Genomic DNA, 57,671 nt, shown 5'->3' with positions numbered 1-57,671 from the left:
ACCGAACACGGCCGAGACCTTGTTCTGGCTGATCAATTCGCGCGCCTTTTCGGCGAAGAGCGGCCAGTTGGAGGCCGGATCAACCACCACCGCCTCGAGCTTCTTGCCGAGCAGACCACCCTTCTTGTTCTGCTCCTCGATGAGCATCAGCATGACGTCCTTCAGGGTCGTCTCGCTGATCGCCATCGTGCCGGACAGAGAATGCAGAACACCGACCTTGATGGTCTCCTGCGCCTGCGCCGTTCCTATCACGGCGCCGGAAACCAGCGCGGCAGAGGCCAGCGCCATGAGGTGTCTGCGGGTCACATTCAACATCGACATAGGTCCTCTCCCTTGGCTGCCCTGTTTCAGGTGCAGCAGCGGGACCTAACGCAAGAACCATGCCAGCAGCGATCTTCTCTAATCGCGCAGAGTGCCGGAGCCGCGGGACGAACGGGGCTGGAAACGCGAACGCGCGTGCTTTGCCCGAAAAAGCGTCAAAGGCTTAAGAATAAGGCTGCAACATCATGACAACGATGATCGTCGGATGGTCGTGTTGCACGAAAAATGGGCCGACGCGCGTTCAGCCCATTCTCTCAACGATCAATGTGCAGCAAGGGTCACGCGAGCGCCGCCTGACGTGCCCGTTCGTAGACTTCCTGATACCGCGATGCGGAGCGATCCCACCCGTGCGGCCGCTTCATCGCGGCACGGCGCATGGCGGTCAGGCGCGGGCGCGAGCGGAACGCCTCGAGCCCGCGCTTGATGGCGTCCTTGAAACGGTTCAGCGAGGGCTCGCCGAAGAGGAAGCCGTTGACGCCGTCCTCGATGGTGTCGGCGAGCCCGCCGGTTTTGTGGGCGATAGGCAGAGAGCCGAAGCGCTGCGCATACATCTGGCTGAGGCCGCAGGGCTCGAACCGCGACGGCATGAGCAGGAAGTCGCTGCCCGCATACATGCGCCGTGCATCTCCCTCGTCATAGCCGATCTTCACGCCCACGGAGCCCGGATGACGGGTTGCAAGGGCCTGAAGCTCGGCCTCGAAGCGCGGCTCGCCCTGGCCGATGACGGCGATCTGGCCGCCCTGCGACACGATGGTCTCGGCCGCCGAGATGGCAAGATCAACCCCCTTCTGGTGGACCAGACGGGAGACGACCGCAAAGAGAGGCCCACTCGACAGTGCGAGGCCGAAATTCTCGCGCACGTTGTTGGCATTGGCCCGCTTGCCCCGGCAATTCTCCGCCGAGAAGGGGCTGACGAGATACGGATCCGTGCTCGGATCCCAGCTCGCGTCGATGCCGTTGATGATGCCGTCCAGCCTTCCCTGCTCCGCACAGGTCCGCAAAAGCCCGTCGAGGCCGCAGCCGAATTCCGGCCGGGTGATCTCATGAGCATAGGTGGAGCTGACCGTCGTGATGTGAGATGAATAATAGATGCCCGCCTTCAGGAAGGAGAGCTTGCCGTAGAACTCGACGCCGTTGATCTGGAACGCGGCATCGGGAATGCCGAGATGCGACAATCGATTGCGGTCGAAGATGCCCTGATAGGCAAGGTTGTGAATAGTCAGGATCGTCGGGATGTGCTGCCCGCGCCAGGCGAGATATGCCGATGCGAGACCGGACGGCCAATCGTTGAGGTGGAGAAGGTCGGCGCGCCACAGATGGTCGCCGTTGCCGCAGGCGATGTCGGCGGCCGCGAGGCCGAGCCTCGCGAAGCGGATGTCGTTGTCGCTCCAGTCCGCGCCGAAGCTGTCGACGTAAGGCGATCCGTCACGATCGTAGAGCTCCGGGCAGAGCAGAACGTATACGGTCAAGCCGTCCTGCGTCGTGCCGCGCCCCAGGCCGCAGGCGGGAATTCCGAAAGAGGCCGGCAACCGCGCGATTTCCTCGACGTGGCCGATCTGCGACAGAACCTGACGATAGCCTGGGATCAGGATGCGCACGTCGTAATGGTGACGGAGCGCGCGCGGCAAGGCGGCCGACACTTCGCCGAGGCCGCCGGCTTTGATGTAATCGGCAATCTCGGACGTCACAAAGAGAATAGACTGACGGCGTGTGACCGAAATCGACGGCTGGACGCCGCCCTGCAACTCGGCATGCGCCACTGTCGGGTAAGCCCCACGGGCTTCCAGTTGAAATGATTCCAGCATGTTCGCTCAGGCGGCGCGATCCCCAGCGACCCCCGCGCCACAGGCAGTCGCGCTGTCTAACTCTCGCACCTGCGAAAAGGTTCCGAAAAAATTTCGCGAAATTTCTGACTAGCTCGATCGGACGGATTTCCCATTCGCATACTGCATAGCTTGCGTGGCCCGGAGGCGAGCTTGGCCGTTTTTTTATCGGCCCTTGGAACATTGCCTTTTCATGCTCGTTCGCAAGTGCTTTCCTCGATGTTTTCCGGAGATCAGATGCGGCGTGTTCACTCCATGCCCTTTGGGGCTGAGATAACCCCCGATGGCGTTCGCTTTGCCCTGTGGGCGCCAACGGCCGGCGATGTGCGTCTTGTTCTCGCCGGGTCCGAGTTGCCGCTGAGTGCGGATCAGGACGGCTGGTACCGTGTCGTGTCGGCGAACGCTCACCCCGGGAGCCGCTACGGCTACAGGATCGAGGGCAACCTCACCGTTCCGGACCCCGCTTCCCGTTTCCAGCCCGACGACGTCCATGGGCTCAGCCTCGTCGTCGATCCTCAATCCTACGAATGGTCGGACACGGCATGGACGGGACGACCCTGGGAGGAAACCGTTCTCTATGAAGTCCATGTGGGCACGGCCACGCCCGAGGGCACCTATACGGGCCTGATGACCAAGCTCGAGGTTCTGCGCGACCTCGGCGTCACGGCGGTCGAGCTCATGCCGATCGGCGAGTTCCCGGGCCGGCGCAATTGGGGCTATGACGGCGTCCTGCCTTACGCACCGGATGCGGCCTATGGCAGCCCGGAGGATCTCAAGCGTCTCGTGGAGCGGGCGCACGAGCTCGGCCTGATGGTGTTCCTCGACGTGGTCTACAACCACTTCGGCCCCTCGGGAAACTATCTCCACGCCTATGCGAAGACCTTCTTCACCGAACGGCATCCGACTCCCTGGGGCGCCGGCATCAACGTGGACGGAGAAGGCAGCTCCGTGGTGCGCGACTTCTTCTTCCACAACGCGCTCTACTGGCTGGAGGAATTCCACATCGACGGCCTGCGTTTTGATGCGGTCCACGCCATCACCGACGATGGGAATCCCCACTTCATCGAAGAGCTGGCAAACCGCATCCGCGAGGCGATCCCCGGCCGCCATGTCCATCTCGTTCTCGAGAACGAAGCCAACCAGGCACGCTGGCTCAACCGCGACGACAACCACAAGCCGAGGCTTCACACGGCGCAGTGGGCGGACGACATCCACAATTCCTGGCACGCCCTCCTGACCGGCGAGAACGAGGGCTATTACGAGGATTATGCGAACAGGCCGCTCCAGCATCTCGGCCGTGCGCTAGCGGAAGGCTTCGCCTATCAGGGCGATCCCTCGCCGCACAAGGACGGCATTGTTCGTGGCGAGAAATCGGGCCATCTGCCGCCGAGCGCCTTCGTGGCGTTCCTGCAGAACCACGACCAGGTCGGCAACCGCGCCTTCGGCGAGCGCTTGGCACACCTCATCCCGCCGGAGCGGCTCGCCCTCGCTCAAGGCATTTTCCTGCTCTCGCCGCAGATCCCGTTGCTGTTCATGGGCGAGGAATGGGGTGCCTCGACGCCTTTCCAGTTCTTCGTCGACTTTGAAAGCGAGCCCGACCTGGCCAGGGCCGTCCGGGACGGGCGGCGGGGCGAGTTCAAGCGCTTCAAGGCCTTCACGGATCCGGAAATGTCGCAGAGGATCCCCGATCCGACGGACCGGGCAACCTTCGAGCAGTCGCGGATCGACTGGTCGGAGGCAGACCGGTCCCCGCACCGGGAGGTTCTCGCGCAGACCCGTCATCTGCTCGATCTGAGGCGGACCGAGATCGTTCCGCTGCTCAAGGGCGGTTACGGCGGCTCGGACTACACGCTGTCGCCTGACAGGACCCTCGACGTGACCTGGACCTTCGCCGGTGGATCTCTTCGCCTTCTCGCGAATTTCGGCGACGCTCCCGCGAACGGGGCCATCGAGAACGGGACCCGCGTGCTCTGGTCCAGTCCGGGTCTCGACCCGGGCGGCACGAACCTGCAACTTCCCCCCTGGTCCGGCATCATCATGAAAGGACAATCGGCATGAGCAAGCTGGACGCTCTCGTGGAGCGCATGGCCGCCCTTGTCGGTATCTCCCCAGACTACACCGACGCGTTCGGCCAGAGCGTCGAGACCAGCCCGTCGACCCGGCGGACGCTGCTGGCGGCTCTTGGCCTCGACATTGCATCCGAGGCGGGCGCACAGGAGAGCCTGGCCCGGCTGGAGCGTTTGAGGCATGGGCCGGTCCCGGCCGTCATCACGGTCGATGCGGACAGGGCCTCGACCCTCGCCTTCCGCGCCGCGCCCGGTCCCATGTCCTGGATCCTGATCGAGGAGGATGGAGCGGTCCATGAAGGACGCCTTGCGAGGAACGACACCGCCCTCGACCTTCCCACCCTGCAGATGGGCTATCATCGGTTCCGGCTCGGCGACCAGGAGACGACGATCATCGCGGCCCCGTCCCGATGCTTCGAGCCCGAGGCCCTCCAAGGAGAGACCCGGCTCTGGGGCGCGGCCGCCCAGATCTATTCTCTGCGCTCTGAGCGGGACTTCGGCATCGGCGACTATGCCGACGTGGCGCTTCTGGCCCAGAATGTCGGCCGCCTCGGCGGCGCTTTCCTCGGCTTGAGCCCCGTTCACGCGCTCTTCGCCTCGGATCGCTCCAAGATATCGCCCTATTCACCGTCCTCGCGCCTCTTCCTCGAATCTCTCTATCTCGACCCGACCGCCGTGGAGGGCTTCGTCGAGAGCGGCGCCCAGGAGCTCCTCGAAAGTCCAGACCTGCAGGAGCGGCTCGCCCAGCTTAGACGCGCTCAGCTGATCGATTATGCCGAGGTCTGGGCGGTCAAGCGTCCGCTGCTCGAGGCCCTGTGGGCGCATCATCGGACGTCAGGCGACCATTCCGCCTTTGAGGCCTTCCGGCGTACGGGCGGCGAGGCACTGGAGGCGCACGCCACCTTTGAGGCGCTGTCCGAACATTTCCAGAGTCAAGGGCGGTTCTGGATCGGCGACTGGCCGGAGGAGTACCGCTCGGTTCATTCCGTGGCAGTCCGGCGCTTCCGCCTGGACCACCCGGATCGGGTGGCGTTCCATGCCTGGCTGCAATGGCTTGCCGACCTCCAGCTCGCGCAGGCGGCCGAGCGGGCCCGGGGGGCGGGCCTGCCCATCGGCCTTTACCGGGATCTCGCCGTGGGAGCCGATGGTAGCGGATCCGAGATCTGGGCGGCGCCGGAGCGTTACGCCCCGAAACTCTCCATAGGGGCGCCGCCGGATCCGCTCGGCCCGCAGGGCCAGGACTGGGGTCTGCCGCCCTTCAACCCGCTTACCCTGGAGGAGCAGGGGCTGGCCGCCTTCCGCGATCTCGTCGCGGCCAATATGCGCCATGCGGGCGCGATCCGGATCGACCACGCGTTCCAGCTGCAGCGGCTGTTCCTCATCCCGTCGGGAGCCCCCGCGTCCCAGGGCGCCTATGTGGATTACCCGTTCGAGGCGATGCTCGCGGTTCTGCGCGTGGAGAGCCACCGCGCCCAATGCCTGGTGATCGCCGAGGATCTGGGTACGGCCCCGGAAGGCTTCTCCGACGCCATCATGGAATCGGGCGTCCTCAGCTACCGGGTGCTGCCCTTCGAACGGGAGGGAGCGGCCTTCAATACACCGGGTGACTATCCCCGCTCGGCGCTGGCCGTCCTGACCACCCACGACCTGCCGACTTTCGCCGGCTGGTGGCGGGGCCTCGATATCGACCTGCGCCAGACGCTGGGCATCTTCGAGCCCGCGCGGGCGGCCGACGAGCGCCTCGGACGGGCAGCCGACAAGCGCCACCTGACCGAGGCTCTTGCAGGGGAAGGCCTTCTCCCCTGCCGGCAGATTCCGGAGATGCCGCCCCTCGAGGAAACGGTCCGCTATCTCGGCCGCACGTCGTCCGTCCTCACGGCTCTGCAGATCGAGGACGCTTCGGGCGAGCTGAATCAGCCCAACATGCCGGGCATGGATATGGGCCACCCAAACTGGCGCCGGCGCCTGTCGAACACGATCGAGGCCATCGGTGCGCCCGGCAGCCTGATGCCTAGGCTCGCCGTCGCATTGGCCGAGGAAGGACGGGACGTCCGCGCCCGCCGGAACGCTCTCGCTTCGCCCCCGCCGAGAGCGACCTACCGGCTGCAGTTCCACAAGGACTTCACCTTCGACGATGCGGTGAAGATCGTGCCCTATCTGGCGAAGCTCGGCATCAGCCACGTCTATTCGTCGCCGATCCAGACGGCGGCCCCAGGATCAACCCACGGATATGACATCGTCGACCATTCGACGATCAATCCGGAACTCGGCGGCGAGGCCGGCTTCCGCCGCCTCTCGAACGCCCTGAAGGAGCACGGTCTCAAGCTCCTCCTCGACATCGTGCCCAACCACATGGGCGTGGGCGGGAAGGACAACGGCTGGTGGCTCTCGGTGCTGGAATGGGGCCAACTCTCCCCGGTCGCTCAAGCCTTCGACATCGACTGGGAGCGGCCCGGCGCCGACGGCAAGCTCGTTGTCCCGTCCCTGGGCGGGCTCTACGGCGAAGTCCTGGAGGAGGGCGAGCTCCAGCTGAAATTCGACGCGGCGGAGGGCTCCTTGAGCGTCTGGCACTGGGAGCACAGGTTTCCGATCCGCCCGACCACATACCCGGTCGTGCTCGACCGTGCGCTTGCCATCCTCGATGATCCAGCAGAAGCCATAGAGTTGCGTCGCATCACCGAGCGCCTGAGGGCGCTGGAGAATCCCACATCACGCGGTGGCCAAGACGACCTACCGGACGAGGGGGAACAGCTGAAGCGCGACCTTGCGCAGGCAGTCGGCGCCTCCCCTCGACTGAAGAAGGCCATCGAGAGCGCCGTCGCAGCCGTCAACGGCGTCCCTGGACAGCCTGAGAGCTTCAACACCCTGCATCGACTCCTCGAAGCACAGGCCTATCGCCTCTCCTACTGGCGGGTGGCATCGAGCGACATCAACTACCGCCGCTTCTTCGACATTAACACCCTGGCGGGCATTCGGGTCGAGATCCCGGAGATCTTCGACAAGACGCACGAGCTCATCGTCCGTCTCGTGAATGAGGGCCTCGTCCACGGTCTGCGAATCGACCATATCGACGGTCTCGCCGATCCGGAGGGCTATACCCGCGCCCTCCAGCAGAAGGTGGGACCGGGCTTCTACGTCGCGGTCGAGAAGATCTTGGAGCCCGGCGAGGAGCTGCGTCGCTGGCCGGTCGCCGGAACGTCCGGCTACGACGTGCTCAACGTGATCGACGGCGTCCTGGTGAATGCGGAGGCCGGCGAACGGTTCGAGCACATCTATCGTCAAGCCTCGGGACTTCAGGGCTCCTATGACGAACTGCTGAAAGTCGCGAAGGTCGAGATCACCGAGAAGAACTTCGCTAGCGAGTTGGAGGCTCTGGTCTCAGACATCAAGGCGATCGCCGATGCCGACCGGCGCACGCGGGACTATACGGCCTTCTCCCTCCGCCGCGCTCTGATCGAGATTATTGCCGCTTTCCCAGTCTACCGCAGCTATCTCGGCGACGCGGAGCCTGAGGTCGCGGATATGGAGTTGATCGGCGAGACCGTCCGGGCCGCTCAGCGATCAAGCACCCTGGCCGATCGAAGCGTCCACGCCTTCGTCGCCTCCGCGCTGCTCGGCGAGGCGGCAGCGGACCCGGCCGACATCCACCGGTTCCGGCAGCGGTTCCAGCAGCTGACTGGTCCCGTCATGGCCAAGAGCTTGGAAGACACCTTGTTCTACCGCTATGGACGCTTGATCGCCCTCAACGAAGTCGGCGGGGACCCGGGCCATTTCGGCCTGTCCCCCGACGCCTTCCATCAGGCGAATGCGGACCGCGCCCGAAATTGGCCACATGCGATGATCGCCACTGCGACACATGACACCAAAAGGGGCGAGGATGCGCGGGCGCGCCTTCTCGCCCTGTCGGAAATGCCAGAGGAATGGGAGCAGGCGCTCGAACTCTGGCGCGAGGTTGCCGCCCCTCATCTGTCGCAGATGGATGGTGTAGCCGCGCCCGACGCCAACGACCAGGTGATCCTGCTCCAGGCCCTGCTCGGCGCTTGGCCCCAGGAGCTTGTGGAAAGGCTCGACGGCCAGCAGCTTGCCGCGTTTCACGAGCGTGTGAATGAATACCTCACCAAAGCTCTCCGGGAGGCCAAGCGGCATACGAGTTGGGTGGCCCCGAACGAAGCCTATGAAGACGCGGCCCGCAAGCTTCTGCAGGTCGCCCTCGATCCCGCTACTCCCATCCTGGGTCGCTTTCAGCCTCTCGCCCGACGCCTTGCCCTACTCGGCATGCTGAACGGTCTGTCGCGGACCGTCCTGAAGATGACGCTGCCGGGCGTACCCGACATCTATCAGGGCACCGAGTTCTGGGACCTCTCCCTCGTCGATCCGGACAACCGCCGCCCGGTGGACTACGAAGCCCGCATGGCGGCGCTCGCCTCGAACGAGCCCTTGGCAACGCTCCTGAAAACCTGGCCGGACGGGCGGATCAAGCAGCATGTCCTGATGAGACTGCTTCACGATCGTGCCGAATCTCCCACACTCTATGCCGAGGGCAGCTACCAGCCACTGTCGGTCGAGGGCGAACAGACGTCTCGCCTGATCGCCTTCGGAAGGCAGCACGGCGAGACGGCTCTGGCCGCTGTCGTGCCTCGCCTTTGGGGTCGGCTGATGCCCCGAGACAGCCAGGTCGTCGATCCCTCCGCCTGGGGCGGCACCACCGTTACCTTGCCCCACGGACGCTGGCGCAACATCCTCACAGGAGACGATATTGTGATCGACGGTGATCGGCAGCAGATCGCGTCGCTCATGTCTCCCCTTCCCTTGGTCGTCCTAAAGCGTGAGTGAGGCGGACGGCGCACCGCATTAACAAAGTTTGCCGCAACATCCATGAGAGGACCCAGATGGTTCTGGTCCGAGCCTGGGCCTGCTCCATAATGAGATCTCTCAACGGATTGCATGGGCCTATGCCGCTCGTCGGCGCCCACGGGACAGCATATGAAGGGGAACAGCCGAATGGATCAGCACCGCCGTGGATCGCAGAGCGCTCCGACGCGCCCGGTCGAGCCGCCATCGGTTGCCGAGATCGTCAATTCGGGCGATCCATTCTCGGTTCTCGGTCCGCACGAGGTTTCTCCGGGCCGGTGGGAGATCCGTGCCATCGTGCCGGATGTCGAGGTCGTGTCGGTTGTGGACCGGGACGGACAGACGGTTCTCGGCACCATGGAGCGGATGCCGCCGGATGGTCTCCTCGTTGCCTCCTTCAGCGCCACCGACCGGCCCGACTACCGGCTGCGGATCGAGAGGCAGGGCAACACCGAGATCCGACACGATCCCTACAGCTTCGGAACCTTCCTGTCGCATGACGACCTCGTACGGATCGGCGATCCGACAAGCGATGCCGTCTACACGAAGCTCGGCGCTCATTTTCTCGACCTCGGTGGCATCCACGGCTTCCTCTTCACCGTCTGGGCGCCCAATGCCCGCCGGGTCAGCGTCGTAGGTGATTTCAACGCTTGGGATGGGCGCTGCCACCTCATGCGCCGCCGCCATGAGGGTGGAATCTGGGAATTGTTCATTCCGGACGTGCGGCCGGATCAGCGCTACAAGTTCGAGATCATCGGACTGCACGGCAACCTTCTCGCCCTCAAGGCCGATCCCATCGCGTTTGCCGCGGAGCACCCGCCTGCGACGGCCTCCATTCTCAGACGAACACCAGCATTCGACTGGCAGGACAGCGCGTGGATGACCTCGCGGTCCGCGCAGAATCATCGCAAGGCCGCGATGTCGATCTACGAGTGTCATCTCGGCTCCTGGGCCCGCGTTCCCGAGGAAGGCAATCGCTATCTCACCTATCGCGAATTGGCCGTGCGGCTGATCCCATACGTGAAGAACCTCGGCTTCACGCATATCGAGCTTCTGCCGATCACCGAGTATCCGTTCGACGGCTCATGGGGCTATCAGACCATTTCACTGTATGCTCCCACGAGCCGCTTCGGCACGCCGGAGGACTTCGCGGCGTTCGTCGAGGCGGCGCACGCAGCCGGAATTGGGGTCATCCTCGACTGGGTGCCGGCGCATTTCCCGAATGATCCGCATGGATTGTCCTATTTCGACGGGACGCATCTCTACGAGCATGCCGATCCCCGACTGGGATTTCACCAGGATTGGGGCACCTACATCTACAATTTCGAACGCCGCGAGGTGATGAGCTTCCTCGTGGCCAACGCCCGCTTCTGGCTGGAGCGCTACCACCTCGACGGGTTGCGGGTCGATGCGGTCGCGTCGATGCTCTACCTCGACTATTCGCGCAAGCCCGGGGAGTGGATCCCGAACCGCTATGGCGGCAACGAGAATCTCGGCGCCATCGACTTCATCCGCAAGATGAACGAGGTTGCCTACGCCACCTCGCCGGGCGCGATCACCATCGCGGAGGAGTCCACCGCCTGGCCGGGCGTTTCGCAGCCGACCTACACGGGAGGCCTCGGCTTTGGATTCAAATGGAACATGGGCTGGATGCACGACACCCTTCGCTACATCAGCAAGGATCCTGTCTTCCGGCAATACCATCATCATGACCTCACCTTCGGCCTGCTCTACGCCTTCTCGGAGAACTTCATCCTGCCGCTGAGCCACGATGAAGTCGTCCATGGCAAGGGCTCGCTCATCAGCAAGATGCCGGGCGATCGCTGGCAGAAATTTGCCAATCTTCGAGCCTATTTCGGCTTCATGTGGGGGCATCCCGGCAAGAAGCTTCTGTTCATGGGAGGCGAGTTCGCCCAGGAGCGGGAGTGGAACCACGACGAGAGCCTCGACTGGCATCTCCTGGGTGACTCCTACCACAAGGGCATGCAGACGCTCATTGGGGACCTGAACCGCGCCTATCGTGCCATTCCCGCCTTGCATGAACGCGATTGCGACGCGAAGGGATTCGAGTGGCTCGTGGCCGATGACCGCGACAACAGCGTCATCGCGTGGGCGCGCCGGGGCGACGACGAGAGGTCGCTTGCCATCGTCGTGTCCAACTTCACGCCCGTTCCCCGGGAAGGTTATCGCATCGGTGTTCCGCTGCCGGGCTCCTATCGGGAAGCGGTCAACACGGATGCCGCCCAGTATGGCGGCGGCAACGTGGGCAATCTCGGCGGGGTCGTGGCCGCGGGCACGCCGAGCCATGGCCAGCCCTGCTCTCTGACCCTCACGATTCCGCCCCTCGCGACGGTCATTCTCGTCCTCGACCAGGATGGATCGGGCGCGAACATATAGTCCCGCTTGCGTGGGACTTCCCCAAGCTTCGTGCGTTGACGAAGTGAACGTTTTGCTCCGCTTGGTTCCCGAGATTCCAGATGAACGACAAAGTCGATACCCGTGAGCTCCCGGCTGCTCAGATCGTCGCTCCGAACGTGAGGCGTACTTCCCGCGTGCGGGAGGGACTGCCCTACCCGCTCGGGGCGACTTGGGACGGATTGGGCGTCAACTTCGCCATCTTCTCCGCCAATGCCACGAAGGTGGAACTCTGCCTGTTCGACCTGGAGGGGCGCAACGAGCTCGAGCGGATCGAGCTGCCGGAATATACGGACGAGGTCTGGCATGGATACCTGCCGGATGCGCGGCCGGGGACGACCTATGGCTACCGGGTTTACGGTCCCTACGATCCGAAGGAGGGTCACCGCTTCAACCCGAACAAACTCCTGCTCGATCCCTACGCCCGGCAGCTCGTCGGCGATCTGGTCTGGAACCCGGCCCTGTTCGGCTACACCATCGGCTCGCCGGATGCCGATCTGTCGTTCGACAAACGGGACAGCGCGCGCTTCATGCCGAAATGTCGGGTCGTGGAATCGGCCTTCACATGGGGACGCATGCGCCGGCCTCAGACTCCGTGGGAACGCACGATCATCTACGAGACTCATCTGCGCGGCTTCACCATGCAGCACCCGGCCGTGCCCCGAGAGCTGCGCGGCACCTTCTCGGGCCTCATGCAGCACGAGGTGATCGAATACATCAGGAATCTCGGGGTCACGGCCGTCGAGCTCCTTCCCATCCACGCTTTCGTTGATGACAGCTATCTCATCGAGAAGGGATTGCGGAACTACTGGGGCTACAATTCCATCGGCTTCTTCGCCCCGCAGCCACGCTACCTCGCCACTCCTTTCGTGAACGAGGTGAAGGAGATGGTGAGCCATCTCCACGATGCCGGCATCGAGGTCATCCTGGATGTGGTCTACAACCATACGGCCGAGGGCAACGAGCTGGGGCCGACCCTGTCCTTCAAGGGGATCGACAACGCATCCTATTACCGGCTGGCCCCGGACAAGCGCTATTACATCAATGACACCGGCACCGGGAACACTGTCAATCTCAGCCATTCGCGCGTGCTCCAGATGGTTACGGACAGCCTTCGCTACTGGGCCCAGGAGGTGCAGATCGATGGCTTCCGCTTCGATCTTGCGACCATTCTCGGCCGCGAGCCGCACGGATTCGACGAGGATGGACGCTTCCTGGACGCCTGCCGCCAGGATCCGGCGCTCAGCCAGGTCAAACTGATCGCGGAACCCTGGGATTGTGGGCCGGGCGGCTATCAGGTCGGCCGCTTCTCGCCCGGATGGGCCGAATGGAACGATCGCTATCGCGATACGGTGCGGGCCTACTGGAAGGGGGAGGAAGGCAAGCTGCCGGAACTGGCCTCCCGCCTCACCGCATCGGCCGACATCTTCAACAAGCGCGGGCGCCGGCCGTGGGCCTCCGTCAATTTCATCACCGCCCATGACGGTTTCACGCTGAACGATCTCGTCTCCTATAACGACAAGCACAACGAGGCGAACGGCGAGGACAACAAGGACGGTCACGATCACAACCTGTCCTTCAACTACGGCGCGGAGGGTCCCACGGACGACCCGAAGATCCGCACGCTTCGGCTACGCCAGATGCGCAACATGCTCGCCACCCTGCTCTTCTCGCAGGGAACGCCCCTGCTGCTCGCCGGCGACGAGTTCGCCCGGACTCAGCATGGCAACAACAACGCCTATGCCCAAGACAACGAGATTTCCTGGATCGACTGGGAGGGAATCGACGATGACGGCATCGAGCTTCTCGAGTTCACCCGCAAACTCATCCAGCTTCGCCAGGATCTGCCGATCCTGCGTAGGGGACGGTTCCTGTCCGGCGTCTACAACGAGGAGCTCGACGTCAAGGACGTGACCTGGCTCACGCCTGCCGGAGACGAGATGACGCCTGACCATTGGCAGGATCCGAACGCCCGCTGCATCAGCATCCTGCTCGATGGCCGCGCCCAGCCGACCGGCATCCGTCGGCGCGGCACGGACGTGACCCTGCTGCTGATCCTCAACGCGCACCATGACGTGGTGAAGTGCACCCTGCCCGAGGTGGTCGGCGGGGAAGCCTGGATGTGCCACATCGATACCAATCAGCCCGACCTGGAGGTGCCGACCGAGTTCAGGTTCGGGAAGGAATATACCGTGACGGCTCATTCCCTGCTTCTCTTCCAACTCAAGCCGGAAAGGCAGCGCAGGGCGGAGAAGAAGAAAAGCGCCTGAACGGAGCATCGAGGGCGCGGCGGGCCGCCTCCGAGTTCACTGACGCGGGAGAGCGCGGGCGGACCTTTCGCGCCCACGCGGTGTGCCGGATCGCTTAGGTGACTTGACCAGGATGGGCAGCGCTGTCCATCGTAAGCCGCTTCCTTGGATCTGGAGGAGACGCAGCATGGACCGTTTCACCGGCGGTTGCCTGTGCGGCAACGTCCGCATCGTGGCCTCAGGGCGACCCTATCGTGTCGGCCTCTGCCATTGTCTCGACTGCCGCAAGCATCATGGGGCCCTCTTCCACGCTTCGGCGATATTCCCTCAGGAAGCGGTGACGATCTGCGGCGAGACGGGGGACTATGCCGGCCGGCATTTCTGTCCCCGTTGCGGCTCGTCCGTGTTCGCGCGCAGCGCAGACGAGATCGAAGTGAACCTGGGATCCCTGGATGCTCCCGACCAACTGATGCCAACCTACGAACTCTGGACCATCCGCCGCGAGTCCTGGCTGCCGCTGTTCCCGCTCAGGAAACGATACGACCGCAACCGCGACGGCACGAGCCGATTTGAGGAATAGGTCGCACTCACGTCGGCTCCGTCGTGGCCCCACTCACCTGTACGGAGTGGCGGCCTTCTCGCCTCCTGGCGCTCTGGCGCAAGAGCGATAGAGATCGGCGTATTGCCTCGCCGGACGATGCCAGCTCACATCGGCCTCCATGCCGTTCACCTGCAGACGCTGCCAAGCATCCTTGTCGCGCCACAGGTGCTTTGCACGGTCGAAGGCATCGAGCGCCGCGCCGAGTGTGACGGGCCCGAACTGGAATCCCGTTGCCGCCCCGGTGGCGATGGCCATCTCGTTCGCGTCGATGATGGTATCGGCCAGCCCTCCCACCCGCGAGACGATCGGGATGCTGCCGTAGCGCATGGCGCAGAGCTGCGTCAGGCCGCAGGGCTCGAACCGCGATGGGACGAGAAGTGCGTCGCTCCCTCCCTGGATCTGGTGAGCCAGCGCCTCGTCATAGCCGAGGAAGCAACCCACTTGGCCGGGATAGACGATACGCGCCGTATCAAAGCTGTCTTCGAGAGCTTTGTCTCCCGCGCCCAGCAGAGCCAATTGCGCGCCGTCCGCGAGCAGACGCGAAAGACCGGCGAGCACGAGATCGAGCCCCTTCTGCTCCGACAGCCGGCTGACCACGCCGAACAAGAGGGCATCCGGGTCGGGTGTCAGCCCCAGGCGCTCCTGCAACGCTCTCTTGTTGGCCGCTCGCGCTTCGAGGCTGTCACGGTCGTAGGATTGCGCTAGGTGCGCGTCTGCTGATGGATCCCATACCTTGTCGTCGATGCCGTTGAGAATGCCCGAAACGACATTCGAGCGGGCGCGCAGTAATCCGTCCAGCGCCATTCCGCCTTCGGGCGTCTGGATCTCCTTGGCATAGGTCGGCGACACGGTCGTGATGCGGTCCGCAAGCTGCAGGCCCGCCTTCAGGAACCCGATCTGTCCGTAGTACTCGACCCCGTCCACCGTGAACACGCTGGCGGGCAGGCCGAGCTCGAAGAGGAGATCGGCCGGAAAAATGCCCTGGAAAGCGATGTTGTGAATGGTGATGATCGTGCCCGGGCGCGGGCTGTCACCGAGGCTCAGATAGACCGGCACGAGACCCGCCTGCCAGTCGTGGGCGTGAATCACTTCGGGAACGAAGCCCGGGGTCAGCCCCTGGCCGATATCGGCCGCAGCCCGCCCGAGTGCTGCGAAGCGCCGAGCATTGTCCGGCCAGTCGCGGCCGTTCGGCGCGAGATAGGGAGAGCCCGGACGTTCGAAAAGATGAGGAGCATCGATGACGAAGAGATCGAGGCCTCCCGCCCGTCCGGAGAGGAGACGGGCCGTTCCGCCGAAGAAGCTGGGATATTGGTGCAGGACTTCTTGACGTTCGAGAGCCGTCAGAACCGCAGGATAGCCCGGTACGAGCGTGACGACCGTCACGCCCTCTTGTGCGAGAGCGGACGGAAGGGCTCCGGCCACATCAGCTAGGCCGCCTGTCTTGATGATGGGAAAGACCTCCGACGTGACCGACAGAACGCTCAGAGGCTTCATCCGGCCAGTCTCTCGATCATCGGCTTGGTGATGAGGCAGACGCCCTTTTCGGTGCGGCGGAACCGCTGCGTATCCTGTTCGGGATCTTCACCGACCACCAGTCCATCGGGGATGCGCACGCCGCGGTCGACGACCACGTTCCTCAACCGCGCTCCGCGGCCGATTTCGACATAGGGCAGCAGAACTGCGCCCTCGACATCGGCGTGGGAATGCAGATGCACGGCCGTGAAGACGAGCGACCGGCGCAGGGACGCACCGGACACGATGCAGCCGCTCGACACCAGGGAGTTGATCGCGTGCCCGCGCCTGCCTTCCTCGTCATGAACGAATTTGGCTGGCGGCCATGTCTCGGAGAAGGTCGAGATCGGCCAATCTCGATCATAGAGATCGAGCGATGGAACGATGGCAGTCAGGTCGATATTGGCCTCCCAATAGGCGTCGACCGTACCCACGTCGCGCCAATAGGCCTCAGCGTTGCTGCCGCCGGCCTCCGCACCCGAGCGAACGCACGAGGTCGTGAAGCGGTGCGCCACGGCCTTTCCGTGCTCGACCAGATAGGGGATGATGTCCTTGCCGAAATCGCGGTTCGAGCCTGGCACTGCCGCATCGCGCCGCAACTGCTCGAAGAGGAACCGAGTGTTGAAAACGTAGATGCCCATGCTGGCCAGCGCCATGTCGGGCTTGTCCGGCATGCCCGGAGGATCGGCGGGCTTCTCGAGGAACGAGATGATGCGGTCGGTCTCGTCGATGGCCATCACGCCGAAGCCGACTGCTTCCATGCGTGGCACCTCGAGACATCCGACGGTCACATCGGCTCCCGAATCCACATGCTGCCGAAGCATGATCTCGTAATCCATCTTGTAGACGTGGTCGCCTGCCAGAATGATGATGTATTCGGGGTCGATGCTCGAGATGATGTCGATGTTCTGATACACCGCATCGGCCGTGCCCTCGTACCACATTGTCTCGGATACACGCTGGCTGGCGGGCAGAATGTCGAAGCTCTCGTTCCGCTCCGCACGAAAATAGTTCCAGCCCCGCTGGAGATGGCGGATGAGGCTGTGCGCCTTGTATTGCGTCGCCACCCCGATACGCCTGATTCCGGAGTTCAAAGCATTCGATAGGGCGAAGTCGATGATCCGTGTGTTGCCGCCGAAATAGACAGCGGGCTTCGCGCGGATGTCGGTCAGTTCCATCAACCGACTGCCGCGCCCGCCGGCGAGAACATACGCCATTGCATGGCGGGAGAGAGGTGCGTGGGATACGCTGGAATTCGGCAAGACCGGGTCCTCACATCAAAGGCAGCCACCTGCCCCGCTCTGTAGACGCTGAACCCGGCCGCAAGTTCTCGCTGATGTATTCCGGATTCAGTTTTGCTCTTGCCCCTTGAGCCTCCGTCCGCACGGGTCGGAGGCTCGTATCACGAATTGCTTCAGGATACCCGGGTCGTGCGCCGACGCTTCGGCGCTGCCACGGGCATCTCATTGGCCTCTGCCGCCTCTTCCGTGACCGGAACGGCGGCCGGGCTGCGTCTCTTGCGGGTTTTCGGGGCGACTGGGCTCGAAAGCTCCTCGTCCGCCGTCATGCTCGTCATGCCCAGGGGTGCCGGATCGATGATCGGCGCCTGCAGGGCGTCCCCCTCTTCGCCCTCGCCAAGAACCTCCCGTTCCGCCTGATACCAATATTCGTCCGCGCGGCCATGAATGCTCCCATGCCGCATCCAGAGCTCATATGCCCGCTCACGGATTCTTTCTTCGGTTCGCTTGTCCATGATTGCCCTTTAACCTGATACCGTGCCTCGCCCCAAGGACGCGCCGAACCGACCGGACCCGCCGGTCAGTCACAAGGTTACGCGTCCATCGGATATGAACTGTGTAAATTATTAGGCGGTTCCCGCGAATAGCAACGGCTGCATACCGAATCTGCGGCAAATGTCTGCCTACACTCGAACCATCGTCGAGGAAGTTTTCAGCGGCTCGATCAGGAAGCCTCCTGGGCCTTGAAGCGCAAGACCCTGTATCCGTACCAGATCGCCAATCCGGCGACGACGACATTCGAGACCGGATTGAGCCATTCCGAGACTCGCTCGTACTGGCTCTCCAGAAGATAGCCCGCACCGGCCAGCAGGAAAGTCCAGAGCGCCGTGCCCATGGAGCTCCACAAAAGGAAGGCCGAGACCGGAACGCAGTTCACGCCGGCCGGAACGGAGATGAGCGACCGGATGGTGGGAATCAGGCGGCCGAGGAAGAGCGCCACGGCCTGATGACGGGCGAAAAAGGCCCGGGCCTGTTCCACCTCGTCGGGATGCATCGTAAGCCAGCGTCCGTGCCGCGCCGCGAACCGCTTCAGTCGCTTCGGACCGATCCATCGCCCGATCAGAAACCAGAAATAGGCGCCCGCAAGAGACCCGGCCGTCCCCGAGGCGACGACCCCGGTGAAGCTGAGCGTTCCCTTGGCTGCGGAAAAGCCCGCAAGGGGCATGATCACCTCCGATGGGATCGGCGGAAACACGTTCTCCAACAGCATGAGAACCGCGATGCCGATATAACCGGCCTTATCGACGAGGCTGACAATCCAATCGAACACGGGGGTTCACCATCCCTTAAGGCAGAGTTGCGGGCCCTATATGGGCCCATGTGCACGCCCGATCCACAGCGGCAGTGCTCGAATCCTGGCCCGGCTCCGCCCGGAACCTTGGCTTCAGTCCTGAGTTGGCAGAATATTCCGTTCGAGAACGTGGCTGACGTGCAACTTTTGGACGAATCAACGGGAGCGCAGGCGCTCGACCTAGGCCATGGGGCTGCACGCGGGGCGGTGGGACCGATCCTGCGCCCGGGCGACAATTGCTGGCGCGTGGCTCAGGCCGACCGGGCCAGCGTGCTGATCGACGGAGCGCCCTATTTCGCGCATCTTGAAGCCGCCTTGCGCCGGGCCCGGCGTTCGATCCTCATTATCGGCTGGGATTTCGACGGCAGCATCCGGCTGCGTCCGGACGCGAGTATCGAGGAATCGCCTCCGCTCGGCCCCCTGCTACGCTCGCTTGTCGAGGAGAAGCCCGACCTCGAGGTCAGGATCCTCGTGTGGAGCGTTGCCGTTGTGCATGCGCCTGGCGCTCCCGGGCCGCTGATCTTCGGCGCCGACTGGCAGAACCATCCGCGCCTGCATCTCAAGCTCGATACGCACCATCCGCTCTATGCGGCCCATCACCAGAAGATTGTCTGCATCGATGACGCTCTGGCCTTCGTCGGCGGCATGGATCTAACCGTCGAGCGGTGGGACACCCATCGCCATGCCTGCAACGATCCGATCCGGCTGAAGGATGACGGGACCATCTACGAGCCCGTCCATGACCTCCAAATGGCCCTCGACGGCGATGCGGCTCGGGCTATCGCCGAGGTTGGTTACGGACGCTGGAAATTCGCCACTGGCGAAGGACTGGCGCCCACGGCCGCGGGCTCCGATCCCTGGCCGCCCAGCCTCGATCCCGATTTCCGCCACGTGCCGATTGCCGTCGCCCGGACCTATCCGGCCTGGGGAGAGCAGCCCGCGGCCAACGAGGCCGCCGCCCTGACCCTGGATGCCCTCGCGGCGGCACGCAAGACGATCTACATCGAAGCTCAGTACATGACGGCGCCTGCCATAGGCGACGTTCTGGAGCGGCACCTCGCCGATCCTGACGGCCCCGAGATCGTCGTCATCCAGACCCACGAATCTCATGGGTGGGCCGAGGAACTGGTCATGGGCACCAACCGGGACCGGTTGATCCGCCGCCTGCGCAAGTGCGACCATCATGACCGCCTGCGGGTCTATTTCCCTGTCATTCCCAACGACCAGGGTGGAGAATGCCAGGTCCTGATCCATTCCAAACTCATCATCGTCGACGACCTGTTTCTGCGCATCGGGTCTTCGAACCTCAACAACCGTTCGATCGGCCTCGACAGCGAATGCGACGTGGCGATCGAAGCCATAACCGAGGAGATGCGCCGGACGATCGTCCAATTGCGGGACCGTCTGCTGGCGGAGCACCTGGACACCAGCCCGGAGATGTTCATGAAAGCCGTGGACCGCGCGAACGGGTCCGCCCTCGCGGCCATCGAGCAGCTTAACACCGGCACCCGTGGTCTTCGGGCGTTCGGAGCGATGTCGGACGACGGGCCCGACGTGCCGGCCGCCGGGACGGGGCTCCTAGATCCTCTCGAGCCCCTGTCCCTGTTCCGCCGCCGCAAGGAGTAGCCGTCAGGCCTTCGCTTCGATGTCTGCACCGGGCGAGTAGGCTGCAGCGCGGCGGCGGTAGACCAGCTCCGTCACGGCAAACAGGATGATCCCCAGAACCAACGGCACAAGAAAGTAGACGAACCGGAACACCAGGAGCGGCCCGATCAGATCGTTCTGCGGCAGCAGATACATGACCACGCTTTCGATCACCCCCAGGCCGCCGGGAACATGGCTGACGAGGGCCGTGGCGTTGGCGATCACATAGACGGACGCCACGCCGAGGTAAGCCACGTCGGCAACGGCCGCGAGCGCCTGGTGGAGGCAGGCCGCCACGAAGGCGAAGTTGATGGAGCCGACCAGGACCTGCCCTATGGCAAGCTTGAGCGGCGGCATCTCGAGGGTCCACCGCCTGATCCTCAAGGGCGTGCGGACGACGGCGGACAGACCCAGGTAGAGGGCCGGCAGCGCAAGGCAGCCGGCGCCCAGCGCCAAGACGACAGGCCGCGAGAGGCCGGTGATCTCCATCGCCAGCCCGGAGCGCAACAGGAGCGCGCCGCCCCCAAGGACCAGGAGACCGAGCCCGACCGTGACGCCGCAGAACACGATCACCTTGGCGACATCGGCAGTCTTCAAGCCCCAGTGGGTATAGAACCGATAGCGGACTGCCCCGCTGCTCAACGCGGCCAGGCCGATGTTATGGCCGAGGGACAGGGCCGTGAACGAGGCCAAGGCGGCCTTTGGATAAGGCAGCGGCCGCTTCACGTAATACAGGGCCAGATAGTCGAAGAATGTCAGGGACAGGTAGCTCGCGGCAGCGAAGCCGAAAGCACCCAGGAGCCTGGGACCGGGAACGGCTGCCACAGCGGCGATCAGCTGGTCCAGGCTGTAGCGGCTGAGCGTGCGGTAGAGCAGAATGGCTGCCAGGCTGATGGCCGCCGCAGCAATCACGTATTTCCAGTACCGCATCCAGGCTCCTTGCTTCCATCCATCCGGCCCACGGAGAACCGCCGAGCTCCATCGAACCCAACGCGGTGGCGAGCCGGGCGATCCGCCGCAGCCGCCCTGCCTCGAACTATTCCTGTGCATGGGCAAGGCTGGATTTGTTGACCTGTCCATGTGCCACCTGGAACTCGACCAGGAGGGGCAGGTGATCCGAAGCAATGCGGGCAAGCGGGGTCCGCACCGTTTCGACCCGCATGACGCGGATTGACCGGCTGACGAAAACATGGTCGATGCGCAGGAACGGCAGGCGGGACGGGAAAGTCGCCCTAGGCTTCGGAAGCCGGGCCTGGGCATCCCAGAGCTGCGAGGCGAGCCGCCGGTAGGCCCGCGAGCGAGGCGTCGCGTTGAGGTCGCCCAACAGGATCACCGGCTCCCGACAGGCTTGATGCCCGAGCCAACGGGGACTCAGGAGGGCTTCGATCTGGGCAAGGCGCTCGTGCCGGCGCAGGCCGAGATGGGTGTTGATCACCTGGACCCCGGTGCCGCCGATCTGGACCTCCGCCCAAAGGGCTCCCCGCGGCTCGAGCCCCGGCTTGCGCGCCCAGCCAGGCAGCGCCTCCGCCTTCACCAGATGCGAGGGTCTGTGGGTCAGGATCGCATTGCCGTATTCCTCCTCGAGGGCCTTCAGGCTGGCGTGGAAATGCACCTGCATTCCAAGGGCCTGGGCGATCGCATGAGCCTGATCGATCCCGCCGGTCCGGACACGCCCCACATCCAGCTCCTGAAGCGCGACCACGTCGGGCTCGTAGGCCGCGATCACACCGGCAATCCGTGCCGGCGAGAGACGACCGTCCGTCCCGAGGCAGCGGTGCACGTTGTAGGTCATGATACGCGGCACTTGGCCCCCTCTCGTCATGCCACCCCGTGAAAGCGGCCGCTTCGGGAGGTCGATCAAAACGGTTTGAAGCCAAACACACACCCTGGCGGCTTGGATCCCGGCCAAGCCTGACAATTTACTTGGGGCCTTGTTACTTGGGGCCTTGCGCGTTCCTCCGGGATGTCGAGCGAAGGGTCAGGAGTGCGGCCGCCAGAGTCACGGCGGAAACCCACCAGCCCTGCCATGCGCCGTGGCTGACCAGCGCGATCGCGCTCGCCGACATGAGGGTCATCAGTCCGACACGGCGGATATCGGCCGGCGCGGTGGCAAGACACCGCATCACCCACAGGGTGAGAAAGCTCAATAAGAGAGCGCCAACCGCCCCCAGCTCGACCCACACCTGGAGGAAAGCATTATGGGGATGGCCGACTTTCAGCATCTCACGATAAGCAGGATTGATTTCAGCGGCGATTGGATGATTGCCCAAATGCGGCGATGATGCGAAGCCTGTTCCGAAGACGGGATACCGGCGAGCGACGTCGCTGAAGGCCTGCCAGAGTTCGATGCGCTCCCGCGTGTGGGCCCCCTTGGTCGCCTCGACCATGCTGTCGGGCACGGATCTGGCAACGGTACCGCCGAAAAACGGCTGCACCCAGATGAGGCAGAGAAGCGCGACCGTCAGGAATCGCCTCACCCAGGCGAAGGGGGCGTAGCTGAGCGCGAGAGTCCCGACTGCAGCCAGCAGGCCAAGCTTCGCGGCCTCGCTGTCGGAGATGACGATCGTAGGAACTGTTGCCAGCAACAGCACAAGGCAAAGCGTCCGCCGCTTTCGGAACCCGAGCAGGGCGATCACAGGCCCAAGCAGCAGAAACAGAGTCACGGTTGGTCTGTTGTGAATGAAGGTCCCTACGCGGTCGCGGAGGATATGCCGCAAGGGGAAGTTGAGCAGGAGCTCCGCGGCGATCAGTGCTGCCGCGATCATCAGTGCCAGCGCCAAGCCTTTGGCCATCCACCGGGGCGGGGGCGCCGCGCGCCAGCTGAGGATCAGGATCGCACTCGATACGGCCGGAAGGACAGCCTCGCCCCAGGAAAACAGCCCCACGGCCGGTTTAATGGCCCAGCCGAGCGTGACCAGTGGGTAGGCGACCCCGCAGAGGACGAGGATGAGGACACCTGTTCGAGGCCTCCGTACGGCCAAACGGTGCGGAGCCGCAGTTCCGGAGATCAATCGCGCGGCGAGAATAAAAAGAGCCGCGCAGGTGAGAAGCAAGGGAGACGACCGGTTGGCGACCACCATGGCCACCGGCAGGCTGACGATCAGACCATGCCCAATGTTGTCGAGATGCACGCTGAGGCGACGGCTTTTTTCTGTAAGTTGCCTCGTCTCGGGCTCTTCGATGCCCGCAAGACTTAGCATGTCTTCCGCATGTTCTTGCTTATAGGCAGGTCTATATTCAGCAAACATGCGTGATCTCTTAATTTCGATACTTCGATTTGACAATTCGATCTTTGGGGATTCTGCAACGTGTGCCCGGGCGTTCCCAATAGCAGCCACATCAGCAATCAATCCGCAACAGCATTACTAGTTCAAACAGGGCCCGACGTTCCCGGTTCGGCTGGATCGCCCAATGGTGACCTGCCCCTTGCCGGGGAGCGGAACCCTGACGGCGCTGACCCAGGATAGCCGATGGGTCAGCTTCGCGGCAATGGATCGGTGCTGAGCAGGATGGGACCCAGGCATGCACCGAGAGGACGACGTCTCATCGGCGCACCGCAGGATTTTCGAGGGAATTTCGGCGCGGACGCCTAGGTTCGGGGACGACCGGGATTAGAATGACAAGACCCGTGCCACAATGGAACGGGAGCCGTGCGTACATCCGGCAACGGCTCCCGTCTCCTTGACCGGCCGCCTCCGCAGCCGGATTGAGTCATGATACTCCAGGCCCACTCTGGGAGGACGGCGCATAGGAGGTATGAGGCTCCTCCGGTCGAGGCGCCTCTCCGCCAGGCATGGGCTCAATGCACGGAAGGGGATTTCCGCGACCGCTGAGGCGGGGTATGGCATGCCGGCGCAAGGCCAATTGGAGCTGACATGTCCGAGATGTTCTCTCTTCAGAAAGACAAGATCCGCGTTCTCTTGCTCGAGGGGGTGAACGACAGCGCTGTCGAGCTGATCAGAGGCGCCGGCTACACGAACCTGACCTATCTCAAGACGGCTCTCGACGAAGATCACCTGATTGAAGCGTTGCAGGGTGTCCATCTCCTCGGGATCCGCTCAAGAACACAGCTGACGCGAAAGGTCCTTGAAGCCGCGAACCGGCTGATCGCTATCGGCTGCTTCAGCGTCGGCACGAACCAGGTCGACCTGGAAGCCGCACGCCATGCGGGCATTCCCGTCTTCAACGCCCCCTTCTCCAATACCCGAAGCGTCGCCGAACTGGTGATCGGCGAAATCGTCATGCTGCTGCGGCGCACATTTCCCAAATCCACCGCCGCTCATGCCGGGCAATGGGACAAGTCGGCGGTCGACAGCCACGAGGTCCGCGGCAAGACGCTCGGCATCGTGGGCTACGGCAACATCGGCTCCCAGTTGTCCTACTTGGCCGAGGCGATGGGAATGCGGGTCATCTTCTTCGATCAGACGGACAAGCTGCGCCACGGGAACACCGAACCTGCCGATAGCCTGAACGCCCTATTGAACCAGAGCGATGTGGTGAGCCTTCACGTTCCGGAGACGCCCGCCACGCACGGCATGATCGGGCGCGCCGAGATCGCCGCCATGAAGAAGGGCGCCTATCTGATCAACAACAGTCGCGGCACCGTGGTCGATCTCGACGCCCTCGCGGAGGCTGTGAGGAGCGGACACCTCCGCGGCGCGGCCGTGGACGTATTTCCGGCCGAGCCCACCTCCAACAAGGAGCCGTTCGTGACCCCCCTGCAGGGGCTCCCAAACGTTATTCTGACACCTCACATCGGTGGATCGACGGAAGAAGCGCAGGAACGGATCGGCGCCGAGGTTGCGAAGAAACTCGTCGAATATTCGGACGTCGGAACGACGGTCGGGGCCGTCAACTTCCCACAGGTCCAGCTTCCGTCCCGCGCCGCCGGCACGCGCTACATCCATGTGCATCGCAACGTGCCGGGCATCCTCGGCCGCCTCAACAACGCCTTCTCGCAGCGCGGCCTCAACATCACGGGCCAGCATCTGCAAACCGACGGCGAGATCGGCTATGTCGTGATCGAAGCGGAAGGATTGCCGGAGCAAAGCCGGGAAACCTTGGACGAGATTCGCGCACTCGACGGGACCATTCGGGCGCGGCTTCTCTACGCAAGAGGATAACCTGTCTCGCACGTGCGAGAGCTTCCTGAAGCATTTCCTCGGAAGTCATGGTACCGTCAGGCGCCTTTCTCTCGAGGAGGCTGCGTGCAGGTTGGCGGGAGCAGACGTGGGATCGTGATTGCCGATGTTCAGGTGAAGGTGCGTCGATTCGTGCGACAGGCGATGTCCGGGTTCACCCGCGCGACAGGTCTGCCCAGGATCACCGCGGATGAATCTGAGGCTGTGCCTGGTCCGTCACCATCCGCGACCGTCGCCCCCCAATCGGAGGCACCAGATCGCCTGTCATCCGCGCTGCACGCCGTCGGCGAGTCGCTCCGCCTCCAAGTCGCCGCAGATTTTCAGCCGCTTCCTCTCACCAGAATCGAAGAATTGGGACGCCCATCCGATATGAACGCTTCAGTGGATACCCTGGCCGAACAGATGCTGACCCTGGTCGAGATCGTTTCGGCTCAGGAAAGGGACATCAAGGCGCTCAAGGAGCAGTGCCGCCGCCTCGAAGAGCACGATCAGGCCATCGCCGTCGCCTTCTCGACCTTTTTCCACGTTCTCTCGGCAGGTCGTGTCGCCAAGCTGAGCGAAATCGCCCACATCCTGAACAACATCATCAAGATCGCCGAACAGGAGGGCCGCCCGCCCGCATCCATCAAGTTTTTGCAGGATCTCGCCGGCATGCTTTCGGACGAACAACGCTGATACAGGCTGCAACTCCCTGCGAGGCGCAGGCTCTCCCCGGCGCACGGTTACCGGGGCCATGCTTAACCGTTCATTAACCATACTCCTTCACGGTGAGGAAAGCCGCAGTGGAATGGGAACGTGTAGTGGCCTGAGCCATCGGCTCAACGACACGGCGCATCCTTGTCCCAGGCGCAGACGTGAAGGAAGCTGTTGATGTCGACGGACAGAGTCGGGGCTGCGGTAGAACCCGCTATCGCCGAACACGTTGCGAACTCCTTCGGACGCACGGCCCGGAACGAAAAGGCCGCCTCGCTCACCTCCTTCGTCCGCAATCGCATCACGGCCCGATTCCCTCCCGACGGGGTCCAGACCGAGCAGGACAATCACCCGCCCGCGCTCGTGGCCTTCTATCGCCGCATCACCGCAGCCTTCGTGCCAGTTGCACGCGAGCACGAAACGGCGGAACGAGCACCGCACCTGACGCAGATCAAGGGCTCTCTCGAAACCCTACGCAGCGCCCTCCCGTCCATGGCGCAACGGGACAGGCTCGACCGAGCGCGAGGTCAGCTTCTGATCGAGCGGCAGCACCTGCTCGTGAAGAACGAACTCACGGAAGGCTTCGGGCGGATCGAGGCCTGGATCCTCTCTGTTGCGTTCCTTGCTTTGGTTCTCCTGAAGGCGGTCAGCATTGTCTGGGCCCTGCCGTTTCTAGGATTGAGCATCGGAAGAGCCTGGTATCTCGACAGGCAATGCAAGCGCCGGCTCAAGAAGATCATCGAGATCGATGCCCTGATCGGCCGCATCGAACTGACCGGCTGATCGGTCCGCGCAGCCTCTAGGGCTGCTGCAGAACCGCCGACGCCATCACGATGTCCTGAACGGCCAATCCGGAGAAGGTCGAAACCGAAATCTGATCTGGCGTCGCGCGTCCCCGCGCCGTGCCCATGATGATCTCGCCGATCTCCAGCACTCTGCTCATAGTCGCGTCTGGGCCATAGGCCCGTCCCAGCTCGCCCCGCGACCCGGCCTGGCGCCTGCTGTCCGTTACAACGATGTCGGCATTGTGGATGATCGCTTCGTCCAATTCCTGCTTTTCGGCGCTGTCGGCGCCGATGGCCGTGATGTGGGTCCCAGGATACAAATCGCTCCACCGCAGGAGCGGTGACGGACTGGCGGTTGCGGTGACGATCAGCCGGCAGCAGGACGCTACCTCTGACGGAGATGGAGCAATCTCGACAGAGAAATCCCTGCTCCGCATGCGCTCTGCATAAGCGAGTGCATGCTTGGGGTTTCGCCCCCAAATCACAATGTTGCGGCAGGGCCGAACGGCTTGCAGCACCTGCACCTGCAGCTCGGCCTGAATGCCGCAACCGAGTACACCGATGGCATCCACTCTCGCGGGCGCCAGGTGTTTGGCCGCGACCGCTCCGGCGGCGGCGGTGCGCAGGTCCGTTAAACGTCCCCGATCGTTGAGCACCGCGGCGAGCTCTCCCGTCTCTTTCCTGAAGATGAGGAGAAGACCATCGCTGCTGTTGAGGCCTTTCGCCGGATTGTTCCAGAACCCGGAGGCCACCTTGATCACGTAAGTGCCGCCTGACGTCAGATACCCATACTTGATGTGCACCTCGCCCGGCGGATCGTCGAGAAGCAGTTCACCGGGCGCTGGCACCACCGCCTCGCCTCGCGAGAAGGCCGCGAAAGCTTCTTCCATCAGGGCAACCAGATCGAGCCCCTTGAGGCGCTCTTCGATCTGCGGAAGCTCGAGAAAGGTGATGCGGGATGCAGGCGCCATGGCGCTTCCAGTTCTAATCGTTCAGAATGGAGAAGATCTTCTCGCGGTCGAAATTGGCCCCGCAGAGAACCACGATGTTGGTCTGCCCCCTGCAGCGCTCCGCAACCTTGAGAAACCCGGCAAGAGCAAGGGCCGCGGCGCCTTCGACGATCTGGTTCTCCTTGAAGGCCAGATCCCGAAGAGCTCCGGCGATCTCGGCTTCCGTGCATGCCACGACTCCGTCGATCACGGAGAGCGCAAGCGGCAGCGTGATGCTGTCCTCGTCCATACCGCCGGCCACGCCGTCGGCAAGCGTATCCAGATGCTCCGTTTCGACGACACGTCCCGCCTCGATGGCCGCAGCGAGAGCCGCCGAGTTCTGAGCCGCTACGCCGAAGATCCGCGTGCGCAGGCTGAAACTCTTGAGCACGGATCCGATGCCGCCGATCAGGCCTCCGCCTCCCATAGAGACAAAGACGTTGTCGATGCTGTCAGCCTGCTCGAGGAGCTCCAGTCCGATAGAGCCCTGCCCGGCCACGACCTCGGGATCGTTATAGGGAGAGACATAGACCAGGCCGTGGGAGGCTGCCTCCTGCTGGGCGTGCAGTTCTGCCAGCCCGCTCTCGGCACCATGCAGGATAACATTGACGTTGAAGGAGCGGATCCGCTCGAGCTTCGCTTGCGAAACCGTCTCAGGCAGGACGACAGTCAAGACCTGCCCGATGGAACTCGCCGCCTGCGCCGTTGCGATGCCGTGATTGCCGGACGAGGCTGTGATGACGCCACGGTCGAGTCCGAGCGATGTCATCTTGCTCGCGGCACCCCGAATCTTGAAGGATCCGGTGAGCTGAAAGTTCTCGGCCTTGAAGTACACGGAGGATCCGGTCTCGCGGCCGATCTGACGGGACGGCAGCAGAGGCGTTTCGAAGATGTGCGGTCGGATGCGCCGGCGCGCCTGGACCGACCGCGCGGCGGTTTCGAGAACGATGCTGTTCATGGCGTCACCTCATTCGACGACTCGACGGAACTCGCCGCAGGGATCGGCCTCTGTCCCGCCGCTCGCTCGGCGATCGTTTGGAAGAGCGCGGCAGAGCATTCGATCATGGCTTCGAACTGGCTGATGATGATGTTCTCGTTCGGCGAGTGGAGCATCGCCCCATGATGGGTGATGCCGATGCCGACGATACTCGCGCCGAGCTGCTCGACAAAAGGATGAGCCGTGCCGGAGGCCGGCGAACTCGGCTGCACGATGACAGGTTGCCCGAAGTGTTCCTCCAGGATTGTCTTCGCGTCTTGGATGAACCAGTGATTGGTCGACGATCGAATAGGCTTCACGTTGGCATCGTGAACGATGAGCTCGACGTCGTCGAAGCCATGCCGGTCGAGATGCGCGCGCAGAAGACCCACGATCTGCTGCGGATCCTGGTCGGGAACGAGGCGGAAGTCGACTTTGACCAAGCCTTGCGCCGGCACGACCGTCTTGGCTCCCTCGCCCGTATAGCCGCCGGAAAAGCCATTGACGTTCATGCATGGGGAGAAATTCAAAGCCGTGTAGAAATTCTCCTCGTCGATGCCCTGGAGAACCCGCTGCCCGCCGGTCGCCTGAACGAGGCTGCGAAACGAGAACGGCGGCGTGCCGGCGAGCCTCCGCTCCTCCTGTGCGGGGTGCCGGATCGCATCATAGAACCCGTCGATCAGAACGCGGCCCGCATTGTCGCGCAGGGAAGCGGTCGCGGCGGCAAGCCGCCAAAGGGGGTTGTCGAAGATCACGCCCAAGCTCGAATGCAGGTCGGCCGTCGCGGTCCGGCAGCGCAGCTCGACGGCCATCACGCCCTTGAAGCCGCACAGGATGATGGGCCGGCCGCTCGAGTCGATCTCGCCGTATTCCCACCAGCAGACATCGACCTTCTCGTCCTGGAAGCGAGCCTTCAGGAATGCTTCGAGCGACGGGCTGCCGATCTCCTCCTCGCCGTCGACCAGCCAGATGAGCTTGAAGGGCAAAGGCTCGGGATACCGTTCCCGGAACAGGCGCCAGCCCTCGAGGCGGCTGACGAACTCGCCCTTGTCGTCGGCGACACCCCGTCCGTACCAGCGCCCGCCGCGTTCGCTCAGCTCGAACGGAGGGCTGTCCCACAAGGGCAGCGGATCCTCCGGCTGCACGTCGTAGTGGTTGTAAACCATTACGGACAAAGGCCCCTCGCCGATCTCGCCGACTACGAAGGGGCCGATCCCGCCGGGATGGATCTCGGTCTGAAAGCCGGCGCCGTCGAGGAGATCGCGCACGGCCTCGGCGCATTCGGGCAGATTCTGAGCCCGCGCGCTCACCGATGGAATAGCGACGAGGCGGCGGAGATCCGTCGCGGCTCGCAGCAAGTGGTCGTTCCGCCGCATCGCGTGTAGGCCCTACCCTAGACCGTGGCGGACGAGAAACGCGTCGAGGCGAGCCAGCCCCTCGACCAGATCCTCGGTCTTTACGCCGATGCTGAGACGGATGTGGCGCTCGATTCCGAACCAGGCCCCGGCCACCACGAAGACGCTTTCCTCTTCCCGCAGCCTGTTCGACAACTCTTCGGACGGCATGTCGAAATCGTAGTGCAGGAACGCCATGCCGCCCGCCGCAGGACGCTGCCAGGACCAGCGGTTCCGCTTCTCGACCCAGCCCTCTACGATGTCGGCGTTCGCGCGCAGGAGGGTCCGCCCTCGCGCCAGGATGCGCTCGCGATTCCCTGGCTCCATAACGGCCGCCCCCAGGATCTGGCTCAGGATCCCGCTGCCGATCGTCGTGTAGTCCTGCCGCTTGGCCGCCTCTTCGACGACGCCCTCCGGCCCGACGATCCAGCCGAGACGCAGGCCCGGACAGGCGAAAGACTTGGACAGGCTGCTGGTGACGATGACGCGGGAATAGCCCCCGTAGAATGTCTCCGTCTCCGCCCCGTCGATCTCGCCGCCCCGATAGATCTCGTCGACCATCAGCCACGCGCCCGCCTTCTGCGCGGCCGCCAGCAGCGCATCGCGGCTCCGGGACGACAGGACCACACCGGTCGGGTTGCCGGGATTGGTGACGCAGATCAGCTTCACGCCGTCCATGGCGGCACCCAGACCTTCCGGATCGATCTGCCAGCCGTGATCGGCGAGAAGGGGAAGGCGCTCGATGGACATGCCCAGGGCCCGCCCGAGTCCATCCACCTGCATGAAGTTGGGAACCGCGAAGAGCACCTTGTCGCCTGGATCGACCAGCGCCATCAGGGCGATCATCGTCGCCTCCGACGATCCGTTGGTCACCAGAACGTTGGACGCCGAGGCGCCCGGATACCAGTTGGCGATGGCGGCCCTGAGATCCGGCCTCCCGTCCGTCCAGCCGTAGCCGAGCGGCTGGCGCAGCAGCGCCTGCGCGTGATCGGCCGGCAAGATCTCCTCGATGGTGCAGGGATGGACCCCGCTTTCCGTCAGATTGATCTCGACACCGTTCTCGTACAGCGTCTGGTTCCGCTCCATCAGGAAGGTATCGAACTGCACTCAAGGCTCCATTCGGGATGAGGAAGAAACTCCGGATGCAGCGGATCTCAGGCGCGCATTCGGGAGACCGGACCATGGCAGCCAAGCAATTAAACAGTCAAGTCCATTTTGGACTATGAAGTCCAAAAGCCTGATGCTACAGACCCGGTACGTTGCTTTGCAGTGCGGGGATGGCCATGAAGATCGAAGAGTTCACGCTCGAGCGCATCCAGTCGCTCTATGAGAACACGGTTGAGTACAACCTGTCCGACAGCGGCGTACTTCCTTATTCGCTGCGCGAACTTTTGACCCCGGAGCAGCAGGCCCAGGTGCTCGACGTGGAACTGGGCTATGGCTGGACGAACGGCCGCGTGGAGCTGCGGCGGGCGATCGCCAATCTCCATCCAAACCGCAACCCGGACCACGTGATCGTCACCAATGGCTCGGCAGAGGCGAATTTTCTCCTCGTGATGTCCGTGCTGGAGCCCGGCGACGAACTCGTGGTCTTCGTCCCGAACTATCTGCAGATCTGGGGTTGGGCCCGCGCCATCGGCGTCACCGTCAAGGAGGTCCTGCTTCGCGAGGAGCTCGGCTGGACCCCGGACCTCGACGACGTCCGCAAGGCGATTTCCAGCCACACGAAGATGATGACCATCTGCAATCCCAACAACCCGACCGGGGCCGTCCTGTCCCGCGAGACGATGGATGGCCTCGTGGCGATCGCGCGCCAACACGGCATTTACCTCCACGCTGACGAGGTCTACAAGGGCGCGGAGCTAGACCAGGACGAGCCTCCGAGCTTCGCGGATCTCTACGAGAAAGCGATTATCACGAGTGGATTGTCGAAGGCCATGGCGCTTCCGGGCCTGCGCATCGGCTGGCTGGTCGGACCAGCTCAGGAGATCTACGCGTCCTGGCAGCGCAAAGACTACACGTCAATCACGACAGGCGCCGTGAGCGAGTTCGTGGCGGAGATCGCCGTGCAGCCCGCCAAGCGCCAGGAGATCCTCGCCCGCAGCAAGCGCATCCTGCGCGAGAACCTCGCGCTGCTGCAGCGCTGGGTCGATCACAACAACGACCTGTTCTCCTTCGTGTCACCCAAGGCCGGCGGAATGGCCTTCGTCCGCTATGCCATGCCGATGAATTCGACCGAGTTGGTGCACCGCCTGCGCGAAGAGCGCGGCATCATGCTCCTGCCGGGTGACGTCTATGGCATGGATCACTACATCCGGGTCGGCATCGGAGCTCCCGCCCATCATCTGGAAGCCGGCTTGGAAAGGCTCGCGGCTTTCGTGCGCGCACAGAACAGATGAGCCGCGCGAGCAAGGCGAGCGACGCAGTGGCGCTCACACCTGAGCTGGCGAGCTATGCGCCGGTCTGCGACGCCATCGCCCTTCTCTTCCAGCCCTACGCGGAAGTCGTGCTCCACGATCTCGCGACCGAGACCGTGGTGCATCTCTCCAACCCGTTCTCCAAGCGGGAACTCGGCGAGCCGTCCCTTCTCCACGAGATCGACTTCAAACCGTCCGACATCATCATTGGGCCCTATGAGAAAGTGAACTGGGACGGCCGGCGCATCAAATCTGTCAGCGCCGTCCTGCGCACGAACGGGAAGTCCATCGGTATCCTGTGCATCAATGTGGACGTCTCGCACTTCCATGCCGTCATGCAGACGCTGAATGCGCTCGTCGCCGTGCCGCAATCACCCGAGAAGCCAGCCTCGCTATTCAAGGAGGACTGGCATGAACGGATCAACGAGTACATCCAGTCCTGGACTCGCGCGCGCGGTCTCACCATCACCGAGATGAGCCGCGCACAGAAGCAGCAGCTCGTCGCGGATCTGGCCGGTGACGGAGCGTTCGGCGGGCGCAACGCGGCGGCCTATATCTCCCGCGTGCTCGGTCTCGGCCGTGCCACGGTCTACAACTACCTCAAGAAGGATCAGGCCTGAGGCGGCAGGAGCGCGTCGCGAATGGCCTGCCAGCTTTCCCTGTCCGGCGCGCTGATGAGACCGCCGCTGCGATTCACGGGACGGTAAGGCGAACCGTCGAAATGCGCCGTGTAGCCGCCAGCCTCCTGATGAATCAGCCATCCAGCTGCATGATCCCACGGCATCACGCTCGATGAGAACGAGAAGTGAAGGTAGCCGGCCGCGGTCTGGCGGTAGGTGTGGGCCGCACAGCGGAGATCGGCCGCCATCGCGACCTTCGGCAGATTCCTCGTCACTACAGGGCGGAGGTCTTCGGGCAGATAACGCCATGAGACATTACCCGCCATCTGTGACAGGGGCGTCGGTGCGGCAACCTGAAGCGGGCTGCTGCTGCCGTCCGGGCGCTGGATCCACGCCCCTTCGCCGCGGACCGCCATGGCCCAATCGTCAGAGATCGGATCGAGGATCACGCCGCCGACGATCTCGCCCTTCATCACCGCAGCGGCCATCACACCGAAGAGCGGCAGCCCGGAGGCGAAATTCAGCGTGCCGTCGACGGGATCGAGAATGAACGCGAGGTCAGCGTCACCGAGCCCGTCGAGCAGGCTCGCGTTGCGACTCACGCCCTCCTCGCCGATGACCAGAGCTCCCGGGAACCGGCGCAGGAGCTCGGCTTCGATGACGCGCTCGGCGGCCTCGTCGGCATCCGTCACGAGGTCGAGCTGCGAAGACTTGGTCCGGATGGCGTCAGCAGACAGGTTGCGGAACCGCGGCAGAATCTCGGCCTGAGCCGTCGTCCTGAGGATATGCGCGACGTCGAGTGCATCGGCTCGGGTAAAGGTCATGAGCGTCTGGTATCCCTCTTGTTTCTCGGCAACCTGCTAGATCATCTCAAGTGGGCGCTTGCGCCGGGGCGGAGAATATTCTCCATCGATCGCTGCAAGATCCTCCGGACTGAGCCGAATCTCAAGCGCTCGATGATTGTCCTGTACATGCTCGGCACGGGAGGCCTTGGGGATCGCGATCAAGTTCGGCTTTTGCAGAAGCCAGGCCAACGCGACCTGGAACGGGCTTGCGCCGTAAGACTGACCGATTGTCTGCAACACGCCCCCGCGGGGGAGCCTGCCCTGTTCGACCGGGCTGTAGGCCATGAGCGGCATGCGGCGCTCGGCCATCCATGGAAGGAGATCGAATTCTGGTCCACGCCGGGTGACGTTATAGAGCACTTGGTTGGTCGCACAGGTCGCCCCTCCGGGTGCCTGAAACAGCTCCTCCATGTCATCCACATCGAAGTTGCTGACCCCCCAATGGCGGATTTTGCCGGAGCGCCGGAGTTCCTCGAAGCCGGCTACGGTCTCCTCCAACGGCACGCCGCCGCGCCAATGCAGGAGGTAGAGATCCAACCGGTCCGTCCGCAGGCGCTTGAGGCTCCGCTCGCACGCCTCGACGACGCCCTGACGACTAGCATTGTGGGGATAGACCTTGCTCACCAGGAAGAGACGATCGCGCTGGTCGGCAAGGGCTTCGCCCACGAGTTCCTCCGCGGCTCCGTCTCCATACATTTCGGCCGTATCGATCAGCGTCATGCCGAGTTCGACGCCGAGGCGAAGCGCTTCGACCTCCTCCGCGCGGTTGCCCGCCCGCTCGGCCATCTGCCACGTTCCCTGCCCTAGGGCCGGAACGGTCTCGCCTCCTGGCAGGATTGCACTGAGGCTCATGTCGCAACCTCCTCGTCGGGGATGATGCTCGTCGGGGCGGCACGAGCGTTGACGGAAAGCAATGGTGCCCGCACTGCTTTGGCGCTTGTGCCGGCCCTTGGATTGCTACTGCAGACGAGGGCCCTTCATGAAGCGGCCCCGATCGGCAGATCGTACCGTCACATCGAACCTGTCTCCTTCCCGCTCAAGGGTCAGGGGAACATCGACGCCGGCGGCGCCAAGAGCCCAGATGGCGCGATAGAACTCGGCCAGCGACGTCACCGGCTGACCGGCAACCGCATGGATCTGGTCTCCAGCCCGCAGGCCCGCCCGCTGTGCGGGGGCATCCCCGGCGAGCCCGATGATCATGATCTGATCGTCCTCCGCCTCCGCGACATAGAATCCGAGCCACGGCCTTGGCTGGTTTCTGGTCCGCCCATGAGTCAGGAGCTCGTCCAAGATCGGCTTCAGGAGATCGACGGGCACGCTCATGTTCAGAGGAACGACGGTACCGCCCGAAGCTTGGTGCTGGAGCTGGAGAGACCCGATGCCGATCAGGTCCCCTCGCGGGCCGATCAACGCCGTTCCGCCCCAGTTGGGGTGGGCCGGCGCGGTGAAGATGGCCGGATCGATCAGGTATTCCCAGTAACCGGCGAACTCCTGACACGCGACAACCTGTGCGGCAAGCGAATGGCTCTGGCCCCCGCTGCCTCCGACGACGACCTGGTCACCGGGCTGCAAACGTCGAGAATCCCCGAGGGTCAGCACCGGCACGCCCAGGGGCTCGAGCGCCTGCACCAATCCGAAGCCGCTTTCATAGTCGTAAGCGAGCACATGTGCCTGAACGACACGGCCCTTGTTGGTCGTGAGCCAGACTTCTTCCGCCTCGGCAATCAGGTACCCGATGGTGACGACCAAGCCGTCATCCCGGATGACGACGCCCTGCCCGGCCCGCTCCGTCCCGAGCGTTTCCGCCGTGAAGGCATCGTCGGGCACCCGCGCCCTAAGGGAAACCACGGCCGCCAGGGCATTCTTCAGATCATAGTCGAGGGTTCGCGGATCAGGCTGGTACTCAGGAGGGATTTCCCATTCGTCGGGTGATTGCATGAATTGCTCCTCAGGCTCCCGGCAGAGAACCTGCACCCTTCAAAATGGCAGGAAACGCGGCGCCTTCAACAGGCCTCCCCCTTTTGACGCAGAAAAACCCGTCACCAGGCAGAGGATCCGGCAACGATGTGCAACTTCGCGACGTGCCCGACGTGGTGAAGGCAGAGGGTACGTTACGCCGCCTCGCGGGTTTCCATAACAGCCACGCTCTGGGCTTCAACCCAGATCTGCTCCTGCTTCTTTTCGAGTGTGCGCAGCGCGTGCCGGGCATAAAGACGAAACTCGTGCTTCAGAACCCGCGACGCAGTTTCCCAAACCCCGGTTTCATGCCGAGCGACGAAGAATGCCCGAGCGATCTGCTCGATTTCCTGGTCCGTCTGATCCACCTGTGCCCCCACAGAAGCCCTTACGGCTCCGTCAACTGCTCCGAAAAGCACTTTCGGCTGCAACTGTCGGCAAGGTGTCTGATTTGCGGACTCGTGTCTGTACCCAAAAAGACACGATTCTGCCGCAAATGCGGGTCGGAAGACCTTCCCGCGCGGGGCAGGGCAAAGGCCTCGCCGCTTGATCCGACGCCCTTCTCCTGGAGCACTCCACGTGTCCAAGCTATCGGACAAAGCCGGGCTGACGGATCACGACCGCCTTCTCTCGCACGGTGCTCAGGCAGCCCTCGCCGTCGCCAGGAACCGACCGATGTCCTGCCTCAGGCGACCAAGCTGCTGATCCAGAGTCTGCTTCGCGCTTGAGACGTGCTGCGCCGCTGCTGCCGCAGATGCCGTCGATCCGGTCAGTGCCTCGATGCTGCGAACGACCGCATGCGTATGATCGGTGGTCTGGCTGACGTTCACCGCGATATCCGAGGTTACCGCGGCCTGTTCCTCGACCGCGGCGGCGATGGCCGTGGCGATACCGCTCAGTTCCTCCATGATGCGGCCGATGTCATCGATATCGGCCACGCTGCGTTGCGTCGCCTCCTGGATCGCGCCGATGCGGGAGCCGATCTCCGTCGTGGCTTTGGCGGTTTGGTTCGCAAGGGTCTTGACTTCCTGCGCGACGACCGCAAAGCCTTTGCCCATCTCTCCCGCACGGGCCGCCTCGATCGTGGCGTTCAGGGCGAGCAGATTGGTCTGAGCCGCAATGCGCTCGATCAGGTCGACCACATCTCCGATCTGTCTTGCCTGCTCGGCCAATCCGTTGACGGATTCCTTCGTACGTTGGGAGCTTTGCAGGGCATGTCGCGCGACGTCGGCCGAGCGGCTCGCCTGCTGCCCGATCTCACGCACGGACGACGCAAGCTGCTCCGTTGCGGCGGCTCCCGACTGCATGTTCGACGCCGTCTGCTCGGCCGCTGTCGTAACCTGAACGGCTAGGCTGCTGGCGCTCCCGGTTGCTTCGTCCAAAACCATCGCACTCTCCGACAAGGCACCACTTGCCTGGCCTGAGATATCGAGACTCTCCTGCACGGCGTCCGAAAAGTCGGCGACGGCCTGCGACAGAACCTCGCCCTTCTTCTGGCGGTCCTGGACGAAAGCATCCTGATACACGGAAATCGCGAAATCCATGTCGAGCATGACCGCCTGGTTCACCACCGCCAGCTTGCGCGCGAGCGCTGCTCCGTTGAAGCGGTGCTTTTTCGACAGCGCCTTCACCAGCTCGTTCATGATGAAAGCATAGCCTCCGATGTACCACCGGGGCTCCAGGCCGATCTTGTTGTGAATGAGCCCGATGCGCTGGATCCCCTCCACATAGGCCGCATCGAACCTGCCGCTGAACAGCCGGCCCCAATGCTGCATCTGGGCGGACACGAGCCTGGATTGCTGGGTTCCGATCATCTTCGACAGGTGCGGCTGCCGATGCATATGGGCATAGAACAGCTCAAGGATCCGGGGCAGTTCGGACGAGATGTCCTTCCAGATGACGGGAAGATCGTGGCACACCCTTCCATCGATTCCAATGAACGCGAGCCGCTCAGCGAGCAATGAATCATTTTGCAATGGACTTCCTCAGGATTCGGCAATTGGGGAAATCTCTAAGGTGCCATGCTTGGCCGAAGCTGACTGCCAACCCGGGGCAGTGACCCGTGATCTGCGTCAGTTTGTACCTATCCACGCTGAAACCATTCCATGAACCAAGCGTTAACCTTAGCGGTTTTGCGGGGCTTCGAGATGCTCGATAACATTGCAGATTATTCAGGATCCTCCCTTTCCGGTTCGCGGACGCTTCCCTCGCGGCACAATGTGCCGCCGCTTCCCCATGCGGTACAGGAACATCTCGGCCAGATGTTGAGAGCCGATTATTATGAGCGGACGGAAAAGCCGCGTTACCTCGGTGATACTGCGCTTCCGCTCGAATTCGACCCATATCTCTACCGTCTCGAACAGAAAGAGCGGGCTCTCAGGCTCATGAGGGCTCGGGAACAGGGCACGCGGGCGGTCGCCGACGCGCTCTCGGGGCTCGAGATCTAAAGCGCATCCCGGAGGAGCGGAGTTCTTTTCATCCCGTCCCGCCGGACGGCAGGTGCCGATTCAGGTCGCGTTCAAGGTCCGCGGCCCAGAAGAGCTGAGCTCGAGGAAGAGCCCGGCAATCCTGCCGGTGCGTCTTGGAACTCCTCTCGCGGATGGATGTCTCGAAGAGCATGGAACATGAAAGCGGAAGAGCCGTTCTAAGGCGGGCATTCAGGCGGCTGGAGCAGGAGGTGCCGGGCAAGGTTGCCCGCGTCCTTCGCAGCCTCCGTCACCCGGATTCGCGTTGGGTGAGGATTCCCGCGGGCATCCTGCTCATCCTGGGCGGGATCTTTTCGATCCTGCCGTTTCTCGGTCTCTGGATGCTCCCCCTGGGCCTGCTGCTGATCGCCTATGACATCCCCTTCCTGCAGAAGCCGGTCGGTCGCTTCACCCTCTGGGCGATCCAGAAATGGGCTTCTTTCCGGCAATGGTTCTTTCCGGAGCGCCCGAGGGGCTGAGGCCCGTCGCGAGGACCAGCCGCCCGGGTCGCTCAGGACTGCTGCTCACCTCGGCTTGACGCCCCCAAGCTCATCCTCGATGTAGATGGAAATGATTTCGTCGAAGCTGGACTCGGCCCGGAAGCCGAGGCTCTCCGCGCGGCGGGCATCGAAGTGACGGGGCCATCCTTCGACGATCCGGATGATGGCGGGATCGGGATCGTGACGGATCCTGGCGACGGCTTCGTCGCCCGCGACCCGCCGGAGCGCATCGATCTGCTCGCCCACGGTCACCGACACGCTCGGCATGGTCAGGCTGCGGCGAGGGCCGATCTTTGAGGTGTCCATGCTCGCCGCATGGATGAGGAAATTGACGGCCGACCGGGGCGAGGCATGGGCATGCCGGACATCCGTCGAGACCGGCAGGATCGCCTCCTGACCGTTGAGCGGCTCGCGGATGATGCCCGAAAAGAAACCTGAAGCGGCCTTATTGGGCTTGCCGGGGCGTACGCAGATCGTGGGAAGCCGTATTCCGACGCCGTCGAAGAACCCGCGTCGCGTGTAGTCGGCCAGCAGCAACTCGCCGATCGCCTTCTGCGCGCCGTAGCTCGTCAGCGGCGTCAGGAAGAACTCGTCCCCGATCGCATCCGGGAACGGGGCGCCGAAAACCGCAATGGAGGAGGTAAAGACAAGCCGCGGCTTGTACCCGCCTCCGACGACCCGCACCGCGTCGAACAGGTAGCGGGTGCCGTCCAGATTGATCCGGTATCCCTTGTCGAAATCGGCCTCGGCCTCGCCGGACACGATGGCCGCGAGATGAAAAATTACGTCGGGGCGGCCGGCAACGAGCTTCTCCGCCTCTCCCGGCATGGAGAAATCCGACGTCATCGTCTCGACCGCAAAGGGAGCATCGGGGCGCTCGGGCTCGACCACATCGTGGAGGTCGAGACGCGTGATTGCCTCTCGCCCCAGCCGGCCATCCTTCACCAGGCGTTCCGTAAGCTTGCGGCCGACCATGCCGGCCGCTCCGAGAATGAGGATCCGCATCGATCAGCAATCCTTTCAGGTCATGCCCGGTCACCGCAATGGACGTCCAGGTCGGAAATGTGGGTTGACGCCGCCGCTGCAGATTAAACCCATTCAGCGGCGCTGTTTCGCTCAGGAAGAATAGGTCACTTTTGCCGAACCTTGTCCAGTGCCGCGTACATGGACGCCGGCACGTACGGGAGCCTGTCCACCGAGCCTGCTGCCCATCCCGCGTCTCGTCCTTTCAGCCTGCACGCGACGTCTTGATCGACGATCGGATTCGGGCCTTTATGCGATCGGTGCGGCGGAATCGAACCCGGCCCGATGGTGAACGCGAAGCGCACGCTGCACGCCGTCGACCCAGGTCTTCTTCTCTGCCGAACGTACGGGGCCAACCAGGGGCCGACGATGATGAGGAACATGGAGAAGCTCTTCGATCTGTCAGGTCGCATCGCCCTCGTGACCGGATCGAGCGCCGGGATCGGCTGCGCACTCGCGAGCGGACTCGGGCGAGCAGGAGCGCAGGTCGTTCTGAACGGGCGCCGACCCGAGAAAGTCGCCGATGCGGCACGGAAGCTTAGGGACGAGGGCGCACTGGTTTTCGAGATGGCCTTCGATGTGACGGACAGGGCCGCCGTGATGGCGGCCGTCGAGGAAATTGAAGTCGACGTCGGGCCCATCGACATCCTGATCAACAATGCGGGCATGCAGCGTCGCGGGCCGCTCGAGGACTACCCGGAGGAAGCTTGGCACCAATTGATGACGACGAATGTCGACAGCGTCTTCTACGTGAGCCAGGCGGTTGCCAGGCGCATGATTCCGCGCGGTCGGGGAAAGATCATCAACATCTGCTCGGTGCAGAGCGAACTCGGCCGCCCCTCGATCGCCCCTTATGCGGCGACGAAAGGCGCCGTCAAGATGCTGACGAAGGGCATGGCGATCGACTGGGGCAAGCATGGCCTTCAGGTCAACGGCATCGGCCCGGGCTATTTCAAGACGGAGCTCAATCAGGCCCTGGTCGACGACAAGGCCTTCTCCGACTGGCTCATTGCCCGTACGCCGTCCCGCCGCTGGGGAGAGCTGGAGGATCTCATCGGAGCGGCCGTGTTCCTCGCATCCGATGCCGCCAACTTCGTCAACGGGCAGATCCTCTACGTCGATGGCGGTGTGACGGCCTCCCTCTGAACGACACCGAAACCTGGCGTTAACGTTTGAGCCGTAGATCGCCATTGGCGGTTGCCATCTCGGCGCAGGGTGGTTAGCAACGTCACCTGTGATTTGCCGGAAAGCTACTTGGGAGGTGCTTCATGCCCCACGGAGCGTATTGCGTTGCATTTAAGCATGATCGCTGGACTGTTTCTCAATTCGGACGGGATCTTGGATCGTTCCATTTTCGCGCGAAGGCCCTGAAATTCGCCGTCGAGTCCGCATGCTGGTCGGCCATATCGAACCGTCCGACCGTGTTCGTTCTCGATCGGACTGGCGAATTCTATACGGCGTGGTGCGGGGGGCGGGACAGCCTCAGCGCCGAGGCGTGAGTGCATTCTTGAGACTTCCGAACATCCCTGGGCACGACTGAGGGCGGGCAAGCGCCGGGGCTCGAAGGCATGATCTTCTACGCCAACACTCCTCCCCCGACCTTAGTCTGAATCGAGCTAAGCGACAGCTGCAGCCTGGTGGATCGCCGTGTTCTCCAACTCGACGCTCTGCGGCGTCTTCATCAGCGACTGGATCTTTTCTGCGAGGTCCGTTGCCCGATAGGGTTTGTAGAGAAGATTGAGGTCTTCGAGCTTGTCGTCGCCATCGAAGTAGCCGGTGGTCAGGAGAACCTGGATCTCGGGCTGCTCCCGCTGAATAAGCCGCGCCAAGTCGATGCCGCTGAGTTCTCCCGGCATCCGAACGTCGGAAAGGACGAGCTTGATGTCCGTCTTCGCCTTCAGGAGCCGGGCGGCCTCGTCGCCGGTCTCGGCTTCGAGCACCTTGAAGCCGAGGGAATGAAGGGTGGATTGCGCCACCTGGCGTACTGCCGGGTTGTCCTCGACCACGAGCACCGTGCGCCCGTCCCCGAACGGATGAGCCATGCTTGGTTGATGATCCGGCCCGCTTTCCGCAGCTTCATGAGAACGGGGAAGGAAGAGGCGGATCGTCGTACCGGCGTTCGGCGTGCTGTCGATCTCCACATGGCCATGGCACTGCTGCACGAAGCCATAGACCATGCTCAGGCCCAGGCCGGTCCCCTTGCCGCTCTCCTTCGTGGTGAAGAAGGGCTCGAAGACCTTCTCGAGCACCTCGGGCGGCATGCCGATGCCCGTATCACTGACCGAAATCACGACGAACTCGCCGCCGGGCGTGGGTCTGCCCTCCTCCACAGCCTGGTTCTCGATGCTGATCGTCAGATCGCCGCCGTCCGGCATGGCGTCGCGCGCATTGACCGCGAGGTTCAGCAAGGCTGCCTCGAACTGAGCACGGTCGACCTGAATCGGCCAGATGCCGTCGCCAGAACGGAAGCTTGCATTGATATGTTCGCCCAGCGTTCTGCGCATCAGTTCCAGAAGGCTCGGCATCAGGCTCGTGACGTCGATCGTCGAGACCTGCAGCGCCTGACGCCGCGAGAAGGTCAGGAGCCTGTACGTGAGATCCGCACAATGCTGGGCGCTCTCCAGGGCCATGCGAACCCGACGCTCGGCCTTCTCGTTGCCCTGAATGGATTTCTTCAGCAGGTCGAGATTGCCGATCACGACGCTCAGCATGTTGTTGAAGTCATGCGCGATTCCGCCAGTGAGACGGCCGACGGCCTCGAGCTTGCTGGCGTGAAGCAGGTTCTGCTCCATCTGCTTGCTTTCGGTAATGTCGAACCACATGCCGAAGAACTCACGCGGTCGTCCGTCCTCATCTCGCATGAGCACCGTCTGATCGAGAAAATACCGTTCGACGCCATCGGCGCATCGCCACCGGTACTCGAGATTGACAGCTCCCTCTTCCCCTAGACGCTTGAGCTGAATCAGGACGCGTTCCTGATCTTCCGGGTTGATCCGGGAGGACCAGAAGTCGGGCCGCTCGAGGAAGGCCGCCGGACCGAATCCGGTGATGCGCTCGATGCTCTCGTTGGTGAAATGCAGACGCCGGTGATCCTCCTCGACCGAAGCCGTATAGAGCGCGATCGGCAGAGACTGCAGGACGATCGATTGATGTTCTTCGCGCCGGCGCAGGGCCTGTTCCGCCTTCAGTTTTTCGCTGCGGACATGAAGGTTGTCCATCAGCAGGCGCCGCTCCTGCTCGGCCTGCCGGCGGATCTCTTCGGTCTTGCGGTAAAGGTCGACGAAGATGTCGACCTTGGACTTCAGGATCAGGGGCTCGATGGGCTTGAAGACATAGTCAACCGCCCCTGCCGAGTATCCCTTGAAGACGTGCATGTCGTCCTTGTTGAAGGCCGTCAGGAACAAGATCGGCACCCGCGACGAACGCGGCCGGTTCCTGATCAGGCTCGCAACCTCGTATCCATCGAGACGCGGCATCTGAATGTCGAGAAGGATGACGGCGAAGTCGTCCTTCAGCACATGCCGCAGGGCTCCTTCACCCGAATCGGCGGTGACGATCTCGACGCCTGGAGAACGGAGCACCTCCTCGACGGCGATCAGATTGCGGGGGTCGTCATCGACAACCAGAATTTTGGCCGGTATCGGATCCGAAAGAGGACGCGCCGACACGAGATGAAAATCGTCCGGTTCCAGACCCGACTCCCCTCGCCTTACGTCTTCCGTCATGTGTTCAGCCCGGTCTCTGCGGCACCATTGGGAGCAATCCTCCCGTCCGGGATATATGTGCTCCGGCTGAGCTGAACGCGCAAGACGGCCAGGAGTTGATCCACATCGACAGGTTTCGACACGTAGTCGGTCGCACCCGCCTCGAGGCACTTCTCGCGATCACCCATCATGGCCTTCGCCGTTACCGCAACGAGGGGAAGGTCACGGTAGCGCGGAATCTTCCGGATGGCCCGCATGGTCTCGTAGCCGTCCATCTCGGGCATCATGATGTCGACGAGTGCCACGTCGAGATCCGGATTCGCCTGGAGCTTCTCGATGCCTTCCAGTCCGTTCTCAGCGAAGACGACCGAGATTCCATGCTGCTCGAGTGCGCTCGTCAGGGAGAAGATGTTGCGCATGTCATCGTCGATGATCAGCACCTTCCGGCCTTCGAGAGAACTGTCGCTACGCCGCTCGACGATGATGTGCTTTTCTTCCGGAATGGCGCTGATCGTCCGGTGCAGGAAGAGAGCCGTGTCGTTGAGGAGGCGCTCGGACGAGCCTTCGCCCTTGACGATGAGCGTCGCGGCGATGCCCTGCAGCCGACGCTCATCGGACTTCGTCAGGTCCTGACCGGTATAGATGACGATCGGCAGCTCCTCGCCTCCCTTCGTCTTGCGGATGCGCTCGATGAGCTCCGCACCGGGAAGGTCGGGAAGACCCAAATCGACGATCGCGCAGTCGAACTGCCGCGCCTGGATCACCTCCAGGGCACTTTCGGCCGTTCCCACCGCGGTCACGTCGACCTGTTCGCTCTTCATGAGTTCGGACAGGCTCATGCGCTGATTGTCGTCATCCTCGACGAGAAGCAGCTTCTTCACGGGCCGGTCGATGAACTCCTTGGTGCGGTTGAGCGCTCCCATGAGAGCTTCCCGGTCGACGGGCTTCTCCAGGAACCCGAAGGCACCGGCCTTGAGACCGCGCTTCTTCTGATCGTCGACCGAGATCACGTGGATGGGCACATGCCGGGTGCGAGGATCGTGCTTGAGCAGATCGAGGAGTGCCCAGCCGTCCATGTCGGGAAGTCCGATATCGAGCGTGATCGCATGGGGCTTGTAGCGATGCGCGAGGGCAAGGGCCGATGCCCCGTCCATGGCGATCAGTCCCCTGAAGCCCTCCTCCCGGGCGAGCTCCAGCAGGACGGAGGCGAACATCGCGTCGTCCTCGATGATGAGCACCACGCGATCACCACCGGTGATCGCGTGCCGATCGTCGAGCGAGGCCGAAAGGGCCATTGCGGCCGAGGGCTGACGGATCATCGATCCGGCCGATTCGTCGGAGGCGAGGTACTGCCCTGCTCCATTTCCGTTGGGTCTGGCGGCGGATTCGCTGCCGGCAATTCCGTGACTGGCCGGAGGATCGACCGGGACGAAGAGCGTGAAGGTCGAGCCGCTCCCCGGCGTGCTCGACACCACGATCTCGCCGCCGAGCAGACGGGCGATTTCGCGGCTGATCGAGAGACCCAGACCGGTTCCGCCGTACTTCCGGCTTGTCGTGCCGTCCGCCTGCTGGAAGGCCTCGAAGATGATGCGCTGCTTCTCCTCCGGGATGCCGATGCCCGTATCGGTCACCGACATAGCGATCCACTGGCTTCCCGCCCTCAAGGGCGTTCCCTCGGCCGATCCGATTTGAAGCGTCACGCCTCCGCGCTCCGTGAACTTGAACGCGTTCGACAGGAGGTTGCGCAGCACCTGCTGCAGCCGCTTCGAATCCGTCCGGATGGCGGGCGGCAGCTTGGGATCGACCTCCACATGGAAGTCGAGCCTTCTTTCCTCCGCCACCTGGCGGAAGGTGCGCTCCATGTTGTCGACCAGGTCCTTGAAGGCGACGCTCGACACTTCCAGGCTGACAGTGCCGGACTCGATCTTCGACAAATCCAGGATGTCGTTGATGAGCGAGAGAAGATCCGATCCCGCCGCGTGGATGGTCTTCGCAAACTCCCTCTGCTTGTCGGTCAGGTTGCCGTCCGAGTTTTCGGTCAGCAGCTTCGACAGGATCAGAAGCGAGTTCAGCGGCGTCCGCAACTCGTGGCTCATGTTGGCCAAGAACTGCGACTTGTAGCGCGAGGTCAGCGAAAGCTGCTCGGCCTTCTCCTCCAGGGCCGTCTTGGCGACGGACACTTCCTGGTTCTTGGTCTCGACCTCCCGCTTCTGGAGCTCGAGCAGCTGCGCCTTGTCCTCGAGCTCCTCGTTGGTCTTCTGAAGCGCTTCCTGCTGTTGCCTCAGGAGCTCTTCCGACTGACGCAGGGTTGCAGCCTGCTGCTCCAGACGGTCGTTGGTGTTCCGCAGCTCTTCCTGCTGGCTCTGCAGCTCGGTGGTCAGGAGCTGCGACTGCTTCAGCAGGCCCTCCGTCCGCATGTTCGCCGCGATGGTGTTGAGAACGATGCCGATCGACTCGGTGAGCTGCTCGAGGAAGGACTGGTGCGTCTCCGAGAACCGGCTGAAGGAGGCGAGCTCGATGACCGCCTTCACCTCCTGTTCGAACAGCACCGGCAGTACGATGATGTTGAGAGGCGGCGCCTCGCCGAGGGCCGAGCTGATGGTGATGTAGTCGCCCGGCACGTTGGTGAGCAGGATCCTCTTCCTCTCGTAGGCGACCTGCCCGACCAGACCTTCGCGCAGACGGAACCGGTTGTTGAGGTGCTTTCTCTCCGTGAATGCGTATGAGGCAACCATCTCCAGGATGGGCTCGCTCCCGTCGGTCTCGACCGTATAGAACACGCCCTGCTGCGCGTTCACGAGCGGAGCGATCTCCGACAGGATCATGTTGGACACGGTGGTGAGATCGCGCTCGCCCTGCAGCATGCGGGTGAACTTGGCGAGATTGGTCTTCAGCCAATCCTGCTCCGCATTCTTGAGCGTCGTGTCGCGCAGGTTGCGGATCATCTCGTTGACGTTGTCCTTGAGCGAGGCCAGCTCGCCCGAGGCTTCCACCGAAATCGACCGGGTCAGATCGCCCTTGGTCACGGCGGTGGCCACATCCGCGATGGCGCGCACCTGAGTGGTCAGGTTGGCCGCGAGCTGGTTCACGTTATCCGTGAGATCGCGCCACAGGCCGGCGGCGCCCGGCACCCTCGCCTGCCCGCCGAGCTTGCCTTCCACGCCCACTTCGCGGGCCACGTTAGTCACCTGATCGGCGAAGGTGGCGAGCGTGTCGATCATTTCGTTGATGGTTTCGGCCAGCGCGGCGATTTCGCCCTTGGCATCCACCGTCAGCTTGCGCTTGAGATCGCCCTCGGCGACCGCCGTCACCACGCTGGCGATGCCGCGCACCTGGCCGGTGAGGTTATTCGCCATCATGTTGACGTTGTCGGTGAGGTCCTTCCAGGTGCCGGCGACCCCGCGCACCTGCGCCTGCCCACCGAGCTTGCCCTCGATGCCCACCTCGCGGGCCACGCGGGTCACCTCGGACGCGAAGGAGTTGAGCTGATCCACCATGGTGTTGATGGTCGACTTCAGCTCCAGGATCTCGCCGCGCACATCGACGGTGATCTTCTTGGAGAGGTCGCCGTTCGCCACCGCTGTCGTCACTTCCGCGATGTTGCGGACTTGGCCGGTCAGGTTGGCCGCCATCATGTTCACGTTGTCGGTCAGGTCCTTCCACACGCCGCCGACCCCACGCACCTGGGCTTGGCCGCCGAGCTTTCCTTCCGTGCCCACCTCGCGGGCCACACGCGTCACCTCGCCCGCGAAGGAGTTCAGCTGATCCACCATGGTGTTGATGGTCGACTTCAGCTCGAGAATTTCGCCCTCGACCGCGACGGTGATCTTCTTGGACAGGTCACCATTCGCCACTGCGGTGGTGACTTCGGCGATGTTACGCACCTGACCGGTCAAGTTCGCCGCCATCATGTTCACGTTGTCGGTGAGGTCCTTCCACACGCCGCCGACCCCACGCACCTGGGCTTGGCCGCCGAGCTTTCCTTCCGTGCCCACCTCGCGGGCCACACGCGTCACCTCGCCCGCGAAGGAGTTCAGCTGATCCACCATGGTGTTGATGGTCGACTTCAGCTCCAGGATCTCGCCGCGCACATCGACGGTGATCTTCTTGGACAAATCGCCGTTCGCGACGGCCGTCGTCACGTCGGCAATGTTACGGACCTGGCCCGTCAGGTTCGCCGCCATCAGGTTGACGTTGTCGGTCAGATCCTTCCAGGTGCCGGCCACGCCCTCCACGCGGGCCTGGCCGCCGAGCTTGCCTTCCGAGCCCACTTCCTTCGCGACGCGGGTCACTTCCCCGGCGAAGGAGTTGAGCTGATCCACCATGGTGTTGATGGTCGATTTCAGCTCCAGGATCTCGCCCCTGACCTCCACGGTGATCTTCTTGGACAGGTCGCCGTTCGCGACGGCGGTGGTCACTTCGGCGATGTTGCGCACCTGGCCGGTCAGGTTCGCCGCCATCAGGTTCACGTTGTCGGTGAGGTCCTTCCAGGTGCCGGCGACGCCGCGCACCTGCGCCTGGCCGCCGAGCTTGCCTTCCGATCCCACCTCCTTCGCCACACGAGTCACTTCCGACGCGAAGGAGTTCAACTGGTCCACCATGGTGTTGATGGTGTTCTTCAGCTCCAGGATCTCGCCCCGGACTTCCACGGTGATCTTCTTGGACAGGTCGCCGTTCGCCACCGCGGTCGTCACGTCGGCAATGTTTCGAACCTGCGCGGTGAGGTTCGAGCCCATCATGTTAACGTTCTCGGTGAGGTCACGCCAGACGCCGCCGACGCCCTCGACCTGCGCCTGTCCGCCGAGCTTGCCCTCGGAGCCCACTTCCTTGGCGACACGGGTCACTTCCGAGGCAAACGAATTCAGCTGGTCGACCATCGTGTTGATGGTCGACTTGAGGGCCAGGATCTCGCCCTTCACGTCCACGGTGATCTTCTTGGACAGGTCGCCCCGGGCGACGGCGGTGGTCACCTCGGCGATGTTGCGCACCTGGCCGGTAAGGTTGGCCGCCATCATGTTCACGTTGTCGGTCAGATCCTTCCAGACGCCGCCGACCCCACGCACCTGGGCCTGGCCACCGAGCTTGCCTTCGGAGCCCACCTCCTTCGCCACGCGGGTCACCTCGGACGCGAACGAGTTCAGCTGGTCCACCATGGTGTTGATGGTGTCCTTCAGCTCCAGGATCTCGCCCTTTACGTCCACAGTAATCTTCTTGGAGAGATCCCCGTTCGCCACCGCGGTAGTGACCTCGGCGATGTTGCGGACCTGGCCAGTCAGATTGGCCGCCATCAGGTTCACGTTCTCGGTCAGATCCTTCCAGGTGCCGGCGACACCCTTCACCTTCGCCTGGCCGCCGAGCTTACCTTCCGATCCAACCTCGCGGGCCACGCGGGTCACCTCGGAGGCGAAGCTGCCGAGCTGCCCCACCATGGTATTGACCACCTTGCCGATGCGCAGGAACTCGCCCCGGAGCGGACGTCCGTCCGTCGCGAGGTCGATCGTCTGGCTCAGGTCGCCCTTCGCGACAGCGCCGATCACGCGTGCGACCTCGACGGTCGGCTGCACGATGTCGCCGATCATGGCGTTGACGGAATCGACGCATTCGCTCCAGCAGCCGGTCGCCCCCGCCAGCCGCCCGCGCTCCTCGATCCGCCCTTCCTTACCGACGACCTTGGCGACCCGCTCCAGTTCCTGGGCGAGGCCGTGGTTCAGCTCTGCGATATCGTTGAAAGCCTCCGCGATCTCGCCGTCGATGCCGGTCAGATCGGACGGCAGACGAGCCGAGAAATCGCCTTTCCTGAAGGCGCGCAAGGTTTTGAGCAGCAGCCTGGGATCAAGCTGCGAAGTGGTGGTTTCGACTTGTGACATAAGGCCCCCCGTTACGCTGTTCCAGGCTCAAACCCTCAACCTGGATCCCCATGTGCCGACGTCCCAAAGCTATTGTGTTCGTCTTCGGATGGAATTCGACCCCGTTTAACGCTTTTCAAGCGCGAGAGTTCCGCCCCGAGACAATTTTGTGCCAGTTCGGTTAATCGTAATGTTGTATTAGGATAGGGCGAACTTGTGGATCCGGGAGACGTCACCGTCGTCCGGGCCAATCGGCATCATCACGCCCCGACCTGAACGTCTCGGCATGTTTTCTGGCCTCTACGCCTAGATTGACGCTGCGGCAGTTAATGATTTCGGGCCTTGCATAGAGCCCAAAGCAAAACAAGCCGCAACATGTTTGTTGCGGCTTGAGACGTGACCAGGAAGCGCAGGCTTCGGGGCCGGCTAGACAAAATCCTCGCGCATAGGGGTGAAGACGTCGAGCAGCACGCCGGCCTCGATGGACACCGCCCCGTGGATCGCGTTCGGCGGCACGAGGAAGCTGTCGCCCTGCTTCAGCCGCTCGGTCCGGCCCGCGATGGTCACGTCGAAGACGCCCGCCTCGACGAGGCTGCACTGGATGTGCGGATGCGAGTGGGGCGTGCCCACGGCCCCGGCCTGGAAGGCCACGCGCACCATCATGACCTCCGCATTGTACGTGAGGACCTTGCGGCGGATGCCTTCGCCTGCGGGCTCCCAGTCGATGGTGCTGTCGAAGGCGAAAGGTTCGTTGATACGGTTCATGGTTCCTCCAGAATGGGTCAGCGTGCCAGCCAGCCGCCGTCCACCGGCAGGACGATGCCGTGGACGTAGTTTGCCGCGGGCGATGCCAGGAAGACAGCGGCGCCGGCGAGGTCCGTCGGATCCCCCCACCGTCCGGCCGGGATCCGCGCGAGAATGTCGGCGCTTCGCTTCGGATCGCCGCGGAGCGCCTCGGTGTTGTTGGTGACGAAATAGCCCGGCGCGATGGCATTCACGTTGATGCCCTTCGCGGCCCATTCGCAGGCGAGGAGCCGCGTGAGTCCGGCCAGACCGCTCTTGCTCGCCGTATAGGACGGGATGCGGATGCCGCCCTGGAATGACAGCAGCGACGCGATGTTGATGATCTTGCCGCCGTGCCCATCCGCCAGCATGGTTCGGGCGACCGCCTGCGACAGGAAGAAGGTCGATTTGAGATTGACGTTCATCACATCATCCCAGTCCTTCTCCGTGAACCCGATGGCATCCGCCCGGCGGATGATGCCGGCATTGTTGACGAGGACGTCGATCCGTCCGGTCACCGAGACCGCTTCGGCGACGATCCGTTCGATGGGCTCCAGGCTCGACAGGTCCGCCTGGACGGCATGGAAGCCCGCGCCGGCCTCGCGGCACAGGCGCTCGGTCTCGTCCATGGCGGAGCGGCCGACGGCCACGAGGGAGGCGCCGGCCTGCGCCAGGGCAACGGCAATGGCCTGGCCCAGGCCGGTATTGGCCCCGGTCACGATCGCCGTCTTGCCGGTCAGATCGAACGAGGCCGTCACCGCAGCGACTCCATGGGCACCATATCCATATCGGTGAAGTCCTGGTTGTCGCCGCCCATGGCCCACACGAAGGTGTAGTTGCTGGTGCCGACGCCGGAATGGATCGACCAGCCGGGAGACAGGATCGCCTGCTCGTTGGCGACCACGAGATGCTTCGTCTCGTCGGGCTCGCCCATGAAGTGGAACACGCGCGTGTCGGGCTGCATGTCGAAATAGACATAAACCTCCGAGCGGCGGTCGTGCAGATGCGCCGGCATGGTGTTCCACATGCTGCCGGGCTTCAGCTGGGTCATGCCGAGGACGAGTTGGGCCGAGCGGCACACCTCCGGGTGGATCATCTGGAAGATCGTCCGGACATTGCCGTTCGCGGCATCGCCCAGATCGACCCGGCGGGCCCGGTCGAGGCCGATCTTCACCGTCTCGAAGCGCGCATGGGCGGGCGTGCTGACGAGGTAGAACTTCGCTGGCGTAGCCTCGTCGAGGCTCTCGAAGACGACATCCTTCGTGCCCATGGCGACATAGAGCGCATCGCGCGGAGCAAGATCGTGAATCTCTCCATCGGTATGAACGCGCCCCGCGCCGCCGAGGTTGACGATTCCGAGCTCACGCCGGTCCAGGAAGTTCGGCGAGCCGATCTGCTTGTGCGATTCCAGCCGGATCGCCCCGGCGGTGGGGGTCGCACCACCGACCACGAGCCGGTCGATATGACTGTAGGTCAGTTTCACCGCGCCGGGAACGAACAGCGTCTCGATCAGGAAATGGCGGCGCAGCTCGGCCGAGCTGAAATGGCGCACGGCCTCGGGGTGGCATACCTGCCGAATTTCGATGGTCATCGTTACCTCGTGAATACGTGGGATCAGCGGAACAGGGCCGGGAGCCAGAGCGACAGGCCCGGAATGTAGGTGACGAGCAGCAGGACGAAGACGCTCGCGCCCAGGAAGGGCCAGATCGTCTTCATGGCCTCGCCGATGGTGATCTTGCCGACCGCGCAACCGACGAAGAGCACCGAGCCCACCGGCGGCGTATTGAGACCGATGCCGGCATTGAGGATCAGGATCACGCCGAAATGCACCGGATCGATGCCGAAGGCCTTGATCACGGGAAGGAAGATCGGCGTGCAGATGATGATCATCGGGGCCATGTCCATGAAGGTGCCGAGCACCAGCAGGATCACGTTGATGAGCAGGAGCACGACGATCGGATTGTCGGACACGGTCCGCATCAGCTCGATCGTCGCCTGCGGCACCTGCAGGAAGGCCATGAGCCAGCCGAAGGCGCTCGCCGTCCCGATGACGAGCAGCACCATGGCGGTGGTGCGCACGGCCCCGAGCGTCGCCTCGACGAAGCTCTCCCAGTTCATCTCGCGGTAGACAAAGAGCGTGACGAGCAGCGCATAGACGACAGCGATGCACGAACTCTCCGCCGCCGTGAAGACGCCAGAGCGGACGCCTCCGAAGATGATGAAGATCAGCAGGATACCCGGCACGGCGGAGACCAGGAAATAGGCCAGCATCCGGAAGCCGGGGAACGGATCGGCCGGATAGCCGCGGCGGACGGCCACCACATAGGCGGTGATCATCAGGGCGGCGGCCAGAAGAAGACCCGGCAGGACACCCGCCGTGAACAGATCCGCCACCGAGATCGTTCCCCCGGCCGCGATCGAATAGATGATCATGTTGTGCGACGGCGGGATGAGCAGCGCGATGATGGCGGAGTTCACCGTCACGTTGACGCTGTAATCCTTCGCGTAACCGCGCTTTTCCATCTGCGGGATCATGATGCCGCCGATGGCGGAGGCATCCGCGATGGCGGAGCCCGAGATGCCGCCGAACAGGGTCGAGGCCACCACGTTCACCTGCCCGAGACCGCCCCGCAGGTGGCCGACGAAGCCGGCTGCCAGACGGATCAGGCGATCCGCGATGCCGCCGCGCATCATCAGATCCCCCGCATAGATGAAGAACGGGATCGCCATCATGGCGAAGGCGTTCATGCCGGAATTGAGCTGCTGGAACACCACGACCGGCGGCAGCTGCATGTAGAGCACGGTAGCCAGCGACGCGATGCCGAGGCAGAACGCGACCGGCGTTCCGATGACGAGCAGGAGCGTGAAGACGCCGAAGAGAACCCAGATCTCCATGACTTCAATCCTTCACGGCAACGAGATGCGGCTCGTCCACGCGCACCATCGGGACATCCTCGCCGACGAGAAGCAGGCGCACGAGCTTTTCCAGGGAAAAGAGCGCGATCAGAACGCCGCCTACGGCGAGAGGGACGTAATCGAACCCCTGCGGGATCGGCAGGCCCGGCATCAGCGCCGACCAGGTCTCGACCGCCAGCATCGTGCCGTACCACGCCATGGCGCCGCCGAAGAACATCACCAGCACTTCGGTGACGGCGAGCATGATCTGGCGCAGGCCATGGGGGGCATAGTGCAGCGCGATCTCGAAGCCGAGATGGTTGCCCTCGCGCACGCCCACCGCGGAGCCGAGCAGGATGAACCAGCTCATGAGGAGCAGGGAGGCGGGCTCCGTCCAGCTCGGCGATTCGTTCAGCACGTAACGTCCGAACACCTGCCAGGCGACGAAGGCGGTCATGAGGATGAGGCCGATCCCGGATATCCAGAGCGCCGCCCGATTGACGACGGCGAGGACGCGGGACAGCGCGGCAAGTTCAGCGCGCATCGGTAAAGATCTCCAGGGGACAGGGACGGACCGGCTTGAGCATCGGACCCAAGAGTGGACTTGCACTTTCGGGATCCAACCGATGCTCATTCTTGGCTGGCACATCGTTCTATGCGGAAAACCGGATCCACTTTTCCGCACGCTGCGCCAGCCGGTCCGAGGGAGCGGACGTGCAGGTCCGCTCAGTTCATCGCCTGGATGCGGGAGACGAGCTCCTTCACCTTCGCGTCCTTGGCGTATTTCTCATAGACGGGCTTCATGGCGTCGATGAAGGGCTGCTTGTCGACGTTGTTGATCTGGCTGCCGCTCGCCCGGATCTTCTTCTCGGCCTCCTTCTCGCGTGCTTCCCAGAGCTCGCGCATCTTCACGACGGATTCCTTCGCCGTCTCGCGCACCGCCTTCTGGTCGTCCGGCGAGAGCTTGTCGAAGCTCTTCTTCGACATCACCAGCACCTCCGGCGACATGGAATGCTCGGTGAGCGAGTAGAACTTCGCCACCTCGAAGTGACGGAAGGAATCGTAGCTCGGCCAGTTGTTCTCGGCTCCGTCCACGACGCCGGTCTGGAGCGCCGAATAGACCTCGCCTGGAGGCATCGGAGTCGCGTTCGCACCGAGCGCGTTCACCATGTCGAGGAAGAGATCCGACTGGATCACGCGCACCTTCATGCCCTTGAGATCGGCCGGCGTGTTGATGACGCGCTTGGAATTGTAGAACGACCGGGCGCCCGAATCATAGAAGGCCAGCGCCACCAGCCCATGGGGCTCGAAGGCCTTTAGGATCTGATCGCCTACGGGACCGTCCATGGTCTTGCGCATATGGTCGACCGACCGGAAGATGAAGGGCAGCGACGGGACCAGCGTCTCGGGAATGAGGTTGTTGAACGGACCCATGTTGATCCGGTTCAGGTCGATCACACCGAAGCGGGTCTGCTCGATCGTATCCTTCTCCTGGCCCAGCTGCGCGGAGTGGAACACCTGCACCTTGTACCGGCCGTTGGTCTTCTTCTCGAGCAGGGAGCCGAAATATTTGACAGCTTCGACTGTGGGATATCCGTCCGGGTGGATGTCGGCCGAGCGAAGGGTCGTCTGGGCGCCGGCCGCGCCGCTCATGAATGCCGCCCACACGCCAAGGGCGGTCGCAGCGAGAGTTCTCCTGGTGAACATCATCTTCCTCCTTAGGCTTCCTCGTATGCTTTATTGGTTCGAACCAAGCCTTCGGCCGGCTTGTCCTGCGCCCCCGGGCCATGGCACCCATCGGAACGGGACCAGTCGCTGCTTGCCGCGGCTTACCTGGTCGACGATTGTATGGTAGTATGCACTTATATGTTACGCAACCCGCCAAAAGAATGAGAGTGCCGTGAACACGCCTTTTCCTGTCGGCCAGGGCTCAGCCGCCCAGCGCATCGAGAGCGAGTTGCGCCGCCTGATCATCGCCCTGGAGCTTCCCCCCGGAAGCCGCCTCTCCGAGCAGGACATCGCGGAGCGGCACGGGGTGTCGCGCCAGCCGGTGCGGGAGGCGCTGATTGGCCTGGCGCGGACCCGGCTGGTGGAGATCCAGCCGCAGCGCGGCACTACGGTCGTAAAGATCTCGGTGCGCAAGATGATGGAGGCCCGGTTCGTCCGGGAGGCGATTGAGACGGCGGTCGTGCGCCGCGCCTGCTCGTCCTTCGACCCGCAGAGCCGCGAGCGGATCGAGAATCTTCTCGAAATGCAGGAGCAGGCGGCCCGGCGGAACGACCACGATGCCTTCCAGCGCTACGACGAGCTGTTCCACATCGCCCTGGCTGAGGGCGCCGGCTGCCCGCTGGCCTGGGAGGCTGTTCAGGACATCAAGGCCCATATGGACCGGGTGTGCCAGCTGACGCTGCCGAGCCCGGAGGCCATGCTGCCCCTGATCGACCAGCACCGCGCCATCATGACGGCCATCGACAGCCGCGATGAGGATGCCGCGGCCGAGGCTATGCGCCGGCATCTTACCGAGATCCTTCGCGCCCTGCCCCGGGTCGAGGCGGAGAACCCGGAACTCTTCAGCTCCTGAGCCCTCGGCGCCATCGCGAGGCGGCGCGAAAGCCGTTGCCTCTCTCGGGACCTTGCGCTCTCATGATGGTTGCCGCTCCGGCACGTCGGCGCGGCCAACGACATCGATCGTCCAGGGAGCCGCAATGCCAATCCTCTCCAGCCCCACGCGCCGGGCCCTGCTCGGCCTTGCTCTGAGTGCCTCAGTCTGTCTGGCTTCCGGCGCCGTGCTCGCCCAGCCGGCCGCCTATCCGTCCCGGCCCGTGCGTCTGATCGTGCCGTTCACGCCCGGCGGCACGACGGACATCTTCGCCCGGCTCGTGGGTGAAAAGCTGTCCCAATCCCTGGGGCAACAATTCGTCATCGAAAACCGGGGCGGCGCCGGCGGAAACATCGGGACCGATGCGGTCGCCAAGGCCGATCCCGACGGCTACACCCTCGTGATGGGAACGGTGGGCACCCACGCCATCAATCCGAGCCTCTACGCCAAGATGCCCTACGATGCGCTCAACGATTTCGCACCCGTCGCCTACGTGGCCGGCGTGCCGAACCTGATGGTGGTCAGCCCCAAGACCGTGAAGGCGACAAATGTCCAGGAATTCATCGCCGAGGCCAAGGCGGCGCCGCGCAAGCTGACCATGGCGTCCTCGGGCAACGGCACCTCGATCCATCTGTCGGGCGAGCTCTTCAAGCAGATGACCGGGGTCGAGATGCCCCACGTTCCCTATCGCGGCAGCGGCCCGGCGGTGAACGACCTGATCGGCGGCCAGGTGGATGTGATGTTCGACAACCTGCCCTCGTCCATCGAGCAGGTCCGCGGCGGCAACCTGCGGGCGCTGGCGGTCACCTCGTCGAAGCGGTCTCCAGCCATCCCGGACAAGCCGACCCTGGCCGAGGCGGGCCTGCCCGGCTTCGAGGCCTCGAGCTGGTTCGCCCTGTTCGCCCCGAAGGGCACGCCGCCCGAGATCACATCCAGGCTGAATCAGGAGGTGCGCAAGGCTCTCGAGACCCCCGAGCTTCAGAAGCGCTTCGCGGATCTCGGCGGCGAGATCCGGACGATGAGCCCGGACGAGCTCATGGCCTATGTGAGGACCGAGCACGAGAAATGGGCCAAGGTCGTGAAAGCCTCGGGCGCCAAGGTCGACTGATCGGGTATGGAGGCGCCCTGAGGCGCCTCCCTGCCGCCTAGTACTCCATCTCGAAGCCCAGACCCACGGAGCTGCCGCCCTCGGCGTTGATCTCGCCCTGCGCCTTCAGGCGCCGCGTCAGGTCGATATCGACCGTCACGCCGCTCTCATCCGGCTGCGCGCCCGCCCTGACGCCGACCCGCACGTTGTCGCTGATGTAGCGCGAGACACCCACGCCCGGACCGCCGCCGGCCCCGACGGTGATGTCAAGGCTGTCGACCCCGAGGGACCGGCGCAGCTGCTCGAACGCGTCGTTGCCGGACCCGCCGGAGAGCTGCGCGACCGCCTGGGCGAGCTGCAGGGCCTGTCCGGCCGAAAGCCCTCCCGACGGCCTCTGGAACAGGATGCGCGAGAGAACCTCGTCTTGCGGCAGGTCGGGCTCCGAGCTGAACGTGAATTCGGGGCTCGAGGCCGGGCCCGTGACGCCGATGCGCGCGGTGACGTCGCCCGCCTGGGTCTCGGCCAGGAAGTCGAGCGACGGCGTGAGATCGCCGGTGAAGTCCAGCCGCCCGCGCGTGAAATCGAGCCTCTGGCCCAGAAGGTCGAAGCGGCCGCGGCGGAGTTCGAAGGCCCCGATAGCGATCGGATCCTGGGTCGTGCCCTGGAGCCGCAGGTCGCCGCCGAGTTCGGCATTGATGCCGCGGCCGCGCACGAAGATGCGGTTCTGCGCAGTCAGCGTCAGGTCGAGCTCCGCCCGGAACGGGGTGCCGCGCGCGGAAGCGGATTGCCGCCGCTTGGCGAGGGCGAGCCGCGCCGCGGCGGTCGGGGTCGGCCGCACATGCCGGGTGCCGGGCAGCGGCCGCAGGGTAGTGGGCAGCCGGT

The 57,671-nt window shown here is 63.6% G+C and carries 44 protein-coding genes (2 of these 44 cut by a window edge); 16 read left to right on the top strand and 28 right to left on the bottom strand.

What is annotated here, in order from left to right; all coding sequences use genetic code 11:
* Nucleotides 1-288: the 5' end (the start) of an urea ABC transporter substrate-binding protein gene (gene urtA / locus HPT29_RS08170; RefSeq protein ID WP_173949618.1), read on the bottom strand. The gene continues 969 nt to the left of window position 1, outside the view; only the first 288 of its 1,257 coding nucleotides appear in the window; its start codon is at nucleotides 286-288; its stop codon lies off the left edge, out of view.
* A gap of 311 nt (nucleotides 289-599) precedes the next feature.
* Nucleotides 600-2,126, bottom strand: a complete 1,527-nt coding sequence (glgA, locus tag HPT29_RS08165) for a glycogen synthase GlgA (protein ID WP_173949582.1) — start codon at nucleotides 2,124-2,126, stop codon at nucleotides 600-602.
* Nucleotides 2,127-2,381: 255 nt separating this feature from the next.
* Here glgA (HPT29_RS08165) and treZ point away from each other — a divergent pair, with 255 nt between their 5' ends.
* The 5 genes from treZ (at nucleotide 2,382) to HPT29_RS08140 (ending at nucleotide 14,305) form a co-directional block, all read left to right on the top strand.
* Complete coding sequence (treZ, locus tag HPT29_RS08160; RefSeq protein WP_173949583.1) at nucleotides 2,382-4,202, top strand: malto-oligosyltrehalose trehalohydrolase; 1,821 nt, start codon at nucleotides 2,382-2,384, stop codon at nucleotides 4,200-4,202.
* Complete coding sequence (locus HPT29_RS08155) at nucleotides 4,199-9,043, top strand: malto-oligosyltrehalose synthase (protein WP_173949584.1); 4,845 nt, start codon at nucleotides 4,199-4,201, stop codon at nucleotides 9,041-9,043. The genes treZ and HPT29_RS08155 overlap by 4 nt, the downstream gene beginning before the upstream one ends.
* 168 nt (nucleotides 9,044-9,211) lie before the next feature.
* Nucleotides 9,212-11,458 carry a 1,4-alpha-glucan branching protein GlgB gene (gene glgB, locus HPT29_RS08150; protein ID WP_173949585.1) on the top strand — a complete coding sequence of 749 codons (2,247 nt, stop codon included), beginning with the start codon at nucleotides 9,212-9,214 and terminating at the stop codon, nucleotides 11,456-11,458.
* Nucleotides 11,459-11,538: 80 nt separating this feature from the next.
* The gene (gene glgX / locus HPT29_RS08145) at nucleotides 11,539-13,746 is read left to right on the top strand and encodes a glycogen debranching protein GlgX (protein WP_173949586.1); all 2,208 of its coding nucleotides are present in this window, start codon (nucleotides 11,539-11,541) and stop codon (nucleotides 13,744-13,746) included.
* 166 nt (nucleotides 13,747-13,912) lie between these two features.
* Nucleotides 13,913-14,305, top strand: a complete 393-nt coding sequence (locus HPT29_RS08140) for a GFA family protein (RefSeq protein ID WP_173949587.1) — start codon at nucleotides 13,913-13,915, stop codon at nucleotides 14,303-14,305.
* A 33-nt stretch (nucleotides 14,306-14,338) separates the two neighbouring features.
* Here the strand turns inward: HPT29_RS08140 and glgA (HPT29_RS08135) are convergent, their stop codons facing one another.
* The 4 genes from glgA (HPT29_RS08135) to HPT29_RS08120 all read right to left on the bottom strand — a co-directional run bounded on the left by glgA (HPT29_RS08135) (nucleotide 14,339) and on the right by HPT29_RS08120 (nucleotide 18,406).
* The gene (gene glgA, locus HPT29_RS08135) at nucleotides 14,339-15,820 is read right to left on the bottom strand and encodes a glycogen synthase GlgA (RefSeq protein ID WP_173949588.1); all 1,482 of its coding nucleotides are present in this window, start codon (nucleotides 15,818-15,820) and stop codon (nucleotides 14,339-14,341) included.
* On the bottom strand, nucleotides 15,817-17,055 hold the full coding sequence (gene glgC / locus HPT29_RS08130) for a glucose-1-phosphate adenylyltransferase (RefSeq protein ID WP_247654687.1): 1,239 nt from the start codon (nucleotides 17,053-17,055) through the stop codon (nucleotides 15,817-15,819). The genes glgA (HPT29_RS08135) and glgC overlap by 4 nt, the downstream gene beginning before the upstream one ends.
* A gap of 197 nt (nucleotides 17,056-17,252) precedes the next feature.
* The gene (locus HPT29_RS08125; protein WP_247654680.1) at nucleotides 17,253-17,540 is read right to left on the bottom strand and encodes a DUF2934 domain-containing protein; all 288 of its coding nucleotides are present in this window, start codon (nucleotides 17,538-17,540) and stop codon (nucleotides 17,253-17,255) included.
* 260 nt (nucleotides 17,541-17,800) lie between these two features.
* Complete coding sequence (locus HPT29_RS08120; RefSeq protein WP_173949591.1) at nucleotides 17,801-18,406, bottom strand: DedA family protein; 606 nt, start codon at nucleotides 18,404-18,406, stop codon at nucleotides 17,801-17,803.
* A gap of 159 nt (nucleotides 18,407-18,565) precedes the next feature.
* On the opposite strand from HPT29_RS08120, the gene HPT29_RS08115 reads away from it, so the two are divergent.
* Nucleotides 18,566-20,053, top strand: a complete 1,488-nt coding sequence (locus tag HPT29_RS08115; RefSeq protein ID WP_259060517.1) for a phospholipase D-like domain-containing protein — start codon at nucleotides 18,566-18,568, stop codon at nucleotides 20,051-20,053.
* A gap of 3 nt (nucleotides 20,054-20,056) precedes the next feature.
* Here HPT29_RS08115 and HPT29_RS08110 read toward each other — a convergent pair whose 3' ends face one another.
* The 3 genes from HPT29_RS08110 to HPT29_RS08100 form a co-directional block, all read right to left on the bottom strand.
* Entirely contained in the window at nucleotides 20,057-21,001 is a 945-nt protein-coding gene (locus tag HPT29_RS08110; RefSeq protein ID WP_173949592.1) for a putative bifunctional lysylphosphatidylglycerol flippase/synthetase, read from the bottom strand.
* 106 nt (nucleotides 21,002-21,107) lie between these two features.
* The gene (locus tag HPT29_RS08105) at nucleotides 21,108-21,875 is read right to left on the bottom strand and encodes an endonuclease/exonuclease/phosphatase family protein (protein WP_432807281.1); all 768 of its coding nucleotides are present in this window, start codon (nucleotides 21,873-21,875) and stop codon (nucleotides 21,108-21,110) included.
* A 130-nt stretch (nucleotides 21,876-22,005) separates the two neighbouring features.
* Entirely contained in the window at nucleotides 22,006-23,319 is a 1,314-nt protein-coding gene (locus HPT29_RS08100; protein WP_173949594.1) for an O-antigen ligase family protein, read from the bottom strand.
* 627 nt (nucleotides 23,320-23,946) lie between these two features.
* On the opposite strand from HPT29_RS08100, the gene serA reads away from it, so the two are divergent.
* The 3 genes from serA (at nucleotide 23,947) to HPT29_RS08085 (ending at nucleotide 26,688) form a co-directional block, all read left to right on the top strand.
* Nucleotides 23,947-25,194 (top strand): phosphoglycerate dehydrogenase, encoded by a 1,248-nt coding sequence (gene serA / locus HPT29_RS08095; RefSeq protein WP_173949595.1) that lies wholly within the window; start codon nucleotides 23,947-23,949, stop codon nucleotides 25,192-25,194.
* A gap of 114 nt (nucleotides 25,195-25,308) precedes the next feature.
* Nucleotides 25,309-25,887: a hypothetical protein gene (locus tag HPT29_RS08090; RefSeq protein ID WP_173949596.1), complete on the top strand. Its 579-nt coding sequence runs from the start codon at nucleotides 25,309-25,311 to the stop codon at nucleotides 25,885-25,887.
* 195 nt (nucleotides 25,888-26,082) lie between these two features.
* Nucleotides 26,083-26,688, top strand: coding sequence for a hypothetical protein (locus HPT29_RS08085; RefSeq protein ID WP_173949597.1), 606 nt, complete (start codon nucleotides 26,083-26,085; stop codon nucleotides 26,686-26,688).
* 16 nt (nucleotides 26,689-26,704) lie between these two features.
* On the opposite strand, the gene HPT29_RS08080 is transcribed toward HPT29_RS08085, so the two are convergent.
* From HPT29_RS08080 to HPT29_RS08065, 4 genes are read right to left on the bottom strand one after another with little or no spacing between them, the layout of a single operon-like run.
* Entirely contained in the window at nucleotides 26,705-27,661 is a 957-nt protein-coding gene (locus tag HPT29_RS08080; RefSeq protein ID WP_173949598.1) for a Rossmann-fold NAD(P)-binding domain-containing protein, read from the bottom strand.
* A gap of 13 nt (nucleotides 27,662-27,674) precedes the next feature.
* Nucleotides 27,675-28,637 carry a pyridoxal-phosphate dependent enzyme gene (locus HPT29_RS08075; RefSeq protein WP_173949599.1) on the bottom strand — a complete coding sequence of 321 codons (963 nt, stop codon included), beginning with the start codon at nucleotides 28,635-28,637 and terminating at the stop codon, nucleotides 27,675-27,677.
* Nucleotides 28,634-30,013, bottom strand: coding sequence for a M20/M25/M40 family metallo-hydrolase (locus HPT29_RS08070; RefSeq protein ID WP_259060516.1), 1,380 nt, complete (start codon nucleotides 30,011-30,013; stop codon nucleotides 28,634-28,636). The genes HPT29_RS08075 and HPT29_RS08070 overlap by 4 nt, the downstream gene beginning before the upstream one ends.
* A gap of 30 nt (nucleotides 30,014-30,043) precedes the next feature.
* Nucleotides 30,044-31,156: an aminotransferase class I/II-fold pyridoxal phosphate-dependent enzyme gene (locus HPT29_RS08065; RefSeq protein WP_173949601.1), complete on the bottom strand. Its 1,113-nt coding sequence runs from the start codon at nucleotides 31,154-31,156 to the stop codon at nucleotides 30,044-30,046.
* Nucleotides 31,157-31,332: 176 nt separating this feature from the next.
* Here HPT29_RS08065 and HPT29_RS08060 point away from each other — a divergent pair, with 176 nt between their 5' ends.
* Both HPT29_RS08060 and HPT29_RS08055 read left to right on the top strand, forming a co-directional pair.
* A complete protein-coding gene (locus tag HPT29_RS08060; RefSeq protein WP_173949602.1) occupies nucleotides 31,333-32,448 on the top strand; it encodes an aminotransferase class I/II-fold pyridoxal phosphate-dependent enzyme in 1,116 nt (371 codons plus the stop codon).
* Nucleotides 32,445-33,086: a helix-turn-helix transcriptional regulator gene (locus HPT29_RS08055; RefSeq protein ID WP_173949603.1), complete on the top strand. Its 642-nt coding sequence runs from the start codon at nucleotides 32,445-32,447 to the stop codon at nucleotides 33,084-33,086. The genes HPT29_RS08060 and HPT29_RS08055 overlap by 4 nt, the downstream gene beginning before the upstream one ends.
* Here the strand turns inward: HPT29_RS08055 and HPT29_RS08050 are convergent.
* The 5 genes from HPT29_RS08050 to HPT29_RS08030 all read right to left on the bottom strand — a co-directional run bounded on the left by HPT29_RS08050 (nucleotide 33,077) and on the right by HPT29_RS08030 (nucleotide 37,863).
* A complete protein-coding gene (locus HPT29_RS08050) occupies nucleotides 33,077-33,910 on the bottom strand; it encodes an inositol monophosphatase family protein (protein ID WP_173949604.1) in 834 nt (277 codons plus the stop codon). The two genes, HPT29_RS08055 and HPT29_RS08050, sit on opposite strands and share 10 nt — an antisense overlap.
* Nucleotides 33,911-33,946: 36 nt before the next feature.
* A complete protein-coding gene (locus HPT29_RS08045; RefSeq protein ID WP_173949605.1) occupies nucleotides 33,947-34,783 on the bottom strand; it encodes an aldo/keto reductase in 837 nt (278 codons plus the stop codon).
* Nucleotides 34,784-34,888: 105 nt separating this feature from the next.
* Nucleotides 34,889-35,869: a S1C family serine protease gene (locus HPT29_RS08040; RefSeq protein ID WP_173949606.1), complete on the bottom strand. Its 981-nt coding sequence runs from the start codon at nucleotides 35,867-35,869 to the stop codon at nucleotides 34,889-34,891.
* 173 nt (nucleotides 35,870-36,042) lie between these two features.
* Entirely contained in the window at nucleotides 36,043-36,255 is a 213-nt protein-coding gene (locus HPT29_RS08035) for a hypothetical protein (RefSeq protein WP_173949607.1), read from the bottom strand.
* Between the two features lie 273 nt (nucleotides 36,256-36,528).
* A complete protein-coding gene (locus HPT29_RS08030; RefSeq protein WP_173949608.1) occupies nucleotides 36,529-37,863 on the bottom strand; it encodes a globin-coupled sensor protein in 1,335 nt (444 codons plus the stop codon).
* A 285-nt stretch (nucleotides 37,864-38,148) separates the two neighbouring features.
* Here HPT29_RS08030 and HPT29_RS08025 point away from each other — a divergent pair, with 285 nt between their 5' ends.
* Both HPT29_RS08025 and HPT29_RS28700 read left to right on the top strand, forming a co-directional pair.
* Nucleotides 38,149-38,334 (top strand): hypothetical protein, encoded by a 186-nt coding sequence (locus HPT29_RS08025; protein WP_259060515.1) that lies wholly within the window; start codon nucleotides 38,149-38,151, stop codon nucleotides 38,332-38,334.
* Between the two features lie 287 nt (nucleotides 38,335-38,621).
* Entirely contained in the window at nucleotides 38,622-38,831 is a 210-nt protein-coding gene (locus HPT29_RS28700) for a hypothetical protein (RefSeq protein WP_349774714.1), read from the top strand.
* A gap of 45 nt (nucleotides 38,832-38,876) precedes the next feature.
* On the opposite strand, the gene denD is transcribed toward HPT29_RS28700, so the two are convergent.
* Nucleotides 38,877-39,857, bottom strand: a complete 981-nt coding sequence (gene denD / locus HPT29_RS08015) for a D-erythronate dehydrogenase (RefSeq protein WP_173949611.1) — start codon at nucleotides 39,855-39,857, stop codon at nucleotides 38,877-38,879.
* 399 nt (nucleotides 39,858-40,256) lie between these two features.
* Here denD and HPT29_RS08010 point away from each other — a divergent pair, with 399 nt between their 5' ends.
* Nucleotides 40,257-41,021 (top strand): SDR family oxidoreductase, encoded by a 765-nt coding sequence (locus tag HPT29_RS08010; protein ID WP_210272364.1) that lies wholly within the window; start codon nucleotides 40,257-40,259, stop codon nucleotides 41,019-41,021.
* A 470-nt stretch (nucleotides 41,022-41,491) separates the two neighbouring features.
* Here HPT29_RS08010 and HPT29_RS08005 read toward each other — a convergent pair whose 3' ends face one another.
* The 8 genes from HPT29_RS08005 to HPT29_RS07970 form a co-directional block, all read right to left on the bottom strand.
* On the bottom strand, nucleotides 41,492-43,600 hold the full coding sequence (locus HPT29_RS08005; RefSeq protein ID WP_173949612.1) for a response regulator: 2,109 nt from the start codon (nucleotides 43,598-43,600) through the stop codon (nucleotides 41,492-41,494).
* Nucleotides 43,597-49,446, bottom strand: coding sequence for a hybrid sensor histidine kinase/response regulator (locus HPT29_RS08000; protein ID WP_259060514.1), 5,850 nt, complete (start codon nucleotides 49,444-49,446; stop codon nucleotides 43,597-43,599). Before HPT29_RS08000 ends, HPT29_RS08005 begins: the two co-directional genes overlap by 4 nt.
* Nucleotides 49,447-49,851: 405 nt before the next feature.
* The gene (locus HPT29_RS07995; RefSeq protein WP_173948410.1) at nucleotides 49,852-50,190 is read right to left on the bottom strand and encodes a cupin domain-containing protein; all 339 of its coding nucleotides are present in this window, start codon (nucleotides 50,188-50,190) and stop codon (nucleotides 49,852-49,854) included.
* 17 nt (nucleotides 50,191-50,207) lie between these two features.
* Complete coding sequence (kduD, locus tag HPT29_RS07990; protein ID WP_173948409.1) at nucleotides 50,208-50,966, bottom strand: 2-dehydro-3-deoxy-D-gluconate 5-dehydrogenase KduD; 759 nt, start codon at nucleotides 50,964-50,966, stop codon at nucleotides 50,208-50,210.
* Nucleotides 50,963-51,799 (bottom strand): 5-dehydro-4-deoxy-D-glucuronate isomerase, encoded by an 837-nt coding sequence (kduI, locus tag HPT29_RS07985; RefSeq protein WP_173948408.1) that lies wholly within the window; start codon nucleotides 51,797-51,799, stop codon nucleotides 50,963-50,965. Before kduI ends, kduD begins: the two co-directional genes overlap by 4 nt.
* A 23-nt stretch (nucleotides 51,800-51,822) precedes the next feature.
* The gene (locus tag HPT29_RS07980; RefSeq protein WP_173948407.1) at nucleotides 51,823-53,103 is read right to left on the bottom strand and encodes a TRAP transporter large permease; all 1,281 of its coding nucleotides are present in this window, start codon (nucleotides 53,101-53,103) and stop codon (nucleotides 51,823-51,825) included.
* A gap of 4 nt (nucleotides 53,104-53,107) precedes the next feature.
* Nucleotides 53,108-53,647: a TRAP transporter small permease gene (locus HPT29_RS07975; protein WP_173948406.1), complete on the bottom strand. Its 540-nt coding sequence runs from the start codon at nucleotides 53,645-53,647 to the stop codon at nucleotides 53,108-53,110.
* Between the two features lie 182 nt (nucleotides 53,648-53,829).
* Nucleotides 53,830-54,810: a TRAP transporter substrate-binding protein gene (locus HPT29_RS07970; RefSeq protein ID WP_173948405.1), complete on the bottom strand. Its 981-nt coding sequence runs from the start codon at nucleotides 54,808-54,810 to the stop codon at nucleotides 53,830-53,832.
* 193 nt (nucleotides 54,811-55,003) lie between these two features.
* On the opposite strand from HPT29_RS07970, the gene HPT29_RS07965 reads away from it, so the two are divergent.
* The gene (locus HPT29_RS07965) at nucleotides 55,004-55,684 is read left to right on the top strand and encodes a GntR family transcriptional regulator (RefSeq protein WP_173948404.1); all 681 of its coding nucleotides are present in this window, start codon (nucleotides 55,004-55,006) and stop codon (nucleotides 55,682-55,684) included.
* 124 nt (nucleotides 55,685-55,808) lie between these two features.
* Nucleotides 55,809-56,810: a Bug family tripartite tricarboxylate transporter substrate binding protein gene (locus HPT29_RS07960; RefSeq protein ID WP_173948403.1), complete on the top strand. Its 1,002-nt coding sequence runs from the start codon at nucleotides 55,809-55,811 to the stop codon at nucleotides 56,808-56,810.
* A gap of 37 nt (nucleotides 56,811-56,847) precedes the next feature.
* Here the strand turns inward: HPT29_RS07960 and HPT29_RS07955 are convergent, their stop codons facing one another.
* Nucleotides 56,848-57,671: the 3' portion of a translocation/assembly module TamB domain-containing protein gene (locus tag HPT29_RS07955; protein ID WP_173948402.1), read on the bottom strand. 3,478 nt of this gene lie beyond the right edge of the window; the window shows 824 of its 4,302 coding nt (coding positions 3,479-4,302); the start codon falls outside the window, past its right edge; the stop codon is at nucleotides 56,848-56,850.

This window comes from Microvirga terrae, from assembly GCF_013307435.2.
GTDB classification, from domain to species: Bacteria; Pseudomonadota; Alphaproteobacteria; order Rhizobiales; family Beijerinckiaceae; genus Microvirga; species Microvirga terrae.
The sequence above is the reverse complement of the archived record's forward strand: the minus strand, read 5'-3'. Positions and strand labels throughout refer to the sequence as shown.

Bases quoted from the DNA above. Each gene is read 5' to 3' on its own strand.
- glgA (WP_173949582.1), bottom strand. From the start codon at position 2,126: ATGCTGGAATCATTTCAACTGGAAGCCCGTGGGGCTTACCCGACAGTG.
- treZ (WP_173949583.1), top strand. From the start codon at position 2,382: ATGCGGCGTGTTCACTCCATGCCCTTTGGGGCTGAGATAACCCCCGAT.
- HPT29_RS08155 (WP_173949584.1), top strand. From the start codon at position 4,199: ATGAGCAAGCTGGACGCTCTCGTGGAGCGCATGGCCGCCCTTGTCGGT.
- glgB (WP_173949585.1), top strand. From the start codon at position 9,212: ATGGATCAGCACCGCCGTGGATCGCAGAGCGCTCCGACGCGCCCGGTC.
- glgX (WP_173949586.1), top strand. From the start codon at position 11,539: ATGAACGACAAAGTCGATACCCGTGAGCTCCCGGCTGCTCAGATCGTC.
- HPT29_RS08140 (WP_173949587.1), top strand. From the start codon at position 13,913: ATGGACCGTTTCACCGGCGGTTGCCTGTGCGGCAACGTCCGCATCGTG.
- glgA (WP_173949588.1), bottom strand. From the start codon at position 15,820: ATGAAGCCTCTGAGCGTTCTGTCGGTCACGTCGGAGGTCTTTCCCATC.
- glgC (WP_247654687.1), bottom strand. From the start codon at position 17,055: ATGGCGTATGTTCTCGCCGGCGGGCGCGGCAGTCGGTTGATGGAACTG.
- HPT29_RS08125 (WP_247654680.1), bottom strand. From the start codon at position 17,540: ATGCGGCATGGGAGCATTCATGGCCGCGCGGACGAATATTGGTATCAG.
- HPT29_RS08110 (WP_173949592.1), bottom strand. From the start codon at position 21,001: ATGCGGTACTGGAAATACGTGATTGCTGCGGCGGCCATCAGCCTGGCA.
- HPT29_RS08100 (WP_173949594.1), bottom strand. From the start codon at position 23,319: ATGTTTGCTGAATATAGACCTGCCTATAAGCAAGAACATGCGGAAGAC.
- serA (WP_173949595.1), top strand. From the start codon at position 23,947: ATGTCCGAGATGTTCTCTCTTCAGAAAGACAAGATCCGCGTTCTCTTG.
- HPT29_RS08085 (WP_173949597.1), top strand. From the start codon at position 26,083: ATGTCGACGGACAGAGTCGGGGCTGCGGTAGAACCCGCTATCGCCGAA.
- HPT29_RS08080 (WP_173949598.1), bottom strand. From the start codon at position 27,661: ATGGCGCCTGCATCCCGCATCACCTTTCTCGAGCTTCCGCAGATCGAA.
- HPT29_RS08075 (WP_173949599.1), bottom strand. From the start codon at position 28,637: ATGAACAGCATCGTTCTCGAAACCGCCGCGCGGTCGGTCCAGGCGCGC.
- HPT29_RS08060 (WP_173949602.1), top strand. From the start codon at position 31,333: ATGAAGATCGAAGAGTTCACGCTCGAGCGCATCCAGTCGCTCTATGAG.
- HPT29_RS08055 (WP_173949603.1), top strand. From the start codon at position 32,445: ATGAGCCGCGCGAGCAAGGCGAGCGACGCAGTGGCGCTCACACCTGAG.
- HPT29_RS08050 (WP_173949604.1), bottom strand. From the start codon at position 33,910: ATGACCTTTACCCGAGCCGATGCACTCGACGTCGCGCATATCCTCAGG.
- HPT29_RS08045 (WP_173949605.1), bottom strand. From the start codon at position 34,783: ATGAGCCTCAGTGCAATCCTGCCAGGAGGCGAGACCGTTCCGGCCCTA.
- HPT29_RS08040 (WP_173949606.1), bottom strand. From the start codon at position 35,869: ATGCAATCACCCGACGAATGGGAAATCCCTCCTGAGTACCAGCCTGAT.
- HPT29_RS08025 (WP_259060515.1), top strand. From the start codon at position 38,149: ATGTTGAGAGCCGATTATTATGAGCGGACGGAAAAGCCGCGTTACCTC.
- denD (WP_173949611.1), bottom strand. From the start codon at position 39,857: ATGCGGATCCTCATTCTCGGAGCGGCCGGCATGGTCGGCCGCAAGCTT.
- HPT29_RS08010 (WP_210272364.1), top strand. From the start codon at position 40,257: ATGGAGAAGCTCTTCGATCTGTCAGGTCGCATCGCCCTCGTGACCGGA.
- HPT29_RS08005 (WP_173949612.1), bottom strand. From the start codon at position 43,600: ATGACGGAAGACGTAAGGCGAGGGGAGTCGGGTCTGGAACCGGACGAT.
- HPT29_RS08000 (WP_259060514.1), bottom strand. From the start codon at position 49,446: ATGTCACAAGTCGAAACCACCACTTCGCAGCTTGATCCCAGGCTGCTG.
- HPT29_RS07995 (WP_173948410.1), bottom strand. From the start codon at position 50,190: ATGAACCGTATCAACGAACCTTTCGCCTTCGACAGCACCATCGACTGG.
- kduI (WP_173948408.1), bottom strand. From the start codon at position 51,799: ATGACCATCGAAATTCGGCAGGTATGCCACCCCGAGGCCGTGCGCCAT.
- HPT29_RS07980 (WP_173948407.1), bottom strand. From the start codon at position 53,103: ATGGAGATCTGGGTTCTCTTCGGCGTCTTCACGCTCCTGCTCGTCATC.
- HPT29_RS07975 (WP_173948406.1), bottom strand. From the start codon at position 53,647: ATGCGCGCTGAACTTGCCGCGCTGTCCCGCGTCCTCGCCGTCGTCAAT.
- HPT29_RS07970 (WP_173948405.1), bottom strand. From the start codon at position 54,810: ATGTTCACCAGGAGAACTCTCGCTGCGACCGCCCTTGGCGTGTGGGCG.
- HPT29_RS07960 (WP_173948403.1), top strand. From the start codon at position 55,809: ATGCCAATCCTCTCCAGCCCCACGCGCCGGGCCCTGCTCGGCCTTGCT.